A 57,671-nucleotide genomic window follows, 5' to 3' on the forward strand; every position below is an offset into this window, starting at 1 on the left:
GCTTTTAATCTAAGGCTAACACGTTCCGGCAAATATAGATGACGTTTGCTTATTTGTCCTAAAGTGTAAAGATCTTGTCCATCTGGCAGAGGATAGAAAAGCTTATCGAAAACAAAATAACGCAAAGAGATAATGTGATTCTCTTGCCGTATTAAAATAGTTTGTTCATTTTCAACAATAATCCAACTTCCTTGTGGTAGTCCACTGAGATTTTTTTTTGCTTTTTTTATATTTTTAGCGAGCAATCCTTCATTGGAGTTATTGATGAATTGGTTCACTAAATTTTTTAAATTTTCATAACCTTTTTGTGGAAATCCTTGTAATCGGTAATAGGGTGTAATTTGAGTAATTGAGAGGCCATCCAGACGTTTTAGAACTTCTGTTTTGTGCTCCGGTTTGGTATTTATTGCAAGATAGTTGATCCAGTCATGTCCATCCTGCCACAATTTCTTTAAAAAGGCAGCAAGTTGTATCAACCTATTCGCAGGAATAAGATTCAGTCGGTTGGCAGGTGGTAGATTATAGTAACTACAAATAACGCGTAGGGCATCATCTAAATCTTTGGAATTATGGCCAATATGAAGTTCACTATCCCACACAAGCATGGCTTTTTTAGATCCCTCATTTTTTTGTATACGGCTGAAATCCATTTGATCACGGCGCGAGATCTTATAGATGCGATTAAATGTATGATGTTGGGCTATTTGATGAGCTTCATAAAGAATGGTTCCCAGAGAACCTTCGGAAATGAGTGGAGAAGTCGCTAATATTCTATTCTGGTCCGCGCTGCGGTTTATCACCTCAATCACCTGTTTTCTTAAGGCTTCGTGTCCTTCATGGTCCTGAGGAGATAATTGACGTTCAATTTTTAATAATTGATTTAAATTTTTATAGCATTCATTGGCAATTAGCAATTTTTGTTCTTGTGATGGTGTAAGTGGTTTGCTGTAACTTTCCGATCGTATTCGATAGCGATGTACCTTGGTCATTGTATTTGCAACTAATGAGGAAAGTCGTTCTCCTGGTAAAAGCTGAATAAGCTCTGCTTGATAGGTGAAAACCATCAGTTGCACGGTTTTTTTATCATGGTTTGCAATGAGACGCAGTCTGTCGCCTCCAGGAAGGAGGTATTCCATATTATAATGACCATATAATACTGTTCCAGCTTCGTGGCTAAACGGGCTTCCGGTAATAGTGGGTAATGCTTGATGACTAAAGGGCGTTATGGTTAAAGGAACGAGTATTTGGGTATGGCCATCCCTAGTTACAAAATCAGACATTTGAACCATCCTTTGTTCACATACTGCACAGGATACTGGTATTTTTAATGAAATATCAAGTATAAAAGAGACAAATCTGGAAATTTAATGAGGCCACTGATAAAATGATTTAAAAATAAACAGGAATCTAATTTTAATGACTAGTTATTGTGGTTACATTGCTTTAGTTGGCAGACCTAATGTCGGGAAATCTACTCTTCTTAATTGTATTTTACAGCAAAAAGTGAGCATTACCTCAAGGAAGCCTCAAACAACACGGCACAGTATTTTAGGAATACGTACTGAAAATGAGTACCAATTTGTTTATGTCGATACCCCTGGAATCCACCAGGGGAGTAAAAAAGCAATGAATCGCATGATGAACAAAACGGCAATCAGCGTCTTGCGCGATGTGGATGTGATTGCTTTTTTAGTGGATGGTACTCATTGGAAAGATGAGGACGAATATGTATTAAGTTTAGTGAAACAAGCTAAAGTACCTTGTATTTTGGTCGTGAACAAAGTAGATAAAATTGAAGATAAAAATCAATTGCTGCCCTGGATTGAAGAGTTAAATCAAAAACATGAATTTGCCGCAATTATTCCTATATCAGCGAAAACTGGGGTGCAGGTTGAAGAATTGCAGGAAAAACTACAGAACTATTTACCTGAAGGTCCCCATCTATTTCCAGATGATCAACTGACAGATCGCTCTATAAAATTCATGTGCGCCGAATTATTGCGAGAAAAAATCTTTCGATTTTGTGGGCAGGAATTACCTTATGCTGTTACAGTAGATATTGAATCATACAAAGATGAAGGGGCGCTGGTGCGGATTCATGCATTGATTCTCGTAGATAAAGACAATCACAAGCGAATGATCATTGGGGACAAAGGTCAAAAATTGAAAGAAATGGCCACAAATGCGCGTTTGGATATGGAAAAACTATTAGGCAAAAAAGTATTTTTACAGTGCTGGTGCAAAGTAAAATCTGGCTGGTCCGATGACGAGCGTATCTTAAAACAATTAGGCTATGACCATTAAACCTTTAGAGGCTTGGATCTTACATAAGAAGTGGTCTGGAGATACGAGCGCTCGAGTTATTTTTTTTTCACGTGACTTAGGATTAATTCAGTGCCTGTACAAAGGCGGGCGTACCCCGAAAAAGCAAGCCTTGTTACAACCATTTACTCCTTTATGGGTTAACCTTGCAGAACGTCATGATCGGCACTATGCACAGGCTGTTGAAACAATTTCGCCAACACTTCAACTCACAGGCAGCTCGCTTTTCGCAGGCTTATATATTAATGAAGTTCTTTATTATGCACTGAAACCAAACTATTCAGATCCCTCCTTGTTTGATGCCTATTTATTTACTTTAAACGAATTGGCCTTGGCAAAAGAACGGTTGATGATTGAAGCTTCATTGAGGCGTTTTGAATGGACCTTACTTCATGCATGTGGTTATTCTTTTTCATTAACTTGTGAAGCACAAACCGCAAATCCAATTGTCCCGGGAGCGTATTATCAATTTGTTGCCGGGGAAGGCTTTGTGAAAAATAATCAAGGCATTCCCGGCACTCATATTCTTGCTTTATCCCAAGATAATCTAAGTGAGGTTTCCTATCTTAAATCAGCAAAAATTATTATGCGCCAAGCAATAGATTACCTTGTAGGTGGACGCGAAATTAAGACAAGAAGTTTGTATCTTGCTGAAATAAAATAAGCGGATGAAGCTAAGGAATATTAGAAATTCAGAATTTGCAATTTTCATGAAGGACAATCCATATAGGTTTGCATTCGATGTAAAAGGGGTGCTTGAGTTAGCGAAGGATGAACTTTATACTCTTTATTTTATATGTAAGGTGTAGAATGAAAAAGCCGATACTACTGGGTGTAAATATTGATCATATCGCGACGGTTCGTCAGGCGCGTGGAACCCGTTACCCTGATCCTGTTCAAGCAGCAATGGAGGCGGAAGAAGCAGGTGCTGACGGAATCACTTTGCATATGAGAGAAGATTTGCGGCATATACAAGCACGGGATGTACGACTGATAAAACAAGTATTGCAAACGCGCATGAATCTTGAGTTGGCGGTGACTGATGCGATGCTGGATTTTGCAGAAGAAATTGCACCTGAACATACCTGTTTGGTGCCTGAAAAGCGCGAGGAGTTAACAACCGAAGGTGGATTAGATGTCATTTCCCACCTAAAATCAGTGGAGCAGGCTGTAAGGCGATTGAAAACTATAGGAAGTGAAGTCTCTTTATTCATTGATCCAGATTTGGAACAAATTAAGGCTGCGGCAGATATTGGCGCACCTGTTATTGAATTGCATACGGGTTGTTATGCTGATGCAATTCATGTCGAACAGCAACAGCATGAATTGGCACGGATAAAAAATGCTGCAGAATACGCAGCCAGTCTCAATCTCATTGTCAATGCAGGGCATGGTCTTAATTATCATAATGTTCAACCTATAGCCTCAATCAAAGAGTTACATGAACTTAACATAGGCCATGCCATTATCGCCCGAGCTTTATTTTGTGGTATGAAAGAGGCAGTAAGACACATGCGTCAACTAATGCAGGAAGCAAGACTCTATGTCAACATCTGACGTAATTGTTATACGTATAACGGGAGATTCGGGGGATGGAGTGCAATTGGTGGGGGAGCAACTCACCATCAGTGCGGCACTTACTGGACGTGATGTGCGGACTTTACCGGATTTCCCTGCAGAAATTAGAGCCCCGGCAGGTACAGTAGCTGGAGTCTCTGGTTTTCAGCTGGCAATGGCAGAACATGCTATTTTTACAGCAGGGGAAGCAATTGATGTGCTTGTTGCGTTAAATCCCGCTGCATTAAAAAATTCCCTACAATATTTAAACCAAGGGGGTTTGCTCATTATCAATGAAGACAGTTTCCAAGAAAAAGATTGGCAAAAGGCCGGAATGGAAAAGAGTTTTCTCGATAATGACGCGGAGCATTACCAAATCATTTCCCTCCCTTTAATCACCCAAACCTTGCAGGCAGTATCGTCACTTGAATTAACGAAGCCTCAGGGGACAAAAACTAAAAACTTTTATATATTGGGTTTAATATTGTGGTTGTTTGATTTACCCACCTCAGTATGTGAAGCCTTCATTACTAAAAAATTCAAGTCGAATGCCGATATTGCCAAAGCAAACCAATTGGCTTTATTAGCTGGATATAATTATGCCATGACATTAGAGTTATCCCGCCGCAATTATATGTTAGGTGAAGTGAACCGAGATGTAGGGGCGTATCGGCAAATTACGGGAGTTGAAGCAGTTGGATTAGCACTTGCTACTCTGGCAACATCTACTCAAATACCGCTTTTGGTTTCTGGTTATCCCATAACCCCTTCCTCTGCCATACTGCATGAATGTGCGAGATTGTCTGATTTTGGCGTGCAATTGTTTCAAGCTGAAGATGAAATTGCAGCGATATGTGCGTGTATTGGAGCTTCTTATGGGGGAAGTCTGGCATTAACAACTACCTCAGGACCAGGACTGGATTTAAAAAGTGAGGGCCTGGGGCTCGCGGTAATTGCTGAATTACCTTTAGTGTTACTTGACGTCCAAAGAGCTGGCGCATCTACAGGTTTACCCACAAAAACGAGTCAAAGCGATTTGCTTCATGCCCTCTACGGGCGGCATGGTGAAGCTCCATTGCCTGTATTGGCAGCCAAATCGGCTGCAGATTGTTTTAATACGGTTTTGGAAGCATTTAACTTGGCAATCAAATACATGACTCCTGTCATTGTTTTACTGGATGCTTATATGGCCAATGCAGCTGAGCCATGGAAAATTCCTGAAATAAGTACTCTAGAGTTACCCAAAATTGAATTTAACCGTTTCCCTAAGCCGTTTACTCGTGATGAGTTTTTAAGCCGTAGCTGGAACAAACCCGGTACTGAAGGCTACATTCATCAGTTAGGAGGGTTGGAGAAACAAGGTGATGAAGGCCGCGTGAGCTATGATGCAGAAAATCATCAAAAAATGGTTCATTTACGCCAGCAGAAAATTAAAGGCATCGCACGTGAATATAAACAGTTGGAAATTGAAGGGGATGCCGATGCATCCATTATCATCATAGGTTGGGGCAGTACTTATGGCAGCCTGAAATCAGCAGTTTTGCAGTGTTTGGAACAGGGATTATCCATTGCTTATGTGCACTTAAGACATCTCAATCCTTTACCTAATGATTTAGGGGAGATACTAAAGAAATACAATAAAGTATTCGTTGCTGAGTTAAATTCGGGACAATTGAGCCAAATTATTCGTGGTATGTATCTAGTGGATGCCCAAGTGATCGGCCAATCGAATGGACAACCATTTACCGTGAGTTATCTGGTAAATACAATCAAGACGGAAGTCAATTATGAGCCAATATAAGCGTGAAGATTTTGCCAATGCTAATGAAGTTCGCTGGTGTCCAGGCTGTGGTGATTATGCCATCTTAATGGCGATACAAAAAATATTACCAGAACTGGGATTGCCACCAGAACAGCATGTTTTTATTTCTGGAATTGGTTGTGCTGGCAGATTACCCTATTATATGAATACTTACGGGTTTCATACCATACATGGTCGGGCAACCGCAGTTGCAACTGGTTTAAAAGTACTTAGGGATGATCTTTGTGTTTGGATTATAACTGGAGATGGAGATGCTCTGAGCATCGGTACCAATCATCTGATTCATATCCTGAGACGAAATGTTAACGTGAATATTTTATTATTTAATAATCAGGTATATGGATTAACAAAAGGCCAATTTTCCCCCACTTCACAAAAGGGTCAAGTAACAAAAACATCTCCTAAGGGTGTATCCAATGAACCAGTCAACCCTTTAATTTTAGCTTTGGCTGCAGGTGCAAGTTTCGTGGCACGGGTTGTAGATAAAGATCCAGCACATCTAGGGACGATATTAAAGAAAGCTCAAGAACATGAAGGGTGTTCTTTTGTAGAAATTTATCAAGATTGCAATATTTTCAACCATGGGGCATTCGATGAGTTTGCACTTAAAAATAACCGGGCGGAGAATACTGTAATATTGGAAGAAGGGCAGCCCTTACTTTATGGATCACGAAAAGAAAAAGCACTCTCTTTCATGGGAGAGGAGATTGTGAGTGTTTCAGCAGATCAAATGCATATTTCTCTTCATGATCCCCGCAATTTAGTCGCTGCAATCCGCCTTGCCTCTTTATCTTTTCCCGATTACCCCGTACCGTTGGGAATTTATTATCAAAAAAATAGAGAAGTGTACTCTTTACCTCAAGAGATTAAGAAAACTACGGATGATTTACACGAACTATTTAGAGCCAAGGCTACCTGGCAACAAAGTTAAGTCACTTTCAATGTTGCCGGATTAGCGCTGCGATCAGGGTGATAGGATATGAGCTGATTTCTGGTCTCGCTGGCTACACTCAAATACAAATGATTATCAGGTAATAAGGACTTAAGGATAAAAAAAATCCCGGTAAGACCGGGACTAGCTAGAGGAGAACAGGAGTTAGTCGCGACCTGAAAAGGCGCCTAATATATTGAGTAAACTAACAAATAAATTGTAAATGGATACAAAAAGACCAACGGTAGCTGAAATATAATTGGTTTCCCCTGCATGAATAATCTCACTGGTTTGCATGAGGATTAATCCTGAAGAAATAAGAATAAATGCAGCTGAAATGGCTAATTGCAAGGCAGGTATTTGAATGAAAATTCCTGCGATCATGGCTAATAGTACCACCATAATTCCAACAAAAAGAAATCCACCCAGGAAGCTGAAATCCTTTCGCGTTGTTAAAGCATAACCTGATAGAGCAAAGAAAATAATACCAGTACCTCCTAAAGCGGTTGCAATTAATTGCGGACCATTTGTGAAGTGGCTGATATAAAAATTAAGAACTGGTCCTAATGTGTAGCCTAGAAAACCCGTGAAAGCAAAAACACTCACAAGTCCCCAGACACTGTTTCGTAATGCTTGCGTCAAGAACATCAGACCATAAACGCCGACTATCATGAGAATAGGGTTCATGGGACGTGCGCCACTTGTAAGGGATAAAACAGCCATAAATGCGCTGAATATGAATGTCAAACTAAGTAAAAGATAGGTATTTCGTAGTACTTTATTTGTTGAAAGTACCGACTCATTACCTCGCGTAAGTATTGTGACATCGTTTCGGTTCATTGTTTATAGCTCCTCTATTTTTATATATTTAGTCTAGCATATTTGTGGGTTAGTTTCCTATATTTCAAGTTTTTAAAAGAAGTATTTTTGTTTTGAGGATCCTAAGTACTATAGTAGTATTATAGATTCACTTTAAATTAGTTTACCGTTTATTTTAGTAGCCCTCATGCATTGAAGGAACAGCCAACTTATCGGGTATTCTGGCCTTTGTGGCTTATCCCGAGAATACGAAAGCAATTTCCAAAATTTTGTGGGTCATAAATTACAGGAATTTATTATGGCACGAGCAGCATTAATACAAATGGTTTCCTCAGCAGAAGTTGCTAATAATTTGCAGCAGGCAGAAAAATTAATAATACAGGCTCGTGAAGAGCAAGCAGATCTCGTTCTTTTACCTGAAAATTTTGCTTTCATGGGCCTTAATGAAGCAGATAAATTAAGTATTGCAGAAACTTATGGGGATGGTCCTATCCAACAAAAAATCAGTGAATTAGCAAAAAGGTTAGGAATATGGATTATTCCAGGAACTATTCCACTTAAAAGCACTGGTTCAAAAGTACGTGCGAGTTGTGTCGTTTATGATGAAAAAGGGAAGTGCGCGGCGCGTTATGATAAGATTCATCTGTTTGATGTAAATGTTTCTTCCAAAGAAGCCTACCAAGAATCACTTTCCGTAGAAGGTGGGCATGATTTGGCTCTTGTTGATACGCCCATTGGTAAGATAGGGCTGACTGTTTGTTATGATTTACGTTTCGCGGAGCTGTATCAGGAATTAATGCGCTGTGGTGCTCAGGTATTTACAGTTCCTTCCGCCTTCACGGCAGTGACTGGATTGGCTCATTGGGAAGTGTTATTAAGAGCAAGAGCAATTGAAAATTTATGTTATGTGTTGGCAGCAAATCAAGGCGGGAGGCATGAAAATGGACGTAGTACCTACGGACACAGTATGATTGTTGATCCTTGGGGGAAGGTACTTACCCAGAAAGAAGCAGGCAATGGAATAGTCATTGCCGATATTGATTTGCAAAGCCAAAAAGAATTAAGGCGCACTTTCCCCTGTTTAGAACATCATGTATTAAACTTAAAAGAGATACATCAGTCTTGATGGAAAACAAACGATACTATTTTTAAAAGGTACTTAAATGACAGAAGCGCTAACTACAGCAAAAAAGATCTTATTAGCTCCTGCAGCATTGGATGAATCAGGTATAGAAAAATTATTTAAAACGATGATGAACCGTCATATAGATGATGCGGATCTTTATTTTCAAAGTTGCAGTTATGAATCCTGGTATCTGGAAGATTCTGTAGTGAAGAGTGGAAGCTATTCACTGGATAGAGGAGTAGGAATTAGAGCTGTAAGCGGGGATAAAACGGGTTTTGCCTATTGCGATGACATTTTGTTTCCCTCCATGTTAAAGGCTGCGGATGCTGCCCGCTCCATTGCGATGACGGGATCGAAACCCATTCAATCGATTCAGGTTAAAGATGCGGCAGTGAGTCGTTACCAAAGTTTAAATCCTATAGAAGGTATGAGTAAGCAAGAAAAGATTGCTTTATTAGAAGCCCTCGACAAAGAAGCACGAAGCATCGATCCCCGGGTGATTCAGGTTAATGCGTCATTAAGTGGTTGTTATGAGGTTGTGATGGTCTCCGGGATGAATGGGCAAATGATCGCAGATGTAAGACCTTTAGTCAGCATCAATGTCAGTGTCATAGTAGAAGATAAAAATGGAAGAAGAGAATCTGCGCGATCCGGTGGTGGCGGTCGGTTACATTACTCCTACTTTACCGAAAAAGAAATCGCCCTAGGTTATGCACGGGAAGCAGTACGTGAAGCTTTGATAAATCTCGAAGCACAACCTGCACCCGCAGGCACCATGCCTGTCGTTTTGGGCCCAGGCTGGCCCGGTGTCTTGTTGCATGAAGCAGTCGGACATGGTTTAGAAGGTGATTTTAATCGAAAAGGGTTATCCGCTTTTTCTGGACGAATTGGCCAACAAGTTGCTGCAGAAGGCGTGACCGTGGTGGACGATGGCACTTTGAAAGACAGGCGTGGGTCCCTGACTATTGATGATGAGGGAACACCGTCTCAATGTACTACATTGATCGATAATGGCGTTTTAGTGAACTACATGCAAGATAAACTGAACGCAAAATTAATGGGGATGCAATCCACAGGGAATTGTCGTCGCGAATCTTATGCACATGTTCCCATGCCAAGAATGACGAATACCTACATGTTGGCTGGAAAGCATAATCCCGAAGAAATCATTCGTTCGGTACAACGTGGATTATATGCAGTTAATTTTGGTGGGGGACAGGTCGATATCACATCAGGTCAATTTGTATTCTCCGCCAGTGAAGCATACCTTATTGAAAATGGGAAAATTACTGCACCAGTGAAAGGAGCGACTCTAATTGGCAATGGTCCTGATGTCATGAAAAAAATCAGCATGATCGGTAATGACTTAAAATTAGATGGTGGAATTGGGGTTTGTGGAAAAGATGGACAATCAGTTCCAGTCGGTGTGGGTCAACCAACTTTAAAAATAGATGCTTTGACAGTAGGTGGAACCAGTTGATTCTTATATGGGTAGACTGATTGAGCCGTTTGCTTTGTTCAGTCTACCCATTCACTTTTACATGCTGAAAAAATCGTTATTTGACTTAATCTTTTAAACCGGTAGGCAGTATGATATTAATTGAATTATTGGATTGGGATAGTACTGAGCCTCCTAAACCATTCGTCAGAGTATAAGTGACGGTAAATCTTGAATCGATTGGATTATTGCTTTGATAACTGCAAATTACGTTTCCTGATGCACTGTTGTAATTAATCGAATCATTGAAATAATTCATTAAATTAGAAGGGATATCTTTTACTGAACCGGTTGAACGAAAATACACTTGGAGTGTTTGAGACAAAATGAATTCCACTCCATAACCTCCGATATAGTCTCCAAAATTCGCTATGGAGTTTGGGCTACCTTGAGTGGTAGGGCAAACAACAGTAATTTCATTAAAAATTGGATCTGCTGTTGCTGTTTCCGATAACAGCACAAAGCCAGAAAGCAGCAATACCGAGCTTAATACCATACTTTTAAACATAGTAGTTCCTTCTAGTGATTTATAAAAAATGTGATTTTTTAAAAGCAAATGAATTGTTCATGAATAAATTTAGGCTGTCAATTGAAATTTATTTTGTTCAAAGACAACCAGTTTACGGCAAAAATAGTTTTATAATTCATCATGGTTGGTACTCGGAAAAAAAATTTTTAAATTATTATCCTATCAATTCTCACCATTGAGTTTACGAAGTAAGGAGCTGATTTCATAAATCCTTTCTTCCGCTGCGGTACTATCTAAACTAAAACGCAAACGTTGAGGACCATCCATTTGATATCTTTTCGCATGCACCTGAATTAAATGAATCAAAACGCCCGGATCAATGGTGGGATTTTCAGAAAACTCCAGTTTACCTTGTTGGGATCCAGCACTAATTTTTTGAATGCCCATTTTTCCAGCAGTTAATTTTAATTCAGTAATTAACAATAAATGTTTCACTTGAGGCGGCAGCAACCCAAATCGATCAATAAGTTCCACTTGCAAATCATGGAGTTGCTCCTTACTTTTTGCGTTTGCAATTCGTTTGTACATTATCAAACGATTATGAATATCAGGGATGTAGTCATTTGGAATGATCGCACTGATTCGTAAATCAATTTCAGGCCCTTGATGCATCGGGGCGGATAATTCGGGGGTTTTTCCAGATTTTAAATCCTGGACGGCTTTATCAAGCATTTCCATGAATAAATTGAAACCAATTGCTTGCATGTTGCCGCTTTGTTCTTCCCCTAAAAGCTCGCCTGCTCCCCTGATTTCCAAGTCATGAGTCGCCAGGGTAAATCCTGCACCCAAATCCTCTAAAGAAACGATAGCTTCAAGACGTTTGACTGCATCGGCAGTTAATAATTTTTTATGGGGCGTAAGCAAATAAGCATAAGCTTGATGATGAGAACGACCTACCCGTCCACGTAATTGATGAAGTTGTGCTAAACCAAATTTATCCGCACGATCAATGATTATGGTATTGGCCGTTGGAATATCAATCCCGGTTTCAATGATTGTAGTACAAACCAGTACATTGAAACGATGATGATAAAAATCAGACATGACCCGTTCTAATTGACGCTCACGCATTTGTCCATGAGCATGATTTATTTTGGCTTCGGGCACCAGGGTTTGTAACTCTTGGCAGACGTGATCGATTGTCTCAACATTATTATGCAAGAAAAAAACTTGGCCACCTCTAAGAATTTCCCTCAAAATAGCTTCGCGTATCGTGGCGTCTTTTTTCTCTTGCCAAAATGTTTTAATCGCCAAGCGTTTTGCAGGAGGCGTGGTTATTAGAGAAATATCTCTAATTCCGGCCATAGCCATATTTAAAGTTCTAGGAATTGGAGTTGCAGTCATTGATAAAATATCAACATGGGTACGCAGGGACTTAATGTGTTCTTTCTGTTTGACGCCAAAACGGTGTTCTTCATCAATAATGAGAAGACCTAAATTTTTAAATGCAATATTTCTTTGAAATAGTTTATGGGTTCCGATGATAATATCTACTGTCCCTGCTTTTAATGCATCAAGTACTCGCTCTGTGTCTTTACTCGAACGAAAACGAGAAAGTAGTTCGATATTGATAGGAAAGTCTGCGAATCGATCGCGAAATGATTCGAAATGTTGACCTGCTAGAAGCGTGGTCGGAACCAGGATACAGACTTGTTTATTATTTTGGACTGCCACAAAGGCAGCACGCATGGCCACTTCCGTTTTACCAAATCCTACATCGCCACAAATTAAACGATCCATAGGTCTTGGGCATTCCATATCATTTATAATTTGTTCTACTGCTTGTAATTGATCAGGAGTTTCTGTAAATGGGAAAGCACTGGCAAATTTAATATATTCATTATGATCTACTGTATATTTGTGGCCTGGTTGTGCTTCTCTTTTTGCATACAGATCCAGTAACTCAATGGCTACATCATGAATTTTTTCCACAGCTTTTTTCTTTTCTTTCTGCCATTGATCTGTTCCAAGTTTATGTAAAGGAGCGTGTTCGCTATCCATGCCCGTATATCGACTGATAAGATGAAGCGAGGTTACAGGCACGTAAATTTTATCCTCGCCTGCATAAGTCAAAACAAGAAACTCACTCGCGATCCCATTGGATTCAATATGTTGTAATCCTTGATAACGTCCAACGCCAAACTGTAAATGAACCACAGGAGCACCGACGCGAAGTTCAGCCATATCTCGAATGATAAGATCAGGATCTACTGCTTTTTGTGTACTTCGTCTTTGTGGTGTACTTTGATCACCAAACAGTTGAGACTCAACAATAATGACGATGTGACTTTGATTTAACTCACATCCATAGATTAGGTTGCCGGTACTGATGTTTATTGGAGCCGTGTCTTGAGTAAACTCATACCAGGAAGACTGTATTTTGGGAAAAATCCCGCTTGGCTTAAGCAGGTCGAGTAATACTTCGCGACGTCCTGCGCTTTCAACAACAATTAAATACCGACGTGAAGAGTCTTGGCAGTAAGAACGAAGATGGCTTAATGGTTCCTGGGTTTTTCGATCAATAGGTAATTGGGGTCCTGGCACAATGTCAAAATTGACTACCGCCCCTTTTTTCTCAGATGGATTTTGAAACAAGCGCAGTTGTTCATAAGTATTTGCCAAAGTTAATAATTCAATAGGACTTAAAAAACAAGCAGAAGGGGATAAAATAGGTCTGCTGATGTCATAACGTCTTTGCTCATAACGCTCATTTAATTCTTGCCAGAATTGTTCTGCATTATTTTGAATATTTTCAATCAGGCAGATCTTGGCCGTTTCTGGTAAATAATCAAAAAAAGTGACTGTTTTTTCAAAAAACAAAGGCAAATAATATTCTATTCCAGATGGAAATTGCCCTTCACTGATTGCTTCATATATAGGGCATTGACTTGGATTCCCAGGAAACAGTTCTCTAAATGAACGGCGAAAGTGTAATTGGCTTTGTTCATTCAAAGGAAATTCGCGAGCAGGCAAGACATTGATTTGTTTAATTTTTTCAATAGTACGCTGTGTTTCAGTATCAAATTCTCTTAAACTTTCAATTTCATCGTCAAAAAGCTCAATCCGGAAAGGCAAACCGGAGCCCATAGGATAAACATCGATTATTGAACCGCGTAAAGCAAATTCACCGTGCTCAAGTACTTTATTGACGCAATGATAACCGGATTGCTGTAACTGATTGCGAAAAGAGGCTAAGTCGAGTTTTTGGCCTTCTTTAAGCATTAAAGCATATTGATTCAGAAATTCAGGAGGGCAAAGCCGGTGCATTATCGTGCTTGCGGACGTGATGACAATTGCATCGGTGACTTGTTGGATGCGACTTAAGGTATATAACCGTTCAGAAATAATGTCCTGATGGGGGGAGAATTGATCATAAGGCAAAGTTTCCCAGTCCGGAAAAAACAATAATTCCTGGGGGGAGTTCGGATTGAGGAAAAAATTCAATTCTTCTTGTAATTGATTGGCGCTGAGATTGTCCTGGGCAATTAATAGCTTGATTCCAGAAGTTTGTTGACAGTATTCAGCCAATGCAAGAGCGAGACTGCTTCCATGGAGTTGTCCCCATATTTGTTTGGCCTTTGTCGGTTGATAGAGTAATGTATTTATGGACATATCCTCAGGCAATCTGATTCAAAAGGGTAGGAATTATACCTTATATTGTTAGATCTTAAAATTGCAGATAATTAATTTGTCTTAATGATTCATTTTATGGATTATAAGCCTATCTTTACAGACAGCCGGCATTCACCAGATAAATCAAGTCACGGAGTGACAGGATGGATTCCCGCCTACGCGGGAATGTCATGTTCCCTCTCAAAAATAAGGGGATTATCTTTTTTTTAATAATTTAATGTTCCTAAATTGATAGAACAGGCAAATTAAAATTAAACGATTATGTAGGATTTCGAGAATCTTTTCTCTGTCATCTTTGCGAGCGCTTCTTGTTAAAATGATACCTGAGCTAGTTTTACCACTATAACTCACGGACTATTAATCTTACATAATAAGGTAATGCCCGGTTTCAAATTTAGTTAGCCAAGAACAAGGCCACAAAATCAATAAATTATTCAGGATATTAACTTCATCAAAAAACAGTTCCTCGTATACTCAGCTTTGCTAAAGCAGTTTTGAATGCACTATCCATAGCGCTTGGCTCTTTTCTATAAAAAATACCATTCTGGAACTAGAGTTATTCATATTTCGATGCAACAGAACTCTCTTGTGTTATAGAAATTTGTTCTTGTAAATTATCTGCAAACTTAGATGGTGTCATCCAGCTATTAACTTGTATACCCTCTATTCCACCTTTTTTCAATAAATGCTGTGTCAGCGTAACACAATTATATGTTTCGTTGTATTTTTTTGGCATTAACCATTGGAGAAATGGACCAGTCTTTACAGCAGGAATCAATTGATAAGCCACTGTTCCTTCTTTTATTCCCAAGTCTAATCGGGTTAGTTCTTCTCTTATTTTTTTTTCATCAAGCTGAATAACAAACTCCCTATCAGGGGGTATCGGGACAAATTCTATTGGTTCCATCAGATCGGCAAAATCAGCTGGTGGGCGACGTGCTTCTTGATAATAGTCATTTTCTAATTGAGGAGAACGTATCGCATCTAATGGAAAAATGGACGTGAGACCGCCTGCAGGAATTGACTTTGGCCATATACTCCAATAATCAACTGGAGCATTTGGATTTTTTTCATTCGATTGAAACGAAATTGCAACATGACCAAGACCATTGAAAAACCCACCACTCCATACATGCACTCGCGCTTCACATATTTCAGGTTCATTTTTTGATGGCATGGAAGTAGTTATTTTATTCTGAAATGGAAAAAATTTACTAAACATAACTATCCTTTAATTATCGATTTATTAGCTAAGGTAATATAATATTTTAAAATTTAGAATATCAAAGAGGATGCTTTGTTTTTCTCCGTAGGTTTGCTACTTGTATCGAAAACAAAGCAATTAAACAATGATACCTTATGGAAGATGTATTTTATTCATCAATACTACCTTTCGTTCTTAATTGCATTGACCCCAATTCCATTGAGTTTAATTCATCGGTTTTATCACTATTTATTTTAGTTGCGAAAAAGGACAATGGATTAAACTCATGAACATTTCTTATAGCTGGCAAAGATGACCTTGATTGTTGTGGCGCATGCGGCCGATGAGTATGTCTTGCAGTTGAAAAAAATGCCACTGAACTCACTGAGACTGGCTCATGAACTTCACTATCAATTGTGTCTGAGGAAGATTTTATTGAATTTTGTGGCATAACTGATTCATTAGAAATGCATAAATTTTGGGCAAATTCGTTAAATGCTGTTGGTCTTATAAAAGAACATGTTGTTGATGGTTTACCTTCCATACCACCCTTCCTAAGTATGCTATATACTGATTCAGAGCAGTTAGTTACCCCATACTTACTCATTTCGCTATTAACTTTTTCTCTATCCATCATTTTATACCCAAGAAATAAATTTGAAGTACTCGATTGCGACGATAGAAGTACATGAATTGACTTGGTGAGGTAACCTGGTAATAAACTATATCCTGTAGTTCCTGTTTCTATAGATTTATTTAGTTTTACTATCTCATCAAAAGCGGCTTTTGGATTGCTCATTTGATTTGTAATATCATAAGATGCATGAATAGGGGAGTCTCCTTCACGATGTTCATTAACATTGACCGCTTTGGAAGGGAAAACACATGCTGATACAACTTGTAGAGGGGTCCATACTGATATATCGCTACTTGGATGCACGCTAATCTTTGCCTTCTCGTCGCCACATTTTCCTGCTAAAGAAATATGGCCTACGCCACCAACCTCATCGTGTTTGTGGTAGTTTAGAGTAAAAGAATAATTCTCTTGTTTTGCTTTCATAATATCACCTACTTGATTCTTAAATTACACATAATGCACACTTATTATGCAATTATAAAAATTAAGTCAGTCTTAACAAGACATCGTAAATTACGCAGTATCAAAATTATCTTGCGCGAAATTAATGCATTGGCGGGATAATAGTGGTAATTATTTCAAGAAATAGGAGCAAGTTGTCACGGAAAAGCCTTTGATGCGTCCACCATGTCATCGAGTGCGAGCCATATATGAGATAGATCCTAAAAGGTATGGCTTAAGAGGTCTGGCCGGAGTGAGCTGATCATTCTACATGCGCCAGCAATGGCGTATTTTTGAAATATCAATTAATTTTCTTGGACTATAATTTGATAAAGAGTAGGAGATATAGCCATGCTCCAATTTTCCAGAATGAAAATGTATACAGTTTGGTTAGATAATACCTACCATTCTATTTTCGATGAGTCCCCAATTTGTAATTGGGGTTATATGTATTATGATTTAACTGGAAATTATCTCCAATTAAACTCCGAACAACATTTATTAAATGATCTTTTTCATAATGAACTATATGCTGAACAAATACTAAGCGATATTAAGATATTAGATCATAATTATTATAGCACAAACATTGTCGACGATAATTTATTAGCCGAGAAACTGAAGGATGTTGTAATTGCTCGAGGCTACACCTACTATTATGATTTTATAAAAAGGAATAATATTCCAAATAAATTTTCTACAGAAATTGTTACTCTTGCTTCTATTTCAAATCCCAGTGAGGCAAATAATTTTATATTAAATAATATAGAAATTTTAGGTAAAATTTGTGAAGACATAGCTCAGAAATGCCGAAAGCTCTTAACTAAAGAAAATGTATTAATTTTGCCAAAGGACTTTATGATAAATGTGAAAGAACTTTTTGAAAATAAAAAAGATACATCACTAAATTTTCACAATAAAATCTTAGGGTATGCGAATAAACAAAAATTATCTGACTTTTTTGATAAAACATTTGATTTTACTCAGTTGCCATTTAGCTTTTTAGCATGTAAGGAACTATCTCTTAAAGAAAAGGAAATAATTTATCTTTATTATTATGGTTTCAGTTTACCCCGCATAGCAAGCATATTAGAAATTTCGAGACGAACTGTAGATAAGTATTTGGAGAATATCAGAAGAAAACTCCAATGCGAAAATAGCGGACAAATTATACCATCTTTATTAAGATTTGATAACTCGATTATGTGTTATATAAAAAAGCAAAACGTTTAAATTTACTTATTATTAATGGAGTGCGATCACGATACGCTCGCAAACCCAAATTACAAAAATTGGATTCTTTAATGATGGAAAACCACATTATATGCAATTAACATATAATAGTGAAAAAAATGTATCAAAAAATATATCAGAAGTTGATCCTCACCCTTGTCCTTGTGTCATTGTTAAGCCGATCAAGGTGGTATAATAAAAATAGAGGGGCAATAAGGGAATTGAATAAGAAGCAGCCTTTCTAAAAAACGGGGCATCTTAATCGCTTTCAGGCCAATTTTTCATTTTAATTCTGAAATGGTTTAGTAAGGCAATCACATCTGGAAAGGAAAAATGTGCATTTGTAATTCGATTTTCATTTGGGTTTATTGTGTAATTCACAGCATTTGTAAAATCGGCTGCATTTAAATTTGTGTGCAGAAATAAGCTATTTAACAAATCAGTACCTACAAAACTTGCGTGACTTAGATTGGCCTCTCTAAAATCAACATCATGAGCTTTACATTCTTCAATAATCAAATGAGGTAGGTCTAACCCAAAAAAACTGGAATGACTCAAATTGCTGCCGTAAAAATAAAGAGGGCTTGTAAGCTTCACTAAAGGCCAACTCATTTCCGTCCAGTTTATTCCTATGAGTTTTGAATCTTTAAAGGAGACTTCTGAGAATTTGGAGCTGGGAAATTTTGCCAGGGCAAGATCACACAATTCAAAATCACACTCTATAAATTTTGTATGACGAAAAATAAGATCAGTAAATTTACATTGTTTGAACTGGCAGCTTTCAAAACCAACTTGTTCGATTACCTGTTGTTCTATAATCAAATTTGAAAACGTTTGTCCCAGATAATACTTTTTCTTAAATGGATGATTCATGGACATTCTCAAAGGTAAATCAACTCAGGGTAATAACCTTCAGATTGAATAAATAGTTCTTGCACGCTCATGGTGTCGACTTTAATTTCGTATAGAAACGTTCTAATTTTCCTTTCAAGATGTCTCTGTTTCAATGAGTTCCAGTTCCTCTAATTCAATATCTACTGACTCAATTTTTTGGAAACGCGAGGTAATTTTTTTAGCAGAAGTATTCACTTCATTGACATCTTGATGCGCCAAATTAATATGTTTTGAAAGCTTATCCATTCTTTTTTCAAATCGTTGAAAATCATCTGCCAAAGCTTGTAAATGCTTTTGAATGATATGAACTTGTTTGCGGGTGGCATCGTCTTTAAGCACCGCTTTAGCGGTTGTGAGTACTGCCATTAAAGTACTTGGAGAAACAAGCCATACTTTCAATCTTTGGGACAGTGAAATAAGATCCGGATAATTGGCATGAATTTCTGCAAAGATGGATTCTGCTGGTATGAACATCATAGCACCATCTGTAGTTTCATTAGGAATGATATATTTTTCTGCGATGTCTTTAATGTGTTTTTGAATGTCCTGGCGGAATTGTTGTTGCATTGATTTTTTTTCAACCGATCCTGCATCGACGTTTATCAGCCGCTGGTATGTTTCCAGAGGAAATTTGGCATCTATGACCACATTTCCAGTGGGTTCAGGTAAAAACAAAATGCAATCTGCACGTTTTTGATTGCTTAGGGTGTATTGCATTGCAAAATGATTTGGAGGAATCATATTACTTATGAGCGTTGCCAATTGGACTTCACCGAAAGCGCCGCGTGCTTTTTTATCAAGCAATACATCTTGCAAACTGACAACATGACTGGATAATTCGGTAATTTTCTTTTGTGCTTCATCAATAATCGTCAAGCGTTTAACCACATCGATAAAGGTTGTCGAGGTTTTTTCAAAACCTTCTGTCAGTTTGTGATTGACCTGCTGCGTTAAATTTTGCAGATGATTGCGAATTTCTTCAGTTAACAACTGTAAATGAGAGGTAAGTGAGCTCGCATGTTGCTTAAAACTATGGCTCATTTGCTCTCGAACATCGGTCATTTGCTTTTGTACCGTATCATGGATGAGTTGTTGTGTTCTCAATTGTCCTTGAGCAATTTTCTCACTTAAATCCAGATGAACTTGATGTAATGGGTTAGAAAAGGATTCCATAATCTTTTCTTGAAATAGACTGGTCCATTTTTTTTGTTGACCTAGTTTAATCAAGATCCAGATTAAGAGGAACAATTGAAGGACCATGACAAACGCAATGCCCTCAAATAAAGTGATTGATGATAAAAATTGCATTCATTATTCCAAAAGTTGACTGAGGGCAATCGGTTGATCGTATTGATATACCGTTTTCAATTGCCCATAATCAGTAAGACGCAAATAACCAACAGAAAGCTGATCCTCTGACAAATGAGTCGAATTGTCAAAAGTAAATTTAATTATTTGCCTTCCTGGCTCTAACCATTGAGTACTTTGGGTTGTTTCAAGAGGAATGTTGGTTCCTTGCGTATTTTTTTTATATAAAATACTTTGTAAAGCATAGCGACTTGCGGTAGCTACCTCGACAGTTGCTGCTAATTGAATCGGATTAGAGCCAATTTTTTTAATGCTTACCAAACTGGCCGAGGGTATCGAATAAGAGAATGCAGCCCGTCCACTGCGATGTACAGGACCGTTTTCATTAAAAGCACACAATACATCCACATCGATGTACCAATTTTCACCGTGAGTATTAATGTCAGAGTCTAAAAGGGCGGTGGCTTGGAATTGATTGCGTTTGATTTCTTTGATTTTTAAGGGAATGGTTTGGTTCCCTGGGCCTACTAATAATGCATTGATGTCATCTATAGGATAGGAATTTATATTATCTTTCAAAGTAATGAGCGCATCAAAAGACTCCCCATAATGATATTGCCATGTCGACGGCTCAATCTGTAAATAGATTAAGGAGAATTTTTCAAAAACATGAATAAGATATTTTTCTGATCCATTTGATGAATCCATTGATTTACTTTGCATGATGAAAGGGCCAGCACCTAATTCGGGCTTGATTTGCATCATGATTTGATGTTCACCAATTGTTAGTGATTCATCAATCGCCTCATCTTGACTATATAATGAGGAGGCTTCTTTTAAACTCATGGATTTTCCATCTGCATTTTTAAGTTCCAGTGAGGGAATGGATTTATTTCTTTGCAAAGGAATAATGCGAATTACCGCTTCAGGCGCATGAAGGGGTAAAGTAATCCCTTGTTGCATTTGGGCAGCTGTAACTTGCTGATAATAACTGTAACTCTTTTGAAGGTTGCCCTTCATATCCTTTAAAGGATTTTTTGTAATACTCCAATTATCCTGTAAAAGATCCCGCGATAAGCCATCACAAATTGCACATTCATAAGATTTGATCTGATTTTGAGGTAAGGTAAATGCACTCGCTTGTACACAACAAAACAATGATAATAAAATGGAATGTTTCATCCTCATGTTACAGCTCCTTCTGATTCATGACAGAAATTAATATTTTCTCCAGCCCAAAACATGAGTGGCGGCTCTGATTATGGCTTAGGGTTGTCTTGTCTGCGGTTTTGTTTTTGTCATAAAACCATACCGTACCTGCAGCGGCTTGCGAAGTACAATTTAAGAAGCCATCAGCACAATAATCCAAATAAATTTTTGCAATCCGTAGTCCGCTATTGAGTAAATAACCGTTACAATAACTTGCTGAAGAAAGAGGAGAGGCGATGACATTAGTCCCTATGACTGCTTTAAAAGGGACAGGTAAACCAGGCCTGTTCTTAGTACCAAATAACAGTTCTTGATTGTATATCTTCATATCACCTACACGTTGCTGTTTGATGGCATCTCCCGAGTATCCCAGTAACCAGCTTAAGCTTGCTTCAAAAATACCTCCGTTCATGAGCATATCTGCCAGAGGGGTTCCTTCACTTGAAGGTGCTAAAGCAATAATTTGTTTGACTTTATTTTTTAACCGCATATAGCGTTTGTCATAAGTGGGATTTGAAAGAATCCACCGCATGACATTAGCGCCATTGGAATGAGTATACAGAATTAAAGAGTCAATTTTTTGATGATCGATGAACTCGAGCAATTGATTTGCGGTACATCCCGCAGCCTCTTCATCCCACATGTATTTACTGTAATCACAATGTACTACATAGTAATTTTGAGGATTAGGGAGTGCCTGAGCCATTTCGTTTATAAAATCGGCTTTCCAATAAACTCCATAAGCATCTATACGGTGATCATTGGTTCCATGGACAAATGCGATACCCAGATTTTCCTGAGTAGCAGCAGAAGGTTGAGCATATGTGAATGGGGATATGAGAAAAAATAGTGCGATGAAGATACGTTTAAAATCCATTTTATCCGCCTCAGTTCCTGTTGAAACGATATATACCTATAGCATATTTTTTAATGATAAACTAATGTTTTAAAATCATTCCCATGTCGATGATTTTAGCTTTAAAGATGGATGGTATTGAATGAATATTGATGAAATAAATGGACAAGTTAATGGGCTCAGAGAAAAAATAAGACAATATGATTACCACTATTATGTTCTCGATGCGCCAATGGTTCCTGATGCCGAATATGACAGAATTTTTCGTGAATTAGTGGATTTGGAAAAAAAATACCCAGAGTTGTTAACTGTTGATTCTCCAACCCAACGGGTAGGGGGTACTCCAGCCGATGCATTTATGCCGGTCACTCATCGACAACCCATGTTGTCACTTTCAAACGTATTTACTGTGGAAGAATTGCAGGCATTTATCAGAAGGGTCTCTGAAAAATTAGATGAACCGCAACAATTGGTTTTTACCTGTGAGCCGAAATTAGACGGACTTGCAGTAAACCTCACTTACGAAAATGGTATCTTGATATCTGCTGCAACACGCGGAGATGGGACTACTGGTGAAAACATTACCGCAAATATTAAAACAATTGCTGCAGTTCCCTTGGCTTTGAGAATATTAAATCCGCCACGTTTTATCGAAGTACGCGGAGAGGTGTACATGCCAAAAGCAGGATTTGAGGAATACAACAAAAGAGCTCAAGAGTCTGGAGAAAAGATCTTTGCTAATCCCCGTAACGCAGCAGCAGGAAGCTTAAGACAATTAAATCCCACAGTTACAGCCAGTAGACCTCTGGCCATTTATTGTTATGGAATAGGTGCTTGTGATGGGTACGATTTGCCAAAAACACATTGGGAACAATTGCAGCTGCTTAAAGAAATAGGATTCAGGGTTTCTTTGGATACTAAAAAAGAAGTAGGTATAGAAGGTTGCCTTAATTATTATCATGAGATTTTGGCGAAACGAGATCAATTACCTTTTGAAATCGATGGCGTTGTTTATAAAGTGGATAGTATTCCTTTGCAGCAGCAACTTGGATACATTTCACGTGCGCCACGTTTTGCGTGTGCGCATAAATTTCCAGCTACTGAGGAAATGACCACACTTTTGGCTGTTGATTTTCAGGTTGGAAGAACAGGTGCTTTGACTCCAGTTGCACGTTTGGCTCCAGTTAATGTGGCAGGGGTTACTGTAAGTAATGCGACTTTGCATAACATGGATGAAATTAGCCGAAAAGACATCCGCATCGGCGACAAAGTAATAATCCGTCGGGCAGGAGATGTGATTCCTGAAGTTGTATCTGTAGTTAGGGACCAACGACCTGCATTTACCCAAGAAATTCATTTACCGAAAGAGTGCCCTGTTTGTGGTTCTGATGTGGTGCGAGAGGAAGATGAAGCAGTTGCACGTTGCATAGGTGGGTTATTTTGCAAAGCGCAATTAAAAAGAATGATGTGGCATTTTGCATCCCGGAAAGCCATGCATATTGAGGGTTTGGGCACTGGACTCATTGAACAATTAGTCGATGAGGGACTTGTTCGTCATTTATCGGATCTCTATACGCTTGACCTCGATACATTAGTAAGCCTTCCGCGCATGGGAAAAAAGTCTGCTCAAAATTTATTACGTGCTTTAGAGCTAAGTAAAAATACAACATTAACCCGTTTTCTATATGCTCTGGGTATTCGTGAAATTGGAGAATCAAGTGCTCGGATGTTGGCTGAACATTTTGGAGACATCAATCTTATTGCCAATGCAACTGAAGAAGAGTTAATGAACTTGCAAGATATGGGTCCAGTAGGCGCATTTAATGTCGTTCACTTTTTTGCACAAGAGCATAATCGTCAAGTCATAGATCGTTTACTGGTGCTCGGAGTTCATTGGCCAAAAGTTGAAAGAAAAGCAATCAACAAAGAACATTCTTTATTTGGAAAAACAGTGGTCTTAACTGGTACTTTGTCTACGATGGGCCGTGAAGAGGCCAAAGCAAAATTATTGTCTGTGGGCGCTAAAGTAACTGGGAGTATCTCAGCAAAAACAGATTATCTCATCGCTGGCACCGAAGCAGGATCTAAACTTGAAAAAGCCAATGCTTTGGGTGTGGCTATTTTGGATGAAGAGCAATTTCTTAAAATACTGGGATGAGTCATATGGCTGGTTATGAAGCGAAATGATTCTAGTTTCGCTTCAATTTGTTACTTTGGATAAGGATATTTTTTGAACCGTATACAATACATTGTTTTAATTATTTTCTTTGAAAGTATTTGCTTTGCTCATGCTGGATCTTGGATATTAAATAATCCATATCCTGATGAACAAGCAAAAGAAAATATTTATTATTCCTCTTTTTCTGAACAACCAAAAACTCTAGATCCCGCTCTGTCTTACTCCGTGAATGAGTCACTTTTCATTTCACAAATCTATGAACCATTATTAGAATTTGATTATTTATTAAGGCCTTATCAATTAGTCCCCTTGATTGCGGAAAAAATACCTCAGATAAGATATCTTGATGCTCAAGGCAATTTAATTCTCGATAAGGGTCAAAAATCTCCAGCTTATAGCGTTTATACAATCCAAATAAAAAAAGGAATTTACTATCAGCCTCATCCTGCATTTGCTAAAGATAAAAAAGGTAACTTTCTTTACCATCATTTATCAGCAGATTTTTTAGAAGATAAAGACATCAACCAATTATCGGATTTCCAATACACAGGCACACGAGAATTAATTGCTGATGATTATATTTATCAAATAAAACGTTTGGCTAATCCCACATTAAGTTCACCAATTTATGGACTAATGAACGACTATATAGAGGGATTTAAAGAATACGGACAAACACTTCCCGGGGGAACCCGATATGTGGATTTGCGCCGTTATCCTTTAAAAGGAGTTAAAAAGCTGGACGAATATTCTTTTGAGATTACTTTAAAGGGTGAATATACTCAGTTTCTATTTTGGTTGTCCATGAATTTCTTTGCGCCTGTCCCTTGGGAGGCTGATGTTTTTTATTCACAGCCGGGCATGGCTGACAAGAACATTACCCTTGGATGGTATCCAGTAGGGACAGGTCCTTTTATGTTAGTGAAAAATAATCCTAACCGCAGTATGGTCTTACAAAAAAACCCCAACTTCCATGACGTTTATTACCCAAGTGTTGGTTCAGAAGAAGATAGAAAAATGGGTTATTTAGATAATGCAGGGAAGCGTTTGCCGCTCATTGAAAAGGCAGTTTTCACTTTGGAAAAAGAATCCATTCCCCGTTGGAATAAATTTTTGCAGGGGTATTATGATAACGCAACAATTGGCGCCGATAGTTTCGATCAAGCCATTCACATTAATCGTCATGGTAAAGCACAGCTTACGCCTGAGATGCAAAAAAAACATATGTATTTAAATCAAACGTTACAACCAAGTATCTATTACATGGGTTTTAATATGCTCGATCATGTTATAGGGGGCTTTGGTGAACGAGCTCGCAAGATAAGGCAAGCGATTTCGATTGCGGTCAATTATGATGAAAATATAGCCATTTTTTATAATGGGCGAGGTGTTGCCGCTCAAGGACCAATTCCCCCGGGTATTTTCGGCTATAAAGAGGGGAAAGAGGGAATTAATCCTTATGTATATGAATGGAAGGACAAAGAATCAGTTCGTCGATCAATAGGAGATGCTCAAAAATTGATGGCCGAAGCAGGATATCCTCATGGGATTGATCCTAAAACAGGGAAACATTTAATCTTGAATTATGACGTCACTACGTCAGGGGGGCCAGAAGACAAGTCTTTATTTGATTGGATGCGCAAGCAATTTGCCAAAATAGGGATCGATTTAAATGTGCGAGCTACTTTATATAACCGTTTTCAAGAGAAAATGAGGACAGGGGATACACAAATATTTAGTTGGGGTTGGGTTGCTGACTATCCAGATCCTGAAAATTTTCTTTTTCAATTATACGGGGGAAATGGAAAAGTAAAATTCGGGGGAGAAAATACTGCCAATTATCAAAATGAGGAATTTGATCGCCTTTTTAATTTAATGAAAAACAGAGAAAATGATGCGCAAAGACAAGATATCATAACGAGAATGGTGGATATTGTTCGAAATGATGCGCCCTGGGTTTGGGGAATTCATCCTGAGGAATTTGTAATATCACAAAATTGGATTTCACGCGTCAAACCAAACCCAATATCCCCTACTACTTTAAAGTATGCATCAATTAATGTACCTGAACGCAACAAATGGCGAACTTCCTGGAACCAACCTATTTTTTGGCCATTAGGTGTATTGATTCTATTGATTTTGATTCTGGTTCTACCTTTAGTTATTGCATACTACAAGAAAGAGAAAAAACCTGCAGAAAGGACGCTTTCCCATGATTAAGTATTTGCTACGCCGTATTATATATTCAATCCCCATTCTATTTGGAATTAACCTGATTACGTTTGTTTTATTTTTTATGGTCAATACCCCCGATGATATTGCCCGAATGCATTTAGGACATAAACATGTAGAACAACAAGTCATTGAAGATTGGAAGACAGCACATGGGTACAACTTACCTTTATTTTATAATGAACAAAAAATTGGGGTTCAAAAATTTCAAGAGACTTTATTTTTTCAAAAATCGATGAAACTCTTTACCTTTGATTTTGGTACTTCTGATTCTGGTCGAGACATTAGCGAGGACATTAATTATAGAATGTGGCCCAGCCTTTCTATTGCACTACCGGTTTTAATATTAGATGTAATCACCAATATTATTGTAGCAATGGCGATGGCATTTTTTCGTGGCACTTATTTGGATCTAACCGGTGTTGTGATTTGTATCATTTTAATGTCTATCTCGAGTTTGTTTTATATCATTGGAGGCCAATATTTAATTGGCAAACTCCTGCGCTTGGTACCCATATCTGGTTATGACGATGGTTTGGATGCATTTAAATTCGTTATTTTACCCATTAGCGTGGCGGTTCTGAGTGGATTAGGTGCTGGAGGACGATGGTATCGGACCCTTTTTTTAGAAGAAATGCATAGGGATTATGTTAAAACAGCCAGGGCTAAAGGTTTATCTGAGCAAAAAGTGATGTTTAAACATGTATTGAAGAATGCCATGCTTCCTATATTAACTGGAGTCGTGGTGATAATTCCCACTTTATTTATGGGTAGTTTAATTCTGGAGTCATTTTTTGGTGTTCCAGGGTTAGGCAGCTATACCATTGATGCGATCCAACAACAAGATTTTGCTATTGTAAGAGCAATGGTGTTCTTGGGTTCAATTCTTTACATTGTAGGTTTGGTTTTAACGGACATCTCCTATATGCTTGTCGATCCTCGAGTAAGGTTATCTTAAATATGGCTTTTGAATTTCTATGGACAGATAAATGTTTTCTTACTTTATTGGCTTTAAGTACGTTTGTTATTTTATTTAGCTTGCGAAAACAACATATCCGACGCTCATTTTCTCTCATTTTACATCGGCCAATTGCCGTAAGTGCCGGCATCATTTTGTTGTTTCTGATTAGTGTGGGTGTGTTAGATTCAATTCATTTATCCACCTCCAGTAATGCAACCGAAACAGCGAACACTGTGTTGGATAAAATTCTTTCTCCTATAAATGAGATCACAGAAAAAACCTATTCTGCACCATTAGCACTAAGGCAATACATGAGTGAAACAACCTTAGTCAATGGAGTGGTGACGCAAGTTTATCCTTTGTTGTCTTACCCTTTGAAATCGGCTAAAACAGAGGAAGACAAACAAAAAATAATACATAAAACCTTCGTTGATGCTTTGAAATACAGTATCGCCACAGCTCTTTTTATAGGAGTTTCGATACTTATTGTTCGTAGGATAAGAAAATTAAGACCTATAACGCTCACTCCAACCAGCTTGAGTGTATTAATTACTTTAAGTATTATTGTATTTTTTGCTGTTCTAGGTTATGAGCTTTCAAGAACATTTCATGTTTTTGGAACAGGGCAAATTGGACAAGATATTTTCTATTATACAATTAAAAGCATACGCACAGGTTTAGTCATTGGTCTTCTTACCACGTTATTCATGATGCCTCTTGCCCTTTTTCTAGGCGTGGTCGCGGGATATTTTGGTGGTTTTGCAGATGATGTCATACAGTATGTCTACACTACTTTGAGTTCCATACCTGGGGTTTTATTAATCACGGCTTCAGTTTTGTCACTGCAAGTTTACATCACCAATCATCCGCAACAGTTTCCTACTTTGGCCCAAAGTGCCGATGCGCGTTTGTTGGCATTATGCTTCATTCTTGGAGTAACCAGTTGGACTAGTTTATGCCGTCTTTTGCGCGCCGAAACGCTGAAATTACGAGAAATCGATTATGTCCAGGCGGCCCGTGCTTTGGGATCGAATTGGTTTACTATTCTACGCAAACACTTATTGCCTAACGTGATGCATATCGTCGTAATTACCTTGGTTTTGGATTTTAGTTATCTTGTTATGGCTGAAGCATTGCTCTCATATGTAGGAGTAGGGGTATCACCCATGACTATTAGTTGGGGAAACATGATCAATAGTGCACGATTTGAACTGGCACGAAACCCAGTCATTTGGTGGCCTATATTGGCTGCCTTTGTATTTATGTTTTTGCTTGTATTAGCCATAAATTTATTTGCAGACGCAGTGAGGGATGCCTTTGATCCTCATCAATCCCAACCTTGATTAAACCTGCGTGATGGGGGAGGAGGAGCCAGGTGCAGAACGTAGATACACCGGGTTACTGCTTGGGACAGGTGAAGGGCCAATAGAATCCGTGTTTCAAATTAGCAGGTAGGCAAATTTCTTGATTTAGGTTAAAGTTCATCAATTATGCTTAATGAGTTCTGATTTTTATGCAACAACGTTTTGTTCATTTACGTGTCCACTCCGAATTTTCTTTAGTTGACGGTTTAGTTCGAGTGAAGCCTTTAATGAAAGTTCTACCTTCAAGAGGTATGTATTCTGTTGCCGTAACTGATTATTGCAATTTGTTTGCTGCGGTTAAACATTACAAAAGCGCTATCGAAGCTGGAATTAAACCCATTATTGGGAGTGATTTACCTTGCCATGACCCCGAACAGCCCGAACGAGTTTCATCTATCGTCCTTTTATGCCTTAATTCTCGTGGATATAAAAATTTAACTTGTCTTATTTCCAAAGCCTATCAAGAAGGCCAACATTTAGGACAACCAAGAGTCCATAACCATTGGATCCATGAATACTCTGACGGTCTTATTGCTTTATCGGGTGGAAAATTCGGAGATATTGGGCAAGCTTTATTGGCAAATGATGTCGATTTAGCGGCAAGCCGGGCTTTATATTGGCAAAGGATTTTTCCAGATCGTTTCTATTTAGAAATACAACGCACAGGCCGACCCGATGAAACGCTCTATAATGAAAAACTAATTGCTTTAGCTGATGAATTGAAATTACCTCTGGTGGCAACCAATGATGTTCGTTTTATTGACAAAGAAGATTTTGATGCCCATGAAGCGCGTGTTTGCATCCATGAAGGGTATACTTTGGCTGATCCAAGAAGAGAACAAGTTTACAGCGCCCAACAGTACTTAAGATCAGCGGATGAGATGCTTGCTTTATTTTCGGATTTACCCTCTGCAATAGAAAATACAGTTGAAATCAGCAAACGCTGCACTGTTAAGCTGGATTTAGGGAATAATTACCTACCTAATTTCCCTATTCCTGATGGATCGACAGTTGAAAATTATTTATCGCATTTATCGCAAGTCGGTTTAGAAGAACGTTTACAGCAGATATTTAAGAATAAATCTCCTGCAGAATTCCAGGAGTCAAGAAAAGAATATGATCAGCGCTTGCAAGTAGAATTAAACGTAATTAATAACATGGGATTCGCAGGTTACTTTCTCATTGTTGCTGATTTCATCCAATGGGCAAAAAAAAATGGGGTTCCCGTTGGTCCAGGACGTGGTTCAGGGGCTGGATCATTGGTTGCTTATGCATTAAAAATTACCGATCTCGATCCTCTGGAATATGAATTACTTTTTGAACGATTCTTAAACCCTGAGCGGGTATCCATGCCCGATTTCGATATTGATTTTTGTATGGAGGGCCGCGACCGGGTTATTGATTATGTTGCTGAAAAATATGGCAGACAAAGCGTTTCCCAGATTATCACGTTTGGTACCATGGCTGCAAAAGCTGTGGTTCGAGATGTTGGGCGAGTATTAGGCCACCCCTATGGTTTTGTAGATAAATTAGCCAAATTAATTCCCTTTGAAATTGGAATTACCTTAAGTAAAGCATTGGAGCAAGAAGATGAATTAAAACGTCGTTATGCAGAAGAAGAGGAGGTTAAAGAGCTTATAGATTTAGCATTAAAACTGGAAGGTATTACACGTAATGCCGGAAAGCATGCCGGAGGAGTAGTCATTGCGCCTTCCCAGCTGACCGATTTTACTGCAATTTATTGTGAAGAGGGCTCTACCCAAATTGTGAGCCAGTTTGATAAAGATGATGTTGAAGCTGCAGGTTTGGTCAAATTTGACTTTTTAGGGTTGCGTACCCTGACGATTATTGATTGGGCATTGGCCACAGTCAATAAGAAGCGTGATCTGGAAGGATTGCCTCCAGTGGATATCAGTCAAATCCCTACAGATGATGCTGCGACTTTCGATTTATTAAAAGCCTGTAAAACAACGGCTGTGTTTCAGCTGGAGTCGCGAGGGATGAAGGAGCTCATTAATCGCTTACAGCCAGATTGTTTTGAAGACATTATTGCATTAGTGGCTTTATTCAGACCCGGTCCGTTGCAATCGGGAATGGTTGATGATTTTATTGATCGAAAACATGGGCGTGCGGCTGTTGATTATCCTCATCCTGATTTGGAGCCCATCCTAAAACCGACTTATGGTGTCATCCTGTATCAAGAGCAAGTCATGCAAATCGCACAGGTATTAGCAAATTATACCCTCGGGGCTGCGGACCTGTTACGTCGGGCAATGGGAAAGAAAAAGCCTGAGGAAATGGCAAAGCAGAGAGAGATTTTTACTCAAGGAGCAACGGCAAGAGGTGTGGATGAAAAAGTAGCCACCCATATTTTTGATTTGATGGAAAAGTTTGCAGGGTATGGTTTCAACAAATCGCACTCAGCAGCTTATGCCTTGGTAGCGTATCAAACAGCTTGGCTCAAGGCTCATTATCCTGCTGCATTTATGGCGGCGGTGATGTCTTCGGATATGGATAATACTGACAAAGTAGTGACCTTTATCGACGAATGTGCCCACATGAAATTGAAGATTTTGCCTCCTTCCATTAATCAATCAATGTATCCTTTCACTGTGGCGGATGATTCCAGCATTATTTATGGATTGGGTGCAATAAAAGGGGTTGGAGAGTCTGCTATTGATTGTATTACAGAAGCTCGTGACGCAGCAGGAAAATATACCGACCTATTTAGTTTTTGCCAACGTCTTGATCTGCGTAAGGTCAATCGGCGTGTTTTGGAAGCATTGATTAAAAGCGGGGCTTTCGATGACTGGAATGTGGAACGAGCCATATTGACTGCCTCCTTGGAAAAAGCATTGAAAGTGGCAGAAAAAGAACACCAAAATCAATCCAGCGGACAATTTGATTTATTTTCTTTATTAGAAGATGAAGGCAACGGACAAGAATATATTCCGTGCAAACCCTGGTCTGAAGCTCAAAGGTTAGAAGGTGAACGTGAGGTTTTGGGCTTTTATTTGACAGGTCATCCTGCTGATCAATATCGACGTGAATTTAGTGATTTTATCGTTTCTATTAGCCAATTAAATCCTTCAATCCATAAAAAATCCATTATTTGCGCGCAAATAGTAGGGATACGTAAGATCCTTACAAAGCGAGGTAAAAAATTAGTAATATTGGGAATGGATGACTCAACCGCTCGGCTTGATGTGGTTGTATTTGGCGAGCTTTTTGAATCTTCTTGTTCTGGCATGGGCACTGGGAATATGTTGGTGATAGAAGGGGAAGTGGCTCATGATGATTATAATGGGGGTGTAAAAATGACTGCCAGTCATCTTTATGATGTGCCCACAGCGAGAACTAAATTTGCTCGATGTCTGGAATTGCGCTTACACGCTGAAAATCATGGCATTTTAGCTTCCATTAAATCCCTGTTAAATGCTCATGCGGGTCATTGTTCAGTACAATTTTCATACAGCAATGAACATGCTAAAGCACAGTTGAGTTTAGCGCCACAGTGGCAAGTAATGCCCAGTGACGAGTTGCTGGGACATTTAAGTAATCTATTGGGAGAGGAAAAGGTCGTTATGCGCTATTAATGTAAAAACTATCGAGCCTGACTGTAAACAGCCAGGGTAGGGATACAAAACCTATTGTGTTCCAGCGGATAATTTTTCTTTAATTTTTAATTATTGAGTAATTGGTCCATTTTTGCTGCACAAATAAAATCATTATGGCTCAAACCATTGAGCGCATGAGTCATAAAACTTACGTGGCAATAATTATAACCAATTTCTAAATCTGGATGATGATTTTCAGTGTTTGCTATCCATGCAAGAGCGTTCACAAAAGCCATGGTTTCATAAAAATTTTTAAAAGACAAATTTCGCTTTATGATTCGATTGTCTGCGCTCACTTCCCAATTTTTATTCAGCTGCGGCATTAAATTTTTAATTTGTTCGGAATTTAATGCTGCCCCTATCCCTTCACATGATTCACAATGTTTACTACTTAGATCACTTGTCATTTTTTTTCCTTTACTTGCAGGGTAATTTCTACTTTGGACAAATTGCTGCGATTTGATATGCTCTAATCTCTCCGAGTACGGATTCCGCGAACTCTGCCGCGGAAAAACGGAGGTATGCTGCGCCATGCATTATTTTGGCTCATTCTAGAGAATTGTCAACAGACTCTAATAATAACTACCTAATGCTTCAAGAAAACGATTATTTTGCTCTTTAGTTCCTATTGTTACTCGAATGTAATGGTTCATTTTATAGGGGTGTAAAGGACGCACGATAATACCTTGCTCTAATAAATAGTTGTAGAGTAACAGACCATCTTCTTTGCAATTAAAGGTAAGAAAATTGCAAGCGGAAGGTAAATAATCAATTTCTAATTGCTCGAAGCCTTCTTTAATTTGTTGCATTCCTTCCGAATTTATCCGGAAGCTGGATTGTATGAATTCTTCATCATCTAAAGCAGCGTGTGCCGCGGTCAAAGCGACTTGATTTACGGTAAAAGGTAATTGAATACGTTGCATGAGTTCAATAATTGAAGGATGAGCCATGGCATATCCTAACCGAACACCCGCTAATCCATATATTTTTGAAAAAGTGCGGGTAATAATTAAATTAGGAAATTGAGTCAGCCATTCGATGCTGTTGCAGCTTAATTGAGATTCTGCATATTCATAATAAGCCTCATCAACGACCAACAAGGTACTTTCGGGAATATTTTCCAGTAGATATTTTATTTTTTTTTGATCAATGAGGACTCCCGTTGGATTATTAGGGTTTGCTAAAAAAATAATAGATGTTTTTGATGTACAGTTTTGAATTATTTTTTCTATATTCACTTGCCAATCTGAGGCTACGGATATTGTTCGAACCGGTATATTCAGAGTATTTGCTTGAATTTCATAAGTACTGAATGCATATTCATGGGTCATAATGTGCTTGTCTTGATGCAATGCAAAACAATTGAGAAGAATCGTGTAAATATAATCTGAACCATTACTCACAAAGAGTTGATTGGTTTGAAGTGCGAGTTTATTTGCGAGCCTTGGAATGAGCGGATGGTTACTGGGTGAAGGGTAAGTGGCGAGATGATGAGGCGACATTTCTCTTATTGCTGCAAGAGATAATGGGCTACAGCCCAAAGGATTTTCATTACTTGCCAATTTGATAATATTATGGGAACTAATTCCTTTTTCACGTGCTAATTCTTCAATAGATTTACCAGGTTTATAGGGGACTAAAGATTGTATGCCCGGGTGAGGTAATTGCTGAAAATTAACTGCCATAAAACTCCCTATTTAAAAATTTTTTCTCATATTATCCAAGCTTTAGCTTTCTGTCACGAAATGAGTAAAAATTAATAGCCAAGTCTATTTTATCTCTTGAATTTTAGTTTTTAGGGCGCTAATCTTTGCCTGGCAAACCAACCACAGGAAATGGAATATGATGAAGCAAAAGGGATTTTCCCTTACTGAAGTATTGGTATCATTATTGTTAGTGACTACTTTGACGCTGGGTTTATTACAACAGCAAAGGCAGAGTGAACAAATACTAAAGCAATTAATTATAAAGACTCAAGGTTTACTTATTCTGAATCAAATCGAAGAAACTCTAATAGCAGGGGCAAGAAAAATTCCTCAGGTGTCCTCTACCTATCATTTGAAAGTACAAAATCAGAATAATGAATTAATCATTCAACTTGCTTGGAATCAACAAATCGGTTCTATCACCCGAAATCACCAACGGGTAGGTAGTTTACTATGAATATCCAAAGGGGAATCAGTCTCGCTGAATTGCTAATCAGCCTTTTTTTAGCAAGCGTGATGATGCTGATTTTAATCCAGCTTTATTTGAACAGTAAGAAAGAATACCTTGAAATAGAAAAAACACTGGAGCGACAATTCGATTTACAATGGGTCAGTAATTTAATAAGCGACAGTATTAGACGCGCGGGCTTCACCCCATGTTTGAGTATCGATCGTTTGCAAATTATCGATCATAGAAATCATCAAAACAAAATCCAATCCTTACGGATTCAAAATGAACCAAACCCTATTGTGCAAGTAAACCGTATGAATGAACAATTCTCAAAAATCATCCAAATCCATGGCGCCAAAATTTTAGTGCAAAATCCAGCAAAAGTTCATAAAAACAGGCTGCTTCTTATCGCAGATTGTGAGCATGCTGAAGTGATTGATCAATTCAATATAGAAAAAAATAAAGAAACATCCTTAATCACTTTGGGCCGACCCCTGTTTTTTATGTATGATAACGCAGCTTATATAGGTGAGTTTTTTGAAGAGAAGTGGTTTATCAAGAAAAACCTCCAAAATAAAAATACTTTGCATTATACATTGCTGCAAACAGAAGAGGTGACGCCTTTAGTTCATTCAATGAAAGTACAAGTTCGTCGTCTAAAAGAGAAGCAATTGCTTCAAATATCCATGGAATTGGAAGGGAAGGAAAAACACCAGCTCAAAATTCTTGTGCGTGGGTTATGAATCAGTCTTTTACAAAGAAATGTAGAAGAGAATGGCTTTACCCACAGCCAAAATTTTCGAACCGCCGTCCTAGAGATACAGGTTTTATTCTATTAATGACCTTACTCATTCTGGCTGTGATTAGCTTGTTAGTATTGAACTCAATGCATCATGTTTTGCTGTACTACAAAGCAATAAATAAACAAGAAGTGTTTCATGATCGTTTTTACCAATTAGAACATATTGCCTTGCAATTAGTGCAACAAAATAAATCATTGAATCCAGACTGTATTCTACATTCCGATTCTGCAAACCAGGTAGTTCAAGATCTTCAAAATCGCAAAGGCTGTATCTTAGTTAACGGTTTCAGCCAGTATCAATATATATTGGAAGAATTGGGGGAATTTCCCTGTTTGGTAGTCCATCTCAGAGGAAAAAAACTTGCAACCCGTCATCAGAGAGTGACAGTAGTCTCTATGGGAAACCATATACCTATATCAGTGATACAAATGCGGGTTATACATTCTGCCAGGGCAATTCCCTGCCTGAGAAAGAAAGAACATTCAGTCCCTTTAGGTATTAGTAGTTGGCGATATATATCTTATTTATCAATGTAAAATTTTCTTATGATAAAGGCGTCATTGAAAATTCTTTGTGATTAATGGCCCCTTGTTCTCTTAGATACTCTCCACAGCTTTTCTGTGATGCCGCGGCTCGGGAACTCAACCAATAAATGTTCCGTCACTTTGTCTGAGAGATGGATTCCCGCCTACGCGGGAATGACAAGTTGTGGGGCATTTGAAAGATGAGCTTTTGCCGTCCTGCGGAAATAACAGGATTTGCGCATTGGGATGTATTTACGACTAGCGAGGAATGACAGTTTGGGTATTCCTCGCTTGCAAAGAATAACAGGTGTTTGATCCTCCTCTATACGCAGGAATTACTTTTGTATCTTGTCATTCCCGCGTAGGCGGGAATCCATCTCTCAGGCAACACGACTAATCGTTTATGGAACATCGGGGAATGACAAGGTCGTGAGCATTTGAAAGATGGTTTTCCACCACGCGGGAATCCATAGTATATTTTACTACAATTACTTTAGAGAGATCGATTACCGCACTTGTATGAAAAAACAGGATTATGTTTGAAGGAGATGGATTGAGATGAATAGATAATATTAATAATATTTCTTGAGCTAGATTAAGCCTGGTTGTATTGTAAGAGATATGATAAAGAAAGAGAATTTTGGTGCGATTTCATAATATTTCTAATTTTAAATATTGGCCGCAGATTGCCGTTCTTATTTTTTTACTCGCTGGATATGCAGCGTACCGATATTTTGCTTTTTATGATACCCGATCTAGCGATGCATATATTTCTGCACATGTAATTGATATGAGTTCATTGGTTTCTGGATCTGTAACTCATATCTATATTCATGAAAATCAAAAAGTAAAAAAAGGAGATAAACTTCTAGGCATAGATCCGCTTCCTTATACTTATGCAGTACAACGGGCTAAAGCTAAATTAGAAATGGCACAATCGAATTATCAAAATGAAAAGCAAGACTTAGCCAAAGCTAAAATTTCAACCGCAAGGTCTGAATTGGATGAAGCAAATTACTATTTAAATCATACTACCCTTGTGGCGCCGGAAGATGGATATATCAGTAATTTCAATTTACGCATCGGCCAATATATCAAAGCTGAAGAAGGATTATTTGCCCTTATTGAAAATGGAAAATGGTGGGTGGTAACTCGCTACCGTGAAACCGCTATTCGTCTCATTCATCCAGGGGACAAAGCAAAAATTATGATAGATATGTATCCAGGAAAAGTCTTTCATGGACATGTAGAGAGTATAGGCTGGGGAATAAATCGGGAACAACGTGGAGATGCCGCACCTTCACCGCTAGTTTATTTACAGGCAACCGAAGATTGGATACGCATTGCACAAAGATTTCCCGTACGGATCTCTATTGATGAAATTTCTGAGGAATACCCTCTGCGAATTGGTGCAAGCGCCACGACAATTACTTACAGGTGAATGTGTGTTTTTCTGGCCTAGAACAGTGGAAAACAGGGCGGCCATTAGAACAGCATTCGCTGCAGTGATTGCAGTATTAATTTCTTTTAAATTTCATTTGGAAACTCCGTTTTGGTCTGGAATGAGTGTTGTCATTGTTTCCAATTTATATACAGGCAATATTATTGATAAAGCCACAATGCGTCTCGTTGGCACAGTTGCCGGTGCATTCTTGGGTTTTTATATCGCTGGATTGGTAACGAACAGTTTTTTACTCTATTTTCTTTCTTGCTTTTTGATCGTCAGCATGGGGGCTTATTATTACAGCTTTAGTATTAATGGTTATGCATATTTATTAGGCGCTCTGTGCGCATTTATTATTATTTCGCAAATAGCGATAAACCCCCACAATGCATTTTTAGTTGCAATATGGAGACCAGTGGAAATTGGAATTGGTGTTTTAGTTTCAGCGCTTAGTGCCTATTTTATTTTTCCAAATCATTTAAAGGACAATATTGATGCGCAAATAACTGAAATTTTCCAAGATTTTTCCGCAGAATTAGATCAGTTGTTCCATATGCTGGACGAAGGGATGTTCGATTTTGAATTGTTATCACAAAATCATTTAAAAATAAAAAAGAAATTACGTAAATCAAGAGAATTGATTGGCGCAATGACGTATGAATTGGGGGTTACTAAAGAGAGAGTGGATCAGGTAAGGGCTTTATTAAATACATTTTATGATCTAGCAAGGCAAATACATTATCTAATCCTTATCTCTACGCAACATCGCGATTTGACTGTGGTGCAATCATTACCTCTAAAATCAATTTTATATGCAATCCAATCGGATCTGAGGCAAATTCAGGAATCTTTTTCTAATCCGAAGGATACTTCGATGGAGTTAAAAACAACTCCTATCATCAAGTATTTAGATAATGATATAGGACAAAACTCAACAAAGAAGGGAGGGGCATTCTCCTTTTTAAATGCGCCAGAAGGTACAAATACAGAAATAAACAATCATTTTTTTAGAAGTAATTTCATCTATGCTTTTGTACATTTCCTGCATCAAATGAACCAAAGTCTTTTTTTAATGCAATCCCTGCTAAGCAGTATTCCTATCACGCTGGCGCCGAAATTCCATATCATAAAAAACCAAGACAGAATACGCACAGATATGAATGTGATCAAAAGGAGCATCAAAGCGGGAGTGTCAGTGATTTTGGCTTTGGGTTTTTGGATGGTCACGAATTGGCAAGGAGGGCTTAATGGGATTATCAGTAGCCTCGTACTCTCTATTCGTAAAAATCTTTTTGAAATGAAAAATGTGAGCATCCATCGTTTTCTTGGTTGTTCTTTAGGTGGAGGGGTTGCGTTATTTTCCTTATTTTTTATTAAAATGACCCTTTATGATTTTATTTTAATTTTCTTTGTATCCATTTGGTTCTTTTCCTATTTTATGTTCAAGTTACCCAAATATTCTTATATAGGATTGCAAGCAAATATTGCCTTAATCATTTCTTTAGCTCAGGAGGGAGGGCCGCCGGTTTATCTTTCCCCTCCATTACAGCGTTTGAGTGGGATCGTTATCGGGATTATTGCAAGTTTCCTAGTCGCCAATTTAATATGGCGATCTGATGTTTGGACTATATTAGGCCGATATATTAATAAATTGTATTTGTTAATGGGGCAAAACCTAAAACAAATTCTTTTAACATCAGGCAATGAAATCAAGTTGCATGATTTGGCCAATTTATTTTGGTCTTCCCGAGAACTTCTTGAAACTATGGAAGATGAACCTTTAAGCATCAAAAAGAAAAATCTTCTGGCTCAAATGACGAAACAATTTGAGTCATTGGTGATGATACAAGCAACAATAAGTCATATTTTACTGAGTATTGATAGAACAAAAGTTGAGGAAACCTCACGTTTATTAGGTTATGAATTATCAAATTATGAACTGGCGGTTTGGGAAACATATCAAAAACATGATGTGGCTAAAGGGTTAAAATTACGCTATGAATTACAAGAGCTACTATCAAAAGCTGACACAAAAAGAATAATGACACCAATTTCCAATGAGGACTTTAGAGGTTTTTTAGTTTATATCACTGCATTAGATCAACTTATCGCGCACATTTTTTAAAAATTTTCCCTTACCTCATTTTTATCATATATTTGTTTGTGTGTTCGTATAAAATTATTTAACATCAATTAATTATAGAAGAGATATTGAATGCAATGAATTGTTCTAAATATTTACTTGATGTTTAAAAATCACCATTAAGCGTTGCAAAATATTCCATAACGTGTAAAAATTGTCCGCCTATGAAAATGAAAACTATCTCGATTACAATTATTGCCGCAATCACCTTAAGCGTTACCATGTGGTGGTTTTGGCCCGTGAAGAAACCATCAACCCTGTTTCGGCAGGCTGATTTTTCGCGCTTACCCGGATGGAAATCCGCAGATCTGAAAAAATCATTAATGACTTTTCAGACTTCTTGCCGTGCTTTCATCAAACAAAATCCAGAACAGACAGTAGGTACGGATCATATTGATCTACAAGTCAAAGATTGGCAACCGGCTTGTAACGCAGCTTTAAAAATTTCCCCTATTGATGAAAATGAAGCAAAACATTTTTTTGAAAAATGGTTTACCCCCGTTGAGTTTACAAGTCCTGGTGAAAAACCTGGCTTATTTACTGGCTACTATGTTCCTCTAATAAAGGGAAGTTTTACCAAATCGAAAGAGTTTCATGTACCTCTTTATGAAACCCCTGATGATCTGATTACCACAGATTTAGGTCTATTCTTTAACGATATAAAAAATCGCCGTCTCGTTGGTCGACTAGAAGATAAAAAACTCGTTCCTTACTATACCCGTGAACAAATTAATAATGGCGCTTTAAAAGATAAAGCCCGAGTATTAGTATGGATTAACAGCCCTATAGATCGCTTGTTTTTAGAAATACAAGGTTCCGGAATTATTGAATTAGAAGATGGTAATACAATTTATGTGGGTTATGATGCCCAAAATGGAAAACCTTATACCGCAATTGCAGGGGTTTTGATTAAAAAAGGCGTTATGACTAAAGACAACGCATCCATGCAGGCTATCAAACGTTATTTAGAAGCTCATCCCAAACAAATGGATAAAATTATCAATAAAAACCAGTCTTTTGTTTTCTTCCGAAAAATGTCTTATGGCGCTATGGGATCTCAAGGGGTCACTTTAACGCCAGGGTATTCACTGGCTATTGACAGGCAATGGGTACCAATGGGCGCCCCTTTGTGGTTAACGACAACCCGTCCCGATATCCGAAATCCTGATGAAAATAAACCCATGCAACGCCTGATGATTGCTCAAGATACTGGAGGAGCCATACGCGGTAAAGTACGTGGCGATGTCTTCTGGGGTGGTGGAGAAAAAGCAACCCTTATCGCGGGTCATATGAAAAATCAGGGGCACTATTGGATTCTTTTACCAAAACATGCGGTCTCGCGTTTAGAAAAAAATAAATTAATTTCCGGTTAAACTCTTTCAATATTGAAAAAGTTCACTCGCTTTATTCCAAGTTGGTTAGAACGAGTGAAGATTATAAAAAATCTTAGCTTTTATGTTCCGATTTAATTCTAGCTTCTATTTTTTGCTTTGCTTCCATGATTGAGGGTATCACACTATTTGCTGCATCAGTATGACTCAAGGATTCAGAGGTATTACTTTTTAAAGCATCTGCTAAGCTAATAAATTTGTATCCATTCTTTTTATATAATTCGATAATGTCTTCCAAACATAAACTGTTAAGAAGATTTGCATGAATTAACAAAATTTGTTTTCCATTTCTCCCTTTAGCATTTTTCTCAGCTCTTAAAGTCTGTTGCCAGATGTAAGCCAAATAACGTTTTTTAAATCCCGGTAGCGCTGCTGCTCTTTTCCTATAAGGGATCCTGTAGAATCGTGCATTAAACTCATAATCTTTACTGTCAATGGTAACTGGAGCAATGGTATATTGATGTTCCGCAAGATAATCATAGACTTTTTGTTTTTTTTGTCCTGTACCTTCTGCTAAATAGGGATAACGAAAATATTTTGGTTCCGTCAAAACAGGAGCTAAGATATTATCGGCATGATCAATATCTGCAATGTATTTATCCGCACTTAAATGATTCAAACTTTTGTGGGTATAAGTATGATTACCAAGGGCAAAACCTTGGTTACGAAATGTTTGCAAAAGGTCCCATTCATTTTTGGCCACGGCTTCACCAATGACAAATCCAGTCGCTGGAACTTGATTGTCGACTAATGCTTTTACCAGGGCCATAAAACGTGCCTGGGTTCTTTTCAAACTGGCTGGTGTGCTGGAACCTGATCCGACAAAAGGTAAATCGTCAATTGTAATGGCAATTTCTTTTTCTTCGGCAAAACATGGGAAATTAAGCATGCATAATATAAGTGTTACACCGGTCCATCGAAGTAACATAATATCACCTATTATTTTTATTATTTACATCTAACTATAGATGACGTTTTAAAAAAAAGTATAATTTTTATTTTTAATAAAATTATTTAATGATATACTGAACGATTTTTTATCTATTTATGAGGTTTTTACCGACCTTCTTTATTTTTCTAATTTTTGTTTTATTTTGTGTAATCCTTCAAAAATAGATTCCGAAATATAATTGGGAAAATCGTGCGGTAATTTTTTTGATACGTCTTGAATGACAGAATCTGTTTTCTCTAACATTTCATTTAAAATAATTTCTGCTCTTTCTAATGAGTAATTGGCATCCTTTGCAGTATCGGAGAAATGTCGGCGTTGAAGAGAGTACCAATGATAATGATTGTTTTTACCTTTTAAAGCCATAGCCATTTTTATTTTTTGCATTTGTAGTTGCTTCGCTTTAATCAAAGGATATGCTGACATGATATCGTATAAAGGGGTCAACCTGTAATTTCCATCAGGTTCAATAAAAAAACTGAAATTCTTTGCATGCCCGTCAATCCCTGCGAGCAACCAGAAAAAAACTTGAGCTCTGAAAAATAAGTCGCGGTCGCCAATTGAATTAGCTGAACCCAGGAGCAAATTCATAATCTCCTTAATACCTGGTCCTCCATCTGCCTGATATTTAATGTTGTAAGAAACACCTAATGCCTGGCATAGATCCTCTTGAGGCAATCGCATTATCCAGCTTTTATCCCGAGCTAAACGACGATCGAACCGCTTTACTGATAAAACCTTTATTTCCTCAAAATGAAGAATCTCGCATTCTGCTGTAGGTAAACCAAAGCTGTCTGCTAAAAGAGAGCACAGCCATTCATTTTCACAGCTGTCTCGTAAATCCACTTGCTGATGTGCGATAAACCCGATGGGTAGTTTAAAAATGTGGGTAGTCGGTGTTTCCTGGAGGGGTTCACACCACTGATTTTCATGATATAAAAATGCGGTTTTTTCTTGAGCCCCAGCAATGGAAATTCGAAAATTTTCATCTTCATAACGCATCCCTAATGGGTTGATTTGGTAATTTCTTAAAATGGAAGCAATTTTTTGCTCTGTTAAAGGTTTATACTTAATTTTTTTTTCAAATAAATGGGACGAATTAGTCGTCAATTGAATTGCACCCACACAATCTCTACCAATTCCCGCGAGTAAATCAAAGGGTTGGCTGGTTGCTATTTGAAAGCGCGATTGTATCCTCGCTCGAATTTGTTGGTTATCTGGAAGCAAATTATCAAAAAAGTTATACACGACATCGCCTGTATAAGCTTGGTGTGTCAATGGTAAGGATAAGGAAATAGGGCGGGCACCGGGTTGATTTAACCAATTTTGATCGTAGGTAAAGCGAAGGTTGGCTTGAGATGTTTTTTCAAGTATTCCCACCCTAATTCCATTCATCAAAACATAAAGAATTTGTTTTTGTTTTTTTACCATTCATTATTCCATTGATTCGTCATGTTGGTGTTGTCTTTAGGCCAGGCTTTTAGATCCAAGCGAAGCGCAGATAAAATTTTAAATAAGGTACTTAGTCTCATATTTTCGGGATTATTTTCAATCGCCGAAATAGTTTTTTGCTTTAGACCGACTAAATCTGCAACTTCCGCTTGGCTTAGGTTTAATTTTTTCCTTTGATTCTTTATCACTATGGCTAGTTCTTGCGGAGAGTGAATGAGCATAAATACTCCTAAGTTATACCCAAAAAGGAATATTTAAATTATATACCTCATAAGGGATAATTGCAATTTTATCCCCAATAGGGTGTAGAGGTTTATTTATCCCGAATAAGGGATAAAAGGGGCATTGAAGTGATTGGGGACCCTCAGAGTTAATTTTTTAAAAGGATGTCTAAAAATATAAATTAAAGTTATGCTTTAAAATTCGGACGAATTCAAATGGATTAATAAAATTGGGATAAAAACATCTATGATAAATCAATTTTTATTGGCTTTTGTGCTGCTCGTCTGGGGAATGAATTGGCCCCTCATGAAATTAGCCATGAACTATATGCCCCCTCAATGGTTTGGTTTTACGCGTATGGTGATAGCAAGTATATTTCTTTTTATATTGGTCATTTTTCAAAAAAAATTTACTTTGCCAAAACGCGGTGATATGGCGCATTTATTTTCTGTTGGTTTCTTCCAAATAGGTTTATTCACGGTATTGGTGAATTATGGCCTGTTCTACAATGGCGTAGGACATGCAGTTATTTTAGTTTATTCTACACCGCTTTGGGTTGCACCGATCGCTATTATTTTCTTTAAGGAACAATTGAATTTAATCAAGGCTTTGGGTTTACTTATTGGTATTGTAGGGATAGTTTTGCTCTTTAACCCATTGTCTTTCGATTGGTCGAATTACAATGCACTAAAAGGCAGTGCTGCCTTATTTTTCTCCGCAGTCTTGTGGGCGATTGCAATTCTTCATGTGCGGTTTTACCCTTCAGAATCGTCCATACTCCAGCTTATGCCGTGGCATTTATTAGTAGGAACAATAACACTTTTAATCAGTGCTCTTATCTTTGAACCCCACCCAGTGATTCAATGGACAAAATTTTCGATTTTATTGATTCTATATATTGGCAGGATTGCTACAGGTTTGGCATATTGGGGCGCCGTTGAGCTAAGCAAACGTTTTCCTGCAGTGACTACTTCATTGTCTTTAACTGGTGTTCCCCTTATTGGCATTATTTGTTCCATGCTATTCCTTGGAGAAGGACCCACACTGAATGTTCTCATTTCCCTGGCGATGCTGATCATCGGATTGATATGCGTAATCTTAGGTGATTATAAAGGAAGAGTTATCTCAAAGGTTGTAGAGTAAATTGATCTCCAAGAACTAAAGTTAAAATCTAAATTCAATGAGGTCCTCCTGTGGACAAGATCCTGTAGGTATACAATTTAAATAAAGGCTTGCTGCTTCCACATTTGGCTAAATGGGCCATTGCTTTGGATTAAATTCTGGAAAGGTCCTTGTTCTACGATTTTTCCTTTTTCCAGAACCACAATTCTATCCATTTGTTTTAAAGTGGCTAAGCGGTGGGCTACAATGATGGTTGTTTTATTCTGCATGATGCGCATTAATGATTTTTGAATATAACTTTCAGTAATGGAATCAAGTGCTGAGGTTGCTTCGTCCATGATTAAGATTTTGGCAGGTTTTAGATAAGCGCGAGCTATGGCAATGCGCTGTTTTTGACCACCAGACAGTTTCATGCCCCGTTCACCTACTTGAGTTAGATAACCTTGGGGTAATTGCTGGATGAATTCATCGCATTCAGCTAAAGTGGCTGCATGGTATATTTCTTCTTCGGTTGCTTCGAGATAGCCATACCGAATGTTATCTAATATGGAACGGTGAAATAAGTCTACTTGTTGGGGAACGAGGGTAATGGCTTTAAGAAGACTGTTGATGGTCACTGAGTCAATGTTTTGTCCATCAATAGTAATTTTACCTGCAGAAGGTTCAAACAGACGTAAGAGCAAATGGATTAAGGTCGATTTTCCCGCTCCAGAGCTCCCGACAATTCCCACTTTCTCCTCTGATTCAATACGTAAGTTAAAATCCTTAAACAAAAGCTGATCGGGGTTGTATTCAAAATCAATATCTTTCAGCTCAATGATTCCTTTGGAGAGTATTAATGGTTTTGCATTGGGATGGTCTACCAAATCATGAGGTAGCAGAAGAACATTCAAGGCTTGTCGAAACTCTCCAATGCCTTTAATGGCATCCCCAATGGTTTGTCCTAAGATATAAATATGGCTTAAACTCATAATGAGCAGTGTAAGGATAAAAGCAAAATCTCCCGGGGTTAAGTTTCCATAGATACGGCCATAAATCAAAAGACCCATAAAACTTGCTAATAAAGAGAAGGTCATGAGCCCCTGAAAAAAATGAAGTTTCAGTAAATCCCATTGAACTTGTTGTTCTGAATCCTTCAATGGAGCAAGGCTTAGACCTAAATGCTCTTTCTCAAATTGGGTTTGCCCGAATATTTTAGCAGTGATGATATTGCTAATGGCATCGATTAATTTTCCGCTCATCTGGTTTTTATTGCGGGCGAAACATTCTGCAGATTTTCCTACACCTTTTGAAAGCTTAAAGGTAATCAGGACAAATAATATAGTCCACACTACAAAAATTAATGAAAACCACCAAGAAACAGTTGCCAGGAAAAAAGTGACAATGATGGGGGTGGCTAGCCTTGCTATAAATCCATCAAAAAAACTGCGAATTAAAGGTTCTGTCCCAATACTGATGTCTTGAATTTTACTGGCAATGTCACCAGCAAGATTACTTTGAAAAAATTGGATGCTGTGTTTGCTAATATAGTGGAAAAGATCATCGATGATTTGCGTTTTTACGACAGGGTACATTTTCATGGCGGCATATAAATAAGCACGCATGGTGAGATTGTGATAAAGGTCCATACTGACATAAAGCACAGCGGGTATAATAATATGAGGTAATAATGTTGCTTTTGGCGTGATGCTGACAAGATTAATAATCCATTTCATAAAATAGGCTTGAAGACTGCTTTCAAAACCAGCAATGATGACGGTAATAAAAAAAATCCATAGATAAGGTTTGTTTTGACGCAGATAGGGACTTAAAAAACTAAGAATGCCTGGAATTTTTTGCATAAATAAAATCAATTAAATATTTGTTTTTAATGTAGCATTGAAGCTGAGATGAAGCCAGATCCATGCCTGTTTGATAATAAATAAAATATGCTACTGTAGCGCAGCAAAATTTTTATTGTACTAAAGGAGTGTACATCTGATTCATTATTTTATTCTCTACTCTGTGAGGCATGTTTCGCACAAGAAAATCTCTAGTTGCTTGCTTGGGTCGTGATCTCAGATGACACAACTTTCCAAAATCCCAAGACTTTTTGACAATATAATTCACTTTTTTAATTCGAATTGCATTGTATTCAAATAATGCATTTTGATTTAGACCAAATCTTTTGAGTGTGGTTGCTAAAGCGAGAGCATCTTCTATGGCCTGAGCTGCACCTTGCCCCAGATTAGGTGTCATGGCATGGGCTGCATCTCCAAGCAAACAGATTCGATGATGATTCCATTGTTTCAATGGAACCAAATCTGTTAGATCGGTGTGAATGATACGCTCAGGATGCATCGTTCGCATTAACTCAGATTGTTTTGGAAAGTGCTGATCAACGCACTTTGATAAAAATTGATATTTCTCCTTGGAAGAGAAGATACAGGATTGTTTCGCATCGAAGGTAAGATACCAATAGATTTCATTATTGCTGATAAATGAATATCCAAGTCTGCAACCTGGCGCCCAAATCTCATAAACCTCATCTTTTTTGAGTGCAGTTTCTTCATGGAGCGTGATAACCCCTCTAAAGCTGCTGCTTCCTGAATACCTTATTTGTGATTTCCCGAATATTAAATCTCTGACTAAGGAGTGTATTCCATCAGCACCGATGATAATTTTTGCTGTAATACGTTCTCCTCCATTTAGGGAAACAGTAACACTGGCATCTTGTTGTTGCACTTCAGCGATATACTGATTAAACAGAAGCGAATTTCTCTCGGTTTTTTGAAGGAGATAATTTAATAATCGAGCCCGATGGAGGGCTAAAATAGTAAATTTATATTCATTAAGATAATTTTTTAGATTGGTTTGCCTTAACATTCCTGAAAAAGTAGACATCAAGTTAATCTGGTTGATATTGCATCCAAATGGAAAAAGATCGTGAATCAACCCTAAGTGTTCATAGACTTGTAACGCATTGGGAGGAAGCCAGATACCTGCTCCGGCTTCACAAGGCTTGTCTTTACATTCCAGTATCAGTGTGGAGAAGCCTGCTTGGCGACAGGCTAATCCAGCTGTTAATCCACCAATTCCTCCCCCTATAATTAAAACATCGACCTGCGTTGAAGACATAATTTATACCTGTGATTTAAAATGACGTGCCATTCTTCTGGGTTGATTCGAGATAATGCACTTAATTAAGAATGAATATAGCAAATACTATTGCACGTAAAATAGCCTCATCGCATGAACATAAAAACAATTCCGAAAACAATGAAGAAACAACTTATTATTTGTGATCCCCATTTTATCATTAGCGAGAGTTTCGTTGAATCATTTATAGAGGTGATGAGTAAGTTCACCATCAAACTAAAAAAAATATTCGCTACACCGCCCAAAATGGCAAATAATAATCCCATATAAATGATATGTACGGTCGAGTATTGCGAATTGCCATTTAAAAATTGAGGTAAAATAGTCATAAAAAAAAGAATAAGTTTCGGATTCAAGGCATTAATAAGTATTCCCTTAAAAAAAATGGAACCTTCAGGATTAGAAACACTAATTTTTTTAGGTTTAATTAATTGAGCGAAGCCCAGGTAAATGAGGAAACCGGCACTGATGTATTTAGAATAGGAATGGAAAGGAGACCATTTTGCGATGAGACAGGTCAGTCCAGCAGTAGAGGCGGCGATATGAATGAGAGTCCCAAACTCAATACCAATAATCGAGAGCGCAATAGCACGGGAATTACGATTCAAGGTTTGCTGGGCGACATAAAACATAGCGGGCCCAGGCATGATATTTAATAAAATTGCGCTCATTAAAAGATAAGTCATCCTATTTTTCCCTTTAGCAATAATGAATTTTTTGGAACTCTTGGCTTAAGATACTTGCTCCTTTGGCTATAGAGGATGCAGGTTCACTTGTTTCCAGTGCTCGATAGACAAGATGAACAATTTCTTGCATGTGCTTTTCTTTCATTCCCCGTCGCGTCATTTCGGTTGTGGCAATTCGTATTCCACGAAACCCTTCTTTATCCCCAGGTAAATTGACGTGGTTCGTGATGATATGACAAGCCTCTAACCGATTAGCAGCAGCAAATCCTCCGCCATACTTTGTGGCATCAATGAGAATTTGATGGGTTTGGGTGTAATTTTTTTCTTGAGCAAAAACAGAAATTCCCAATGTATGTAACTGCATGGCTAAGGTTTTCGCGTTTCTTACCCCTTGTGCCATATATTCTTCGCCATATTGTTGAATCTCTAAAGAAGCTAATGTTAATGCCGCCACCCGGTTTAATTGGTAAGTGCCCACAAAATTAGGAAAAACAGTGTTGGTAATTGGTTGAACTAAATAGTCATCATTCCAAAGCAGTAATCCGCCTTGAGGACCACTAAATGTTTTACCAGTAGACCCACTTACTATAGTAGTTCCTTGTATGAAGGGATTTGCAAAGCATTTACCCGCTATCAAACCTAATTCATGGGACGCATCATAAAAAACAGGGACTTTAAATTTTTGGCAAAGGGCAGAAATCGCTCTGATGGGTTGTTCCAACAAACAAATTGAGAACCCCAGGGAGATTAACTTGGGCTTGTAGCGGTCAAGCAAATACTCGAGTTGATGAAGATCTATGGTCAAGTTATCCCTCAGAAAAGGCATCGGCACAATGTTTAAATTCAATAATCCAGGCATGCTTTGTCTGCAATTACTCGAATCACCGCCATGCATAGGCATAACGGTGATTAATGTATCGTTGGGTTGAGTCAAAGTAGAATAAACAACCTGGCATGCTTGTGTTCCGCCCATTAAACGATGATCGCAATAATTGCATTCAAACAGATCAGTCAGCAAAACGTGGCACAAGGATTCAAACTGATCAATATATTGAGTTGCCATGAAATAGCGGTTTTTTTTACCTATATACCCACTTGCAGTACGCATGCTTAAATCATCTGCAAGTAAGGAACGGACAATTTGACTCATTGGGCTTTCAGCAGCAACAAGATTAATGCATTGTTTACGCCAAGAACCATTTTTTTTTATAAGATACATCAGCATATCCTGCATCTCGGCATAAGATTGACAATGCATGAATTCTCTTCGCGATCTATGCAATAAAGCAGAATCATCGATGGCCCAATCAGTTATGAACATGCTGCGCCGCCTGTGCATTAATATTGTCCCACCAGCGGTCATCAACTGATAAAAAAGGATTGTTCTGATCGCGTACGCTCCCCCAGGTCATATTGAGCATAATCCGTGTCGCATCATATCTTAAAGGTACTGTTCGGTGTAATGTCGTATCCGCTTTTAATAAGTACACATCACCAGGGATAAATGAATAAGTATGAATGGGGTTATCACAAAAATATTGATATAAGTCAGGGGAGTCTTTATCCCAACTCGTATGAGGGACACACTGCAACATGCCACCACAATCTACAGGGGGCATTTCCACGATCCAAATTAATGCAAAACTGTAATCCCCCCAATGCCACCCATGAGTATCTCCACTGAACTCTTGCTTGGTAATGACAAATTTTTCATCTTCTTTGACTTGAGTTAACAGTTTTTCTTGAGTTATCTGTTGTAAAAATTGCAGTAAGGAATCTGATTGTCTCACTTCGCGAATGATTCTGCTGTATTCTTCGATTAATTCGCTTCGGACAACACTTAAATAGCGGGGCGTATTGTCCGTTGTTTTTAAAAGAAGATCACGCCGCTCGGCATATTGTTCCAGTAAATCATAAATTTCTTGATGAAGCCTTTGCTTTAAGTTTTGACTAACGATTTCCGGAATTTTTACAATGCCTTGACGTGAGAAATCCTCCCGTAACTTTCTGATTTTTTTGGATGTAAATACAGCATGACAATGAGAGAAAATAATCTCGTTTAATGGATTCATGATAAGTCCTTTTAGTGATGAATTTCAGAAAATATTCTTCCACTGTTGGCTATAGCAATCAATCCGATATTTTCGTAATATATTTTTTCAAAAATGAAACAATGGATTGCTGTGTGTTGTCAGATATAGAAGTTTTTCTGCAAGTGGTAAATTGTAATAGTTTTTACAAAGCTGCATCTGTATTAAAAATTTCTCCTGCATCGGTTACTCGAAAAGTGGCTCAACTTGAAGAAAAACTTGGGGTGACGTTATTGAAGCGAAATACGCGTCGATTCGTCCTGACGAAATATGGAGAGTACTGTTACCAGCATTGTCAAAATATTCCTACGATTCTTGCGGACTTAAGAAGCGGTATCGCAAACAATATAAAAGAGCCAGCAGGCATCCTCAATTTATCCGTTTCTGTTTATTCTGGATATTTTGAATTGATGCCATTAATTGCCGATTTTTTGTTGGAATATCCGCAAATTAAAATTCAATTTGTAAAAAGTAATATTTTCCCTGATTTGATAGATGATTCGTATGATATTTACTTTCGCTACAAGGAAATAAATACACGAACGTTACAATCAAAAAAATTAATCGAACACCAGATGGTATGTTGCGCTACCACAGAATATTTAAAACGTCATGGCATACCTGAAAAACCGGAGGATTTGGTTCGGCATAACTGTATTATCCATCAAATTAATTTATATGAAGGAGATGTTTGGTTTTTTAAAAATCACGAGGAAAATTGTTCTGTTTCTGTAAATGGAAACTTACGTCTTAATAATTCTGCCTTGGTTTTGGAAGCAGTTTTACAGGGTATAGGTATCGCCTTTTTGCCTCATTACTTCTTTCAAAAATCTATTGAAAGCGGTCATTTAAAAGAAGTTTTGATGAGGTTTAGGCCACCACCTATGCCAGTTTGGCTAGTCCATCCAAGAACAAAATACATGCTGCGGAAACACCGCCTATTTGTTGACTATATTGTCGATGCGTATCTTAATTAGTCCACGAATCACAGTAAAACTCTATGGCGCAAAGTATTTGATTGATTCGCAATATTTTTACCGCAGATCTATATATGGAATTTTACGACCTTTCATATCGCCAAGGACAATGGTGGCAGGCTTTGCATCGGTTTGTATATTGGTACCGTCCATTCCGAGAAAATCATCATAAGAAAATGCATAAGAATTTAGATAACTGTCTTGTGGATGATCGATATTTTTATCGAAGCTTAAGGCATGCATTGCTTCAGAGTATACATTCAGACAAGGCGCATCATGCTGTTTGCCACATTGGTTCCAAGTATAATCCACTGAATTGATCCCATTATTGAAAAAGTATTTCAAAAGTTTTTGCATTTGTTCTTTATTTTTGAAAACAGGATTGCCTTGGTGATCAAAAAAATCCATTCCCACGAAGGCTGATTCTTGCCGCATCAACATTCCGGAAATAATAGCCGATGTCAAATCACGGGCAATTGTGGCATCCACAGCATTTTTATTATAAAAGGGGGCTTGTGCTCCCATAAAAATTGAATTGCTGGCTTGTGGAACGCTTAGATCATAAGAGAGAGTTTTTGGATTGGAAGTTCCATTCTGAGTGAAAATGAGTTTTTTTGTATTGGGTTCAAAAGCTCCTGACCAGATACCCTGGTTTAATTCTTTCAAATCAATTTTAATGGATCGGTTGAGAGAAGAAGAGTAATATCGGCTCAACTCATGAATATAATTATTGAAATAACCCTGAAACCGATTGCCACTTCTTCCAGGGGCATCAATTCTCATTAAGAAATGTTCAGAATTATATACAATGAGGCTAGACCATTCGGAACTATTCCATCGTTGCGAACACTCAAGAGAGTTTGTGGATTCGCCCGTAGCACCACACACAATTGTTTTCATATTGTGAATGATCCCATTTAATCCACCAAAATGCCCATACTCGTGTCCCGCTTGTTGGATGGTATAGGGAATTGCAATAAAATCTACGCCTGTTGGGTTGATAACTGTTTCACCACTTGAACTGTAATTAAATTCTACTTTATCAAAAAGAGTTCCATGAGTAGTCGTCTGCGGATTGTTGACGTCAGGTTGTTTCGGAGTGAGGGTTTCTTTGTCTGTGGGCATATCCAACGGGTTAGCGAAGGAAATATAAATTCTTCCGGATGTCAGATGAGGTATGCAAGCTTGAGCCATCCCTCCTGAACCGGGTATTAATTCAGATAAAGAGATACCATAATCTTTACCATTTATATTCGCATTGTTGATGTCTACAAGAGTTCCAACATGATTTCCATCATTCATCCGAACATAAGCATGTTTTTTTGTTTTGGGATCAATTCCCAACACAACGATATAAGTATTTTGGTTATCAATGCGACTATTATTGGTTTTTGATAGATCAAAACGAACCAACATGCCACCACCGTCACATTGATTTTTTGCAAAAGCAATCTCATCTGTAGCGAACAAGATAATCACACTGAATATTAAAATGTTGAATTGGTTCATTTTATAAATTTTCATTAAATAACCTCTTTAGAGTGAATTATTAGTTTTTAAAATAAATACTCTGGGATGGATGTTGATGACAAAATAAACATAATGACTATATTGGATCCTGAGTATACAGTTTTGAGACTCCATTTACTAGGAGCTAGATGCTTCATCCTAAATAAGAAAATGAAAATATTTTTAATTTCTGCTTATAAATGATGGTGTTTCAAGGCTTTAGCTGCATCTCGATATCCCGCAGCTATTCTTTTTTTGATTGTATTGGATGAAAAATCGAATGGCCCATTGAGATCTTCTGGTCTTCTATTTTCAATATAAAGGATATTTTGAATGTATTTGTAATTTATCAGCCGTTGATATCCAGGAAGTTTCTTAATAGAGCTATGACTTGGAATAATTTTATCAATTTCATAAATGACTTCAATAAATTCATTTATCTTTTCAGTTAATTCTTTGTTAAAACTAATCTTGTTGGCGTATTGAATTTCAAGCATTCTGTCAAAGACAGTAACCATGTTCGTCGGTATTTTGCCTTGGCTGGAAAAAAGATTGATGACAATAATTTGTTTTTCAACTTCTGGGTTCGGATCAAGGCATTCTATAACGGGGGAGAGTGGGGTATTTTCAAATAAACCACCATCCCAGTAATAAGCTTTTTTTATTCTGGTCATAGGAAAACCAGGTGGTAAACTTCCGCTTGCCAGAACATGCATGGGTGTAATTTCAACCCGATTAGCCCCCTTATTGGTAAATGTTTGCACTTCGCCTGTTTCAATATCGGTAGCAGTGAGAATCAAACGGGTGGGAGAATTATTGATCTTTTTAAAATCAATGTACTTGTTTAATAGTTGATGTAAAGGCTGAGTTAAATAAAAACTAGTCCAATGATCAAAATTCCAATAATCAAAACGGGGGTAAAAAAACGATGGATTACCTAATAACGCTAAGTAAGAGGATAATTTATCTTCAAAAAAGGGTAATGAAAAAAGAGTAAACTCTTCCCACATGGATTCTAGAGTCTCTATAGGATTTTCTTTAGCGCCTACAAGGGCAACTGCATTAATGGCACCGATAGAGACTCCCGAAACAATATCGGGTGAGAATTCAGAATGCTCATAAAGACGTTTCAAAGCTCCGAATTCGTAAGCGCCCAGCGCTCCGCCTCCTTGTAACACTATCCCTGTCTGTTTCATGTTCATCAAATTTTGGAGGTATTCACCTAAGTATAGATTATTTTTATCTTCAAATTTTTATTATAAAGAAAGGCACAGCTTTTAAATTGTTACCACCTTAAGTTTGAAACATAATTCATGAAAGGATGCCATGGATTTAGGGTGACTTGTAAATTTTTATAGCTAGAGTACTTTCTGGATAATCATTTTTCTTACGCATGTCATCTAAACTGCTAAAGAAATTAAAGGTCCAGTTGCCGTCCTGATAACTTGATGTATATAGTCCAGAAGTTGTTCCTGCATCTCTTCCAATAAAACCTTTTTCCAAATTAGAATTAACAACATTAACCATAGCATGAATAGGATCTGATGCATCCTTCTTAACCAAGCATACGCCCTGGTTTAACTCGATTTCCTCGAAATTACAGCTTAAAATTTGATATTTTTCTTTGCTGGATAAGGCTCGTATGAGTAATTTAATATCTGCTATCTGGGTACTGGCAGAAATTTCAAAAGTTTTTTTATCCTTATTATGAGTAATATGGATATTTTTTTTATTCAATGTGTCATCATAATGATGAATTAATTTTAAAATTGCATTTCTTTCACTGCGAATACTATATTTTTTACTGTTGCATACTAAAGATATTAAATATCTTACATCTTTTTTCGTTTCAGGCATCGATTCTGATTCAAAAGGGGTCACTTTATCTTGCATGGCTATAACATGCTCTGTTGAAGCCAAACAAGAAATGGGTAAGGCTGGAGCCTGGGGTGCTCGTGATATTAAAAAATGGCTGTTATTCACTTTTTGTTTTTTTACCATAGAACTATTTATTTCAACTTGTTTTGCCTTAAATAGATAGGAGGAATATCCTGATTCACGTGTAGTACGTGACGGTGGATTGTCATGCCTTTTCATAAAGGCATCGATTTTCCTTTGCTCCCGCTTATTCTTTACGGGAAGAACTTTCTTGCCGACTTCTTTATAGTAATGCTGTTCCAATTTGACTGATTCATGCTTTCTTTTCATAACTAAAATAGACCCGAATGATACAAAAAGGTAAATTATAGTACAAAATTATAATGTTTTTAAATTAAGGAATTATTAAAAGAGAATTAAATAGATACAAATATATCTTGTTGGTATACCTGCATTTTTAAGGTGTAACAAAGGCTCAACTGAAGTAACTGAGTGTTAATTGCTTTATTATGATGGGTGGAATGAATTCCATTTAGTACAAGAAATATTCAAATAAAAAAGGGCAAATTATGAAGAAGAGTCCAAGAATTAAATAAAATATAAATTCATCTTGAATGCGTCTTTGATCTTTTTCTCTTGGACGAAGCATATAAAATGCAATAAATAGAAAAATGATACCTATAAAGATGCTAAAAATCTGTCCATACAAAAGTATGGACGTGTAATACCTCGGGGGTGTTTGTCCTACACTCCCTGGAATAACTTGAACCGTAGTAGCCAATAATGTCATTTTGATGTTGGTTAGATTGTTATTCTTAATCCTCGCTTTATTTTATAAATATTTCAAGTGTTTGGTTCTTTTTTCCTAAGACCATTCTCATTCATGCAATCGTTTTCCATACTTGAAACTTTTGTATAAATAATCGAATGGTTGTTGATAATATAACCACGAAATTATAAAATGTTCGAATTTGATACACATTTACATGTAATCAGTATGAAAATTTATTTAGTAGGTGGTGCGGTTCGGGACAAATTACTGGGCTTACAGCCTAAAGATAATGATTGGGTAATCGTAGGAGCAAACCGAGACGACTTACTCAAAATAGGTTTTAAACCGGTTAATGGTAGTCCTGAGGCTCAAAATTTTCCTGTTTTTTTACATCCAGAAACTAATGAAGAGTATGCTCTTGCACGAGCCGAAAAACGAGTGAGCCAAGGTCATGGTGGTTTTGAGTTTGATACGTCTTCTGGAATTACCTTGCTAGATGATTTAAAACGGCGTGATTTAACCATCAATGCCATGGCATTACCTTTTGAAAATGACCAATACGGCGAATTAATTGACCCTTATAATGGAAAAACTGATTTGGAGAATCAAACCCTTAGGCATGTATCGCCCGCTTTTGTAGAAGATCCCCTGCGTTTAATTCGTACCGCACGCTTTGCCGCTTGTTTTGGTTATAAGGTAGCACCAGATACAATGTTACTTATGGAACAAATGGTTTGTGAGGGGAAGATAAGTGAGTTGAGTTGTGAGCGTATATGGAAAGAAATGGAACGTGCCATGATGGGTACACATCCAGCTAATTTTTTTGAGGTGCTTAATAAATGCGGTGCTGATCGTATTTTGTTTCCTTACTTAATAATATCAGGGGCAGGTATTCAAGGGTTGCAATTAGCCGCTGTCTATAAAAATTCTGGCCCTGTACGGTTTGCTGCTTTAATGCATGACTTATCTCAAGGAAAAATAAATCATTTTTGCAAACAGTTTAATATCCCCAATCTGTATCGTGATCTAGCCATCCTGGTTAACAAAAATTGGGCATTATTCAAACGAACTCCGGAACTGGATGCAAAAGATCTGTTGGATTTTATGACCCAGTTAGGCGCTTTTCAAAATAAAGAGCGATTTGATCATTGCTTGCAAGTTTTCGAGGCATGTTCTCAAGAATCACCGAATATCGAAAAAATTAAACGGGCTTATCAAGCAGCCAAATCAATCAATACGAAAGATCTCGCTGCCAAATACCTAGGTCATGAAATAACAAGACAAATTAGAAGCTTACGTATCGCATCGATTCAACAATCTTGGAATGATGTCTCTAAAGACAGGACTTACAGTTCTACGTTTTTATAGCTCAATAGGCTAGAAATAAAGCATAAGCTTCATAAAAAATTCAATTTATACTATAATTATCCATAAAATTTAACATGTTGGTTTACCATGATTCAACGCGAAAAAGAACTACTTGAGCAAATATCAGACGCAATTAAAGATACAAATCGACCTCTAAATGATCGTCTGGATTTATTATTTTCAGCTCTTTTTGAACTGGATAAAATTCAAAAAGGACAAAGAAATGGGTACTCGGAAGAATTACTTAAGGAAGTAACAAAAGAGGCGGCTCTTGAAGAATTACTAAAACAAATCGCAGCTACAGCAGAAACAGAAGATACTGATACAAAAATTGTTCGTTCTATATTGAAGTTTGCACTGAAAAATCCTGAGATATATGGACTAAGCATACGTTTTAAACCTTTTATTCAACAATGCTTGGCGAATACGTCTATTGAGGCAGAAACCCCCGTTGCATTAAATACTGTAATTTTAAAACAAGACTGGGTTGCAAGAGAAGTTCTTCAAATCCAGGATTTAGGTGAAGATGCGCCCAATGCGCAAATATTTGTTGATGCATTAAGGAAAGGTGATTATTTTGTGGCTTCTAAATTTTCCAATTGGGTAGTCAAAAAATATGAAACGCCAGAATTAAACCCAAAGGGGGTAATTCTTGGGGTAGATAATTTGCACCC

At 37.7% G+C, this 57,671-nt stretch carries 46 protein-coding genes (2 of these 46 only partly in view); 23 read left to right on the forward strand and 23 right to left on the reverse strand.

All coding sequences use genetic code 11. From position 1 onward, the window contains the following. Window positions 1–1,280 carry the 5' portion of a hypothetical protein gene (locus BU07_RS0108225; RefSeq protein WP_031565077.1) on the reverse strand. It extends 1,843 nt beyond the left edge of the window, so only the first 1,280 of its 3,123 coding nucleotides appear in the window; it begins with the start codon at window positions 1,278–1,280; its stop codon lies off the left edge, out of view. 136 nt (window positions 1,281–1,416) lie between these two features. Between BU07_RS0108225 and era the strand changes: the two genes are divergently transcribed. The 5 genes from era to BU07_RS0108255 all read left to right on the forward strand — a co-directional run bounded on the left by era (window position 1,417) and on the right by BU07_RS0108255 (window position 6,632). Further along, entirely contained in the window at window positions 1,417–2,304 is an 888-nt protein-coding gene (gene era, locus BU07_RS0108230) for a GTPase Era (protein ID WP_031565078.1), read from the forward strand. Then, the gene (gene recO / locus BU07_RS0108235; RefSeq protein ID WP_031565079.1) at window positions 2,294–2,986 is read left to right on the forward strand and encodes a DNA repair protein RecO; all 693 of its coding nucleotides are present in this window, start codon (window positions 2,294–2,296) and stop codon (window positions 2,984–2,986) included. The genes era and recO overlap by 11 nt, the downstream gene beginning before the upstream one ends. 146 nt (window positions 2,987–3,132) lie before the next feature. Beyond that, window positions 3,133–3,879: a pyridoxine 5'-phosphate synthase gene (gene pdxJ, locus BU07_RS0108245; RefSeq protein WP_031565081.1), complete on the forward strand. Its 747-nt coding sequence runs from the start codon at window positions 3,133–3,135 to the stop codon at window positions 3,877–3,879. Further along, window positions 3,866–5,680: a 2-oxoacid:acceptor oxidoreductase subunit alpha gene (locus BU07_RS0108250; protein WP_031565083.1), complete on the forward strand. Its 1,815-nt coding sequence runs from the start codon at window positions 3,866–3,868 to the stop codon at window positions 5,678–5,680. The genes pdxJ and BU07_RS0108250 overlap by 14 nt, the downstream gene beginning before the upstream one ends. Then, complete coding sequence (locus BU07_RS0108255; protein WP_031565085.1) at window positions 5,664–6,632, forward strand: 2-oxoacid:ferredoxin oxidoreductase subunit beta; 969 nt, start codon at window positions 5,664–5,666, stop codon at window positions 6,630–6,632. Before BU07_RS0108250 ends, BU07_RS0108255 begins: the two co-directional genes overlap by 17 nt. A 165-nt stretch (window positions 6,633–6,797) precedes the next feature. On the opposite strand, the gene BU07_RS0108260 is transcribed toward BU07_RS0108255, so the two are convergent. Continuing rightward, window positions 6,798–7,472, reverse strand: coding sequence for a Bax inhibitor-1/YccA family protein (locus BU07_RS0108260; RefSeq protein ID WP_031565086.1), 675 nt, complete (start codon window positions 7,470–7,472; stop codon window positions 6,798–6,800). A gap of 277 nt (window positions 7,473–7,749) precedes the next feature. Here BU07_RS0108260 and BU07_RS0108265 point away from each other — a divergent pair, with 277 nt between their 5' ends. Further along, the gene (locus tag BU07_RS0108265) at window positions 7,750–8,577 is read left to right on the forward strand and encodes a carbon-nitrogen hydrolase family protein (RefSeq protein WP_031565088.1); all 828 of its coding nucleotides are present in this window, start codon (window positions 7,750–7,752) and stop codon (window positions 8,575–8,577) included. Between the two features lie 37 nt (window positions 8,578–8,614). Then, a complete protein-coding gene (tldD, locus tag BU07_RS0108270; protein ID WP_031565090.1) occupies window positions 8,615–10,057 on the forward strand; it encodes a metalloprotease TldD in 1,443 nt (480 codons plus the stop codon). 85 nt (window positions 10,058–10,142) lie between these two features. Here tldD and BU07_RS0108275 read toward each other — a convergent pair whose 3' ends face one another. From BU07_RS0108275 to BU07_RS0108295, 4 genes are all read right to left on the reverse strand, one after another. Next, complete coding sequence (locus BU07_RS0108275; RefSeq protein ID WP_031565091.1) at window positions 10,143–10,583, reverse strand: hypothetical protein; 441 nt, start codon at window positions 10,581–10,583, stop codon at window positions 10,143–10,145. 183 nt (window positions 10,584–10,766) lie between these two features. After that, a complete protein-coding gene (mfd, locus tag BU07_RS0108285) occupies window positions 10,767–14,216 on the reverse strand; it encodes a transcription-repair coupling factor (RefSeq protein ID WP_031565093.1) in 3,450 nt (1,149 codons plus the stop codon). Between the two features lie 577 nt (window positions 14,217–14,793). Continuing rightward, window positions 14,794–15,459 (reverse strand): hypothetical protein, encoded by a 666-nt coding sequence (locus BU07_RS0108290; RefSeq protein ID WP_031565095.1) that lies wholly within the window; start codon window positions 15,457–15,459, stop codon window positions 14,794–14,796. Between the two features lie 151 nt (window positions 15,460–15,610). After that, complete coding sequence (locus tag BU07_RS0108295; protein ID WP_031565097.1) at window positions 15,611–16,501, reverse strand: hypothetical protein; 891 nt, start codon at window positions 16,499–16,501, stop codon at window positions 15,611–15,613. Between the two features lie 369 nt (window positions 16,502–16,870). Here BU07_RS0108295 and BU07_RS0108300 point away from each other — a divergent pair, with 369 nt between their 5' ends. Continuing rightward, on the forward strand, window positions 16,871–17,752 hold the full coding sequence (locus BU07_RS0108300) for a helix-turn-helix transcriptional regulator (RefSeq protein WP_031565098.1): 882 nt from the start codon (window positions 16,871–16,873) through the stop codon (window positions 17,750–17,752). A gap of 258 nt (window positions 17,753–18,010) precedes the next feature. Here BU07_RS0108300 and BU07_RS0108305 read toward each other — a convergent pair whose 3' ends face one another. The 4 genes from BU07_RS0108305 to BU07_RS0108320 form a co-directional block, all read right to left on the reverse strand. Further along, complete coding sequence (locus BU07_RS0108305; protein ID WP_031565100.1) at window positions 18,011–18,625, reverse strand: pentapeptide repeat-containing protein; 615 nt, start codon at window positions 18,623–18,625, stop codon at window positions 18,011–18,013. Window positions 18,626–18,739: 114 nt separating this feature from the next. Beyond that, window positions 18,740–19,954, reverse strand: a complete 1,215-nt coding sequence (locus BU07_RS0108310) for a DNA recombination protein RmuC (RefSeq protein WP_031565102.1) — start codon at window positions 19,952–19,954, stop codon at window positions 18,740–18,742. Window positions 19,955–19,957: 3 nt separating this feature from the next. Beyond that, entirely contained in the window at window positions 19,958–21,142 is a 1,185-nt protein-coding gene (locus tag BU07_RS0108315) for a DUF4785 domain-containing protein (protein WP_031565104.1), read from the reverse strand. 1 nt (window position 21,143) lies between these two features. Further along, complete coding sequence (locus BU07_RS0108320; RefSeq protein WP_031565106.1) at window positions 21,144–22,040, reverse strand: hypothetical protein; 897 nt, start codon at window positions 22,038–22,040, stop codon at window positions 21,144–21,146. A gap of 121 nt (window positions 22,041–22,161) precedes the next feature. Here BU07_RS0108320 and ligA point away from each other — a divergent pair, with 121 nt between their 5' ends. From ligA to dnaE, 5 genes are all read left to right on the forward strand, one after another. After that, on the forward strand, window positions 22,162–24,177 hold the full coding sequence (gene ligA / locus BU07_RS0108325; protein ID WP_031565108.1) for an NAD-dependent DNA ligase LigA: 2,016 nt from the start codon (window positions 22,162–22,164) through the stop codon (window positions 24,175–24,177). Window positions 24,178–24,258: 81 nt separating this feature from the next. Further along, window positions 24,259–26,418: an ABC transporter substrate-binding protein gene (locus BU07_RS0108330; protein ID WP_423202572.1), complete on the forward strand. Its 2,160-nt coding sequence runs from the start codon at window positions 24,259–24,261 to the stop codon at window positions 26,416–26,418. Continuing rightward, window positions 26,411–27,388, forward strand: a complete 978-nt coding sequence (locus BU07_RS0108335; protein WP_031565112.1) for an ABC transporter permease — start codon at window positions 26,411–26,413, stop codon at window positions 27,386–27,388. Before BU07_RS0108330 ends, BU07_RS0108335 begins: the two co-directional genes overlap by 8 nt. Window positions 27,389–27,390: 2 nt before the next feature. Continuing rightward, on the forward strand, window positions 27,391–28,734 hold the full coding sequence (locus BU07_RS0108340; protein WP_031565114.1) for an ABC transporter permease: 1,344 nt from the start codon (window positions 27,391–27,393) through the stop codon (window positions 28,732–28,734). Between the two features lie 170 nt (window positions 28,735–28,904). After that, on the forward strand, window positions 28,905–32,351 hold the full coding sequence (gene dnaE / locus BU07_RS0108345; RefSeq protein WP_031565116.1) for a DNA polymerase III subunit alpha: 3,447 nt from the start codon (window positions 28,905–28,907) through the stop codon (window positions 32,349–32,351). An 86-nt stretch (window positions 32,352–32,437) separates the two neighbouring features. Here dnaE and BU07_RS0108350 read toward each other — a convergent pair whose 3' ends face one another. Together BU07_RS0108350 and hisC are read right to left on the reverse strand one after the other, a co-directional pair. Next, on the reverse strand, window positions 32,438–32,779 hold the full coding sequence (locus tag BU07_RS0108350; RefSeq protein WP_031565117.1) for a 4a-hydroxytetrahydrobiopterin dehydratase: 342 nt from the start codon (window positions 32,777–32,779) through the stop codon (window positions 32,438–32,440). Window positions 32,780–32,944: 165 nt separating this feature from the next. Beyond that, complete coding sequence (hisC, locus tag BU07_RS0108355) at window positions 32,945–34,057, reverse strand: histidinol-phosphate transaminase (protein ID WP_031565119.1); 1,113 nt, start codon at window positions 34,055–34,057, stop codon at window positions 32,945–32,947. Window positions 34,058–34,214: 157 nt separating this feature from the next. Between hisC and BU07_RS0108360 the strand changes: the two genes are divergently transcribed. The 6 genes from BU07_RS0108360 (at window position 34,215) to mltA (ending at window position 40,816) form a co-directional block, all read left to right on the forward strand. Beyond that, window positions 34,215–34,535 carry a prepilin-type N-terminal cleavage/methylation domain-containing protein gene (locus BU07_RS0108360; RefSeq protein WP_031565121.1) on the forward strand — a complete coding sequence of 107 codons (321 nt, stop codon included), beginning with the start codon at window positions 34,215–34,217 and terminating at the stop codon, window positions 34,533–34,535. After that, window positions 34,532–35,272 carry a PilW family protein gene (locus BU07_RS0108365; RefSeq protein ID WP_031565122.1) on the forward strand — a complete coding sequence of 247 codons (741 nt, stop codon included), beginning with the start codon at window positions 34,532–34,534 and terminating at the stop codon, window positions 35,270–35,272. The genes BU07_RS0108360 and BU07_RS0108365 overlap by 4 nt, the downstream gene beginning before the upstream one ends. Next, a complete protein-coding gene (locus BU07_RS0108370; RefSeq protein ID WP_242601850.1) occupies window positions 35,269–35,868 on the forward strand; it encodes a type II secretion system protein in 600 nt (199 codons plus the stop codon). Before BU07_RS0108365 ends, BU07_RS0108370 begins: the two co-directional genes overlap by 4 nt. Before the next feature lie 631 nt (window positions 35,869–36,499). Continuing rightward, window positions 36,500–37,297 (forward strand): efflux RND transporter periplasmic adaptor subunit, encoded by a 798-nt coding sequence (locus tag BU07_RS0108375; protein WP_172459791.1) that lies wholly within the window; start codon window positions 36,500–36,502, stop codon window positions 37,295–37,297. After that, complete coding sequence (locus BU07_RS0108380) at window positions 37,233–39,425, forward strand: FUSC family protein (RefSeq protein ID WP_084157815.1); 2,193 nt, start codon at window positions 37,233–37,235, stop codon at window positions 39,423–39,425. Before BU07_RS0108375 ends, BU07_RS0108380 begins: the two co-directional genes overlap by 65 nt. Window positions 39,426–39,607: 182 nt before the next feature. After that, window positions 39,608–40,816, forward strand: coding sequence for a murein transglycosylase A (gene mltA, locus BU07_RS0108385; RefSeq protein WP_031565130.1), 1,209 nt, complete (start codon window positions 39,608–39,610; stop codon window positions 40,814–40,816). 73 nt (window positions 40,817–40,889) lie between these two features. On the opposite strand, the gene BU07_RS0108390 is transcribed toward mltA, so the two are convergent. The 3 genes from BU07_RS0108390 to BU07_RS0108400 form a co-directional block, all read right to left on the reverse strand. Continuing rightward, window positions 40,890–41,762, reverse strand: a complete 873-nt coding sequence (locus BU07_RS0108390; RefSeq protein WP_031565132.1) for a polysaccharide deacetylase family protein — start codon at window positions 41,760–41,762, stop codon at window positions 40,890–40,892. A 141-nt stretch (window positions 41,763–41,903) separates the two neighbouring features. Beyond that, the gene (locus BU07_RS0108395) at window positions 41,904–43,214 is read right to left on the reverse strand and encodes a type II toxin-antitoxin system HipA family toxin (RefSeq protein ID WP_031565134.1); all 1,311 of its coding nucleotides are present in this window, start codon (window positions 43,212–43,214) and stop codon (window positions 41,904–41,906) included. Beyond that, window positions 43,208–43,456: a helix-turn-helix domain-containing protein gene (locus BU07_RS0108400; protein WP_031565136.1), complete on the reverse strand. Its 249-nt coding sequence runs from the start codon at window positions 43,454–43,456 to the stop codon at window positions 43,208–43,210. Before BU07_RS0108400 ends, BU07_RS0108395 begins: the two co-directional genes overlap by 7 nt. A 247-nt stretch (window positions 43,457–43,703) precedes the next feature. On the opposite strand from BU07_RS0108400, the gene BU07_RS0108405 reads away from it, so the two are divergent. Further along, on the forward strand, window positions 43,704–44,600 hold the full coding sequence (locus BU07_RS0108405) for a DMT family transporter (protein WP_031565138.1): 897 nt from the start codon (window positions 43,704–43,706) through the stop codon (window positions 44,598–44,600). Window positions 44,601–44,677: 77 nt separating this feature from the next. Here BU07_RS0108405 and BU07_RS0108410 read toward each other — a convergent pair whose 3' ends face one another. The 5 genes from BU07_RS0108410 to BU07_RS0108430 all read right to left on the reverse strand — a co-directional run bounded on the left by BU07_RS0108410 (window position 44,678) and on the right by BU07_RS0108430 (window position 50,475). Further along, window positions 44,678–46,420, reverse strand: a complete 1,743-nt coding sequence (locus tag BU07_RS0108410) for an ABC transporter ATP-binding protein (RefSeq protein ID WP_051635514.1) — start codon at window positions 46,418–46,420, stop codon at window positions 44,678–44,680. Between the two features lie 112 nt (window positions 46,421–46,532). Then, complete coding sequence (locus BU07_RS0108415; protein WP_031565142.1) at window positions 46,533–47,696, reverse strand: FAD-dependent monooxygenase; 1,164 nt, start codon at window positions 47,694–47,696, stop codon at window positions 46,533–46,535. Between the two features lie 107 nt (window positions 47,697–47,803). Then, the gene (locus BU07_RS0108420) at window positions 47,804–48,403 is read right to left on the reverse strand and encodes a LysE family translocator (protein ID WP_035899033.1); all 600 of its coding nucleotides are present in this window, start codon (window positions 48,401–48,403) and stop codon (window positions 47,804–47,806) included. A gap of 13 nt (window positions 48,404–48,416) precedes the next feature. Then, a complete protein-coding gene (locus tag BU07_RS0108425; RefSeq protein ID WP_035899034.1) occupies window positions 48,417–49,724 on the reverse strand; it encodes an aminotransferase class I/II-fold pyridoxal phosphate-dependent enzyme in 1,308 nt (435 codons plus the stop codon). After that, complete coding sequence (locus BU07_RS0108430; RefSeq protein WP_031565146.1) at window positions 49,711–50,475, reverse strand: HalD/BesD family halogenase; 765 nt, start codon at window positions 50,473–50,475, stop codon at window positions 49,711–49,713. The genes BU07_RS0108425 and BU07_RS0108430 overlap by 14 nt, the downstream gene beginning before the upstream one ends. Window positions 50,476–50,588: 113 nt before the next feature. On the opposite strand from BU07_RS0108430, the gene BU07_RS0108435 reads away from it, so the two are divergent. Beyond that, complete coding sequence (locus tag BU07_RS0108435) at window positions 50,589–51,470, forward strand: LysR family transcriptional regulator (RefSeq protein ID WP_031565148.1); 882 nt, start codon at window positions 50,589–50,591, stop codon at window positions 51,468–51,470. A 57-nt stretch (window positions 51,471–51,527) separates the two neighbouring features. Here the strand turns inward: BU07_RS0108435 and BU07_RS0108440 are convergent, their stop codons facing one another. The 3 genes from BU07_RS0108440 to BU07_RS0108450 all read right to left on the reverse strand — a co-directional run bounded on the left by BU07_RS0108440 (window position 51,528) and on the right by BU07_RS0108450 (window position 55,187). Continuing rightward, window positions 51,528–52,994, reverse strand: a complete 1,467-nt coding sequence (locus BU07_RS0108440; protein ID WP_031565150.1) for a beta-1,3-glucanase family protein — start codon at window positions 52,992–52,994, stop codon at window positions 51,528–51,530. Window positions 52,995–53,173: 179 nt separating this feature from the next. Beyond that, a complete protein-coding gene (locus BU07_RS0108445; protein ID WP_031565152.1) occupies window positions 53,174–54,175 on the reverse strand; it encodes a patatin-like phospholipase family protein in 1,002 nt (333 codons plus the stop codon). 136 nt (window positions 54,176–54,311) lie between these two features. Then, a complete protein-coding gene (locus BU07_RS0108450) occupies window positions 54,312–55,187 on the reverse strand; it encodes a hypothetical protein (protein ID WP_031565154.1) in 876 nt (291 codons plus the stop codon). 667 nt (window positions 55,188–55,854) lie between these two features. Here BU07_RS0108450 and BU07_RS16745 point away from each other — a divergent pair. Then, window positions 55,855–56,997: a tRNA nucleotidyltransferase/poly(A) polymerase-related protein gene (locus tag BU07_RS16745; RefSeq protein WP_051635554.1), complete on the forward strand. Its 1,143-nt coding sequence runs from the start codon at window positions 55,855–55,857 to the stop codon at window positions 56,995–56,997. Between the two features lie 87 nt (window positions 56,998–57,084). After that, window positions 57,085–57,671: the 5' end (the start) of a hypothetical protein gene (locus BU07_RS16990; RefSeq protein ID WP_051635516.1), read on the forward strand. 1,432 nt of this gene lie beyond the right edge of the window; 587 of the gene's 2,019 nt are visible here — the first part of the coding sequence; the start codon lies at window positions 57,085–57,087; its stop codon lies off the right edge, out of view.

The organism is Legionella wadsworthii DSM 21896 = ATCC 33877 (genome assembly GCF_000701265.1).
Lineage (GTDB): Bacteria > Pseudomonadota > Gammaproteobacteria > Legionellales > Legionellaceae > Legionella > Legionella wadsworthii.

Bases quoted from the DNA above. Each gene is read 5' to 3' on its own strand.
- BU07_RS0108440 (WP_031565150.1), bottom strand. From the start codon at position 52,994: ATGAAAATTTATAAAATGAACCAATTCAACATTTTAATATTCAGTGTG.
- BU07_RS0108360 (WP_031565121.1), top strand. From the start codon at position 34,215: ATGATGAAGCAAAAGGGATTTTCCCTTACTGAAGTATTGGTATCATTA.
- BU07_RS0108430 (WP_031565146.1), bottom strand. From the start codon at position 50,475: ATGAATCCATTAAACGAGATTATTTTCTCTCATTGTCATGCTGTATTT.
- BU07_RS0108250 (WP_031565083.1), top strand. From the start codon at position 3,866: ATGTCAACATCTGACGTAATTGTTATACGTATAACGGGAGATTCGGGG.
- ligA (WP_031565108.1), top strand. From the start codon at position 22,162: ATGAATATTGATGAAATAAATGGACAAGTTAATGGGCTCAGAGAAAAA.
- dnaE (WP_031565116.1), top strand. From the start codon at position 28,905: ATGCAACAACGTTTTGTTCATTTACGTGTCCACTCCGAATTTTCTTTA.
- BU07_RS0108310 (WP_031565102.1), bottom strand. From the start codon at position 19,954: ATGCAATTTTTATCATCAATCACTTTATTTGAGGGCATTGCGTTTGTC.
- BU07_RS0108425 (WP_035899034.1), bottom strand. From the start codon at position 49,724: ATGTTCATAACTGATTGGGCCATCGATGATTCTGCTTTATTGCATAGA.
- hisC (WP_031565119.1), bottom strand. From the start codon at position 34,057: ATGGCAGTTAATTTTCAGCAATTACCTCACCCGGGCATACAATCTTTA.
- BU07_RS0108395 (WP_031565134.1), bottom strand. From the start codon at position 43,214: ATGGTAAAAAAACAAAAACAAATTCTTTATGTTTTGATGAATGGAATT.
- BU07_RS0108350 (WP_031565117.1), bottom strand. From the start codon at position 32,779: ATGACAAGTGATCTAAGTAGTAAACATTGTGAATCATGTGAAGGGATA.
- tldD (WP_031565090.1), top strand. From the start codon at position 8,615: ATGACAGAAGCGCTAACTACAGCAAAAAAGATCTTATTAGCTCCTGCA.
- BU07_RS0108400 (WP_031565136.1), bottom strand. From the start codon at position 43,456: ATGCTCATTCACTCTCCGCAAGAACTAGCCATAGTGATAAAGAATCAA.
- BU07_RS0108405 (WP_031565138.1), top strand. From the start codon at position 43,704: ATGATAAATCAATTTTTATTGGCTTTTGTGCTGCTCGTCTGGGGAATG.
- BU07_RS0108365 (WP_031565122.1), top strand. From the start codon at position 34,532: ATGAATATCCAAAGGGGAATCAGTCTCGCTGAATTGCTAATCAGCCTT.
- era (WP_031565078.1), top strand. From the start codon at position 1,417: ATGACTAGTTATTGTGGTTACATTGCTTTAGTTGGCAGACCTAATGTC.
- mfd (WP_031565093.1), bottom strand. From the start codon at position 14,216: ATGTCCATAAATACATTACTCTATCAACCGACAAAGGCCAAACAAATA.
- BU07_RS0108445 (WP_031565152.1), bottom strand. From the start codon at position 54,175: ATGAAACAGACAGGGATAGTGTTACAAGGAGGCGGAGCGCTGGGCGCT.
- BU07_RS0108450 (WP_031565154.1), bottom strand. From the start codon at position 55,187: ATGAAAAGAAAGCATGAATCAGTCAAATTGGAACAGCATTACTATAAA.
- BU07_RS16745 (WP_051635554.1), top strand. From the start codon at position 55,855: ATGAAAATTTATTTAGTAGGTGGTGCGGTTCGGGACAAATTACTGGGC.
- BU07_RS0108305 (WP_031565100.1), bottom strand. From the start codon at position 18,625: ATGAATCATCCATTTAAGAAAAAGTATTATCTGGGACAAACGTTTTCA.
- mltA (WP_031565130.1), top strand. From the start codon at position 39,608: ATGAAAATGAAAACTATCTCGATTACAATTATTGCCGCAATCACCTTA.
- BU07_RS0108260 (WP_031565086.1), bottom strand. From the start codon at position 7,472: ATGAACCGAAACGATGTCACAATACTTACGCGAGGTAATGAGTCGGTA.
- BU07_RS0108290 (WP_031565095.1), bottom strand. From the start codon at position 15,459: ATGTTTAGTAAATTTTTTCCATTTCAGAATAAAATAACTACTTCCATG.
- BU07_RS0108420 (WP_035899033.1), bottom strand. From the start codon at position 48,403: ATGACTTATCTTTTAATGAGCGCAATTTTATTAAATATCATGCCTGGG.
- BU07_RS0108295 (WP_031565097.1), bottom strand. From the start codon at position 16,501: ATGAAAGCAAAACAAGAGAATTATTCTTTTACTCTAAACTACCACAAA.
- BU07_RS0108390 (WP_031565132.1), bottom strand. From the start codon at position 41,762: ATGTTACTTCGATGGACCGGTGTAACACTTATATTATGCATGCTTAAT.
- BU07_RS0108380 (WP_084157815.1), top strand. From the start codon at position 37,233: ATGAAATTTCTGAGGAATACCCTCTGCGAATTGGTGCAAGCGCCACGA.
- BU07_RS0108265 (WP_031565088.1), top strand. From the start codon at position 7,750: ATGGCACGAGCAGCATTAATACAAATGGTTTCCTCAGCAGAAGTTGCT.
- BU07_RS0108275 (WP_031565091.1), bottom strand. From the start codon at position 10,583: ATGTTTAAAAGTATGGTATTAAGCTCGGTATTGCTGCTTTCTGGCTTT.
- BU07_RS0108340 (WP_031565114.1), top strand. From the start codon at position 27,391: ATGGCTTTTGAATTTCTATGGACAGATAAATGTTTTCTTACTTTATTG.
- BU07_RS0108410 (WP_051635514.1), bottom strand. From the start codon at position 46,420: ATGCAAAAAATTCCAGGCATTCTTAGTTTTTTAAGTCCCTATCTGCGT.
- BU07_RS0108370 (WP_242601850.1), top strand. From the start codon at position 35,269: ATGAATCAGTCTTTTACAAAGAAATGTAGAAGAGAATGGCTTTACCCA.
- BU07_RS0108335 (WP_031565112.1), top strand. From the start codon at position 26,411: ATGATTAAGTATTTGCTACGCCGTATTATATATTCAATCCCCATTCTA.
- BU07_RS0108320 (WP_031565106.1), bottom strand. From the start codon at position 22,040: ATGGATTTTAAACGTATCTTCATCGCACTATTTTTTCTCATATCCCCA.
- BU07_RS0108300 (WP_031565098.1), top strand. From the start codon at position 16,871: ATGCTCCAATTTTCCAGAATGAAAATGTATACAGTTTGGTTAGATAAT.
- pdxJ (WP_031565081.1), top strand. From the start codon at position 3,133: ATGAAAAAGCCGATACTACTGGGTGTAAATATTGATCATATCGCGACG.
- recO (WP_031565079.1), top strand. From the start codon at position 2,294: ATGACCATTAAACCTTTAGAGGCTTGGATCTTACATAAGAAGTGGTCT.
- BU07_RS0108315 (WP_031565104.1), bottom strand. From the start codon at position 21,142: ATGAGGATGAAACATTCCATTTTATTATCATTGTTTTGTTGTGTACAA.
- BU07_RS0108415 (WP_031565142.1), bottom strand. From the start codon at position 47,696: ATGTCTTCAACGCAGGTCGATGTTTTAATTATAGGGGGAGGAATTGGT.